Genomic DNA, 53802 nt, shown 5'->3' with positions numbered 1-53802 from the left:
TGCGTTTGCTGTTGGACTATTTGCATCAATCGGCGCCCTGCCCCATTTTGCATGGTTCTTCGGACTTTTCTTTATGGCTGCGCTTCCTTACTTATTTATCACATCGACTGGGGCAACCCTAGGAATTACTCTTCGCAAACAACTTCCCAATACGCCAACCACACTCATCCGGCATGGATTGACAACACTGCTAGCAAGGTTTGGTAAGTCTGGCGTCCTGCTCCTTCGTGCTTATAGCAAAGCAGAATGGAACAGCATTGCAAACAAATCGGCCAAAGAATTTGCAGCCCACAACCCCGAAGTTCTTATAATAACAGGCACAGTCAATTACATCTCCCTATCCAAGAAATCTACGAGCGCAAATTCGATACTCCCTTACACATGCATCACTTATTACATTGAAGGCCATCATGGTAACGCCATGATCGAGATTGGCTTATCGGGAACAGGTTCAAACCCACAATTTGTTCTTTTGTCGGTGAAAAAATCACACTAAGGCACTGCGACACACCGGATCGATGCAACGGAATGGCGGGTTGTCGCTTTGCGCCGAATCCGCCCTACGCCGCTGTAGACGCGGTGGCAGATTGTATCGCTTAACTCATTTTGCGGGTTACGCTGCCCCACTCTACGCCGCCCGCTCTTCTACAACATGCCAGACACAAGACGATCAATAAACAAAACGCCGGCAATTGCCGGCGTTGTTGTTTGCAGACTCATCAAACCAATCAAGTCACCACTGTCGGCGCTTCGCGCCCGGTCAGCCCCTTGATGTCCGCCAATTCACGCGAAGCCGCGATCAGCGGTGCCAGCGCTTCCTGCGCATCCAGATCAAGCCGATCGCGTTCGGGTTGTTCCAGATACACCCGCAACGTTGCGCCATCGGTGCCGGTGCCGGAGAGCCGGTAGACGATCCGTGCGCCGTCGTCGAAGACGATGCGGATGCCTTGCTTGGCGCTGTGGCTGTGGTCGATCGGATCGTCGTAGGCAAAGTCGTCGGCCAGAGCGATGCGCTTGCCGGCGAGTTGGCTGCCAACCAAGGTCGGCAGTTTGGCGCGCAGGCCGTCGACCAGCGCGTTGGCGGCGACGGTGTCGATGGCTTCGAAGTCGTGGCGGCTGTAGTAGTGGCGGCCGAAGCGCGCCCAGTGGGCTTCAAGCAATTCGTCGATCGATTGGCCGGTTTTGGCGACAAGGTTGAGCCAGCACAGCACTGCCCAGACGCCGTCCTTCTCGCGCACGTGGTCGGAGCCGGTGCCGTAGCTTTCCTCGCCGCACAGCGTCACCTTGCCGGCGTCGAGCAGGTTGCCGAAGAATTTCCAGCCGGTCGGGGTTTCGAAGCAGTCGATGCCGAGTTCCTCCGCAACAACGTCGACAGCGCACGAGGTCGGCATCGAGCGGGCGACGCCGGCCAGGCCGTTGGCGTAACCGGGGATCAGCGTCGCGTTGGCCGCCAAGACCGCGAGGCTGTCGGACGGCGAGACGTTGTGCTTGCGGCCGACGACCATATTGCGGTCGGCGTCGCCGTCGCTGGCTGCACCGAAGTCGGGTGCGCCATGGGGAGCAGAACCGCCGCGCATTGCATCGATCAGCTCGGTCGCATGCGCCGGGTTCGGGTCCGGGTGGTGGCCGCCGAAGTCTTCGAGCGGCACGCCGTTGACCACCGAGCCGGGCGTGGCGCCGAGCAGCCCCTCAAGCAGCCGGGTCGCATACGGACCCGATGCCGCGCTCATCGCGTCGAAGCGCAGCGTGTGGCCGGCGGCGAACCAGGCACGGATCGCGTCGAAGTCGAACAGCTGCTGCATCAGCTCGGCGTAGTCGTCGACCGGGTCGATGACGTCGACGATCATGTCGCCAACGCTGTAACGGCCAAGGGTGTCGAGATCGAACTCGGCCGACTCAACGATCCGGTATTCGGTGATCGTCTGCGTCACGGCGTAGATCGCGTCGGTGATTTTCTCCGGCGCCGGGCCGCCGTTGCCGATGTTGTACTTGATGCCGAAGTCGCCATCCGGGCCACCGGGGTTGTGCGACGCGGAGAGTATGATGCCGCCGTCGGCGCCGTGCTTGCGGATCACGCAGCTGACCGCCGGCGTCGACAGCAAGCCGCCCTGCCCGACCAGCACCCGCGCCACGCCGTTGGCCGCAGCCATGCGCACGATGGTGTCGACGGCCACCCGGTTGTGGAAGCGACCGTCGCCGCCGAGCACCAGCGTGGCCCCCGCCAGCGGCACGGTGTCGAACACGGCCTGAACGAAGTTCTCGAGATAATGCGGCTGCTGGAACACCGTCACTTTCTTGCGCAGGCCCGAAGTACCGGGCTTCTGGCCGTCGAACGCGCGAGTGGGAATCGTCTGGATCGTCATGTCTGGTTTGATGAGTGAAATTGACACCGCCTGCAAGGCGGAAAAGCCAATGGTAACCGATCCGCTGCCCGATACCCATGACGGCGGCAGGGCTGCAGCCGCACGCAAAGTCGAGTAAAATACTCGGCTTTGCTGCCCCGCTCGTCTCCGCCATGCTTGCCCGCCTGCGTGAAAACATCCGAGTTGTCTTCGATCGTGACCCTGCCGCCCGTTCGGTGTGGGAAGTGGTCACCTGTTACCCGGGTTTTCATGCGCTGACGCTGCACATCGTGGCCAATGGCCTGTGGCGGCGCGACATCAAGCTGCTGGCCCGCTTCGTCTCGCACCTCGGGCGTTTCCTCACCGGCATCGAGATCCACCCCGGCGCGACCATCGGCCAGCGCGTGTTCATCGACCACGGCATGGGCATCGTCGTTGGCGAAACCGCCGTGATCGGCGACGACTGTACGCTGTACCACGGCGTGACGCTCGGCGGCACCACATGGAACAAGGGCAAGCGCCACCCGACACTGGAAGCCGGTGTCATCGTCGGTGCCGGTGCCAAGATTCTCGGTCCGATCACGATCGGCGCTGGCGCCAAGGTCGGCTCGAACGCGGTCGTCGTCAAACCGGTGCCGGCCGGTGCCACCGCCGTCGGCAATCCGGCACGGATCATCGAATCGAGCATCGACAGCGCGCGCATGCAGAAAGCGCAAGAACTCGGCTTCTCCGCCTACGGCATCTCCGGCGACGTCAACGACCCGGTGGTCAAGGCCATTCACGGCCTGCTCGACCACTCGGTGAATACCGATGCCAAGGTCGAGGCGATCCTGAAGAAACTCGAACAGCTCGGCGTCGACTGCAGCAAGGAGCGCGCCAGCAGTGACCAGTTCGACCCCGATTACTTGAACAAGATCGTCGAATAAGGGCGTCCCGACGCCCCGAATAGCCGAGTGAATCAGTCAGGATTTTAGTTGACTAAAACACTAGGGTATTTTACGATCTAGCCGACGATTAGAAGGATTGAAGAGCGCACGATGCGACTGACCACCAAGGGCCGCTTTGCCGTTACCGCCATGCTCGACCTCGCCCTGCGCGAAGCCGGTGGCCCGGTGACGCTTGCCGGCATCAGTGAACGGCAGCACATCTCGCTTTCCTACCTCGAGCAGCTTTTCGGCAAGCTGCGCCGGCGCGAGCTGGTCGACAGCGTCCGCGGCCCCGGCGGCGGCTACTGTCTGGCCCGGCCGTCAAACGAGATCACCGTTGCGGCGATCATCTGTGCGGTTGACGAGCCGATCGATGCGACCCAGTGCGGCGGCAAGGAAAACTGCCTCGAGGAACACCGCTGCATGACCCACGACCTGTGGTCCGGGCTGAACGCGACGATTTTCGAGTTCCTCTCGTCGGTGACGCTGGCCGAACTCGTGGAAAAACAACTGGAAAAACAGCGCCGCCGGCTTGATGCCGCCAGCGTGCTGGTCGATGCGCGCGGCGCACGGCACAGCGAATTACCCGCCCAGCAATGACCGGGCAAACAGGAGCTCCAATGGACAAGAAGCCGATCTACCTCGATTACTCCGCCACTACCCCGGTCGATCCGCGCGTGGCGCAGAAAATGATTCCGTACCTGACCGAAATTTTCGGCAACCCGGCGAGCCGCTCGCACGCCTACGGTTGGGACGCGGAAGCCGCCGTCGAGGAAGCGCGCGAACAGGTCGCTGCGCTGATCAACGCCGACCCGAAGGAAATCGTCTGGACCTCGGGCGCGACCGAGTCGGACAACCTGGCGATTAAGGGCGCGGCCAACTTCTACAAGACCAAGGGCAAGCACATCATCACGGTGAAGACCGAGCACAAGGCCGTACTCGATCCGTGCCGCGAGCTGGAGCGCCAGGGCTTCGACGTGACCTATCTGGACGTCAAGGATGACGGCTTGCTCGATCTGGACGTGTTCAAGGCCGCACTGCGCGACGACACCATCCTCGTCTCGGTCATGTTCGTGAACAACGAAATCGGTGTGATCCAGGACGTCGAAACCATCGGCGAGATCTGCCGCGAGCGCGGGATCATCTTCCACGTCGACGCCGCCCAGGCAACCGGCAAGGTCGCGATCGACCTGCAAAAGCTCAAGATCGACCTGCTGAGCATGTCGGCGCACAAGAGCTACGGCCCGAAGGGCGTCGGCGCGCTGTACATCCGCCGCAAGCCGCGCGTTCGGCTCGAAGCGCAGATGCACGGTGGCGGCCACGAACGCGGCTTCCGCTCGGGCACGCTGGCCACGCACCAGATCGTCGGCATGGGCGAAGCGTTCCGCGTTGCCCGTGAAGACATGGAAAAGGAACTCGAACGCACCCGCAAGCTGCGCGACCGCCTCTGGGCCGGCCTGTCGGACATCGAGGAAACCCACCTGAACGGCGACATGGATCGCCGCGTGCCGCACAACCTCAACGTCAGCTTCAACTTCGTCGAAGGCGAATCGCTGATCATGGCGCTGAAGGAACTGGCGGTGTCGTCGGGCTCGGCCTGTACGTCTGCCTCGCTCGAACCGTCGTACGTCCTGCGCGCACTGGGCCGCTCGGACGAACTGGCCCACAGCTCGATCCGCTTCACCATCGGCCGCTTCACCACCGAAGACGACATCGACTTCGCGGTGAAACTGATTCATCAGAAGATCGGCAAGCTGCGCGAACTGTCGCCGCTGTGGGACATGTACAAGGAAGGCATCGATATCAGCACCATCGAATGGGCCGCCCACTGATTTTTAGGCGCGCCTCGCAGCATCATGCTGCGTTGCGCAGCCGCTCGTTTACCCAAAAGTAAACGTCGCGGCTCCACGCCTTGCCTGACACTGTGATCCACGCCTAAAAGCGGCGCGACAGACAGGCTCGACGAACACTGAACTGGAGGTATTCCAAATGGCTTACAGCGAAAAGGTCCTCGACCACTACGAAAACCCGCGCAATGTCGGCGCGTTCGACAAGGGCGACGACGATGTCGGTACCGGCATGGTCGGCGCACCGGCCTGTGGCGACGTGATGAAGCTGCAGATCAAGGTCGGCGCCGATGGCGTGATCGAAGATGCGAAGTTCAAGACCTACGGCTGCGGCTCGGCGATTGCATCGAGCTCGCTGGTCACCGAATGGGTCAAGGGCAAGACGCTCGACGAAGCGCTGTCGATCAAGAACACCCAGATCGCCGAAGAGCTGGCCTTGCCGCCGGTCAAGATCCACTGCTCGATCCTCGCCGAAGATGCGATCAAGGCCGCCGTGGCCGACTACAAGAAAAAGCACGACTGATGTATCGATTGCAGGACGGGCGTGGCCCGTTCCTGCCGCAGGAGTAACAAGCATGGCACTGACGCTTACCGACGCCGCCGCAACGCATATCCGCAACTTCCTTGCCAAACGCGGCAAGGGGCTGGGCATCCGTCTGTTCGTGAAGACCGCCGGCTGCTCGGGCATGGCGTACAAGCTCGAGTTCGTCGACGTCGAGATCGAGGACGACCTCATGTTCGAGAGCCACGGCGTCAAGCTGTACACCGACGTCAAGAGCCTTGCCTACATCGACGGCACCGAACTCGACTTCGCGAAGGAAGGCTTGAACGAAGGCTTCAAGTTCAACAATCCGAACGTGAAGAACGAGTGCGGCTGCGGCGAAAGCTTCCACGTCTGACCGCCTGCCCGCTGCCGACCTCCCGCCGATGAATTTCGATTTCGCCCAAAGCCATTTCGCGCTGTTCGAGCTGCCTACGAGCTTCGCGCTCGACCGCGCCCGGCTTGATGCCCGCTACAAGGCGCTGCAGACCGAATACCATCCGGACCGCTACGCCAGCCATGACGACGCGACCCGACGACTGAGCCTGCAGATTGCCACCCGGGTCAATGAGGCGTACCAGACGCTGAAGTCACCGTTGGCGCGTGGCCGCTACCTGCTGACACTGGCCGGCGTCGATACCGAGGAAGAAACCAACACGGCAATGCCGATGGACTTCCTGATGGCGCAGATGGAATGGCGTGAAGCCATCGGCGACACCAAGGCTTCGCGCAGCGTCGATGCGCTCGAGGCGCTGAACCGCGATCTCGCGCAGGAAACCGACGCGTTGACCCAGGAACTGGGCGCACTCATCGACGACGACCGTGACTACCCGGCTGCCGCCATGGCCGTGCGCAAGCTGCGCTTCCTCGAAAAGCTGCACGAGGAAATCGGCGACGCCATCGAAGCCGTGCTTTTCTGATGCCACTGGCGCCCGTTGGGCGCCGTTTTGATCCCTGATACCGCGAAACCATGGCCCTACTGCAGATTTCCGAGCCCGGCCTTTCCGCCGCGCCACACCAGCACCGCCTGGCGGTCGGCATCGACTTGGGCACGACCAACTCGCTGGTCGCCACCGTACGCAGCGGCAGTGCCGCCTGTCTGCCGGACGACGATGGCCGCACCCTGCTGCCGTCGGTCGTCCACTACGGCGCAGACCAGACTGTCACCGTCGGCCATGCCGCGCAAAAAAGACAGAACCAGGACCCGGCGAACACCATCGTCTCGGTCAAACGCTTCATGGGCCGCGGGCTGACCGATGTCGCCGATGCGGCAACGCCGTACCGCTTTGTCGACGAGCCCGGCATGCTCAAGCTGTCGACCGTGGCCGGCATCAAGAGCCCGGTCGAAGTGTCGGCCGACATCCTCAAGGCCTTGCGCTTCCGCGCCGAACAGAGCCTCGGCGGCGACCTCGTCGGTGCGGTCATCACCGTCCCGGCCTACTTCGACGACGCCCAGCGCCAGGCAACCAAGGATGCCGCCCGCCTCGCCGGCCTGAACGTGTTGCGGCTGCTGAACGAGCCGACCGCGGCGGCGATCGCCTACGGCCTCGACAACGCGTCCGAAGGCACATACGTCGTCTACGACCTCGGTGGCGGCACCTTCGACGTGTCCATCCTCGAACTCACCCGCGGCGTGTTCGAAGTCCGTGCAACCAGCGGTGACTCCAAGCTCGGCGGCGACGACTTCGACCACCGGCTGTACTGCTGGATTCTCGAGGCTGCCGGCCTGTCGCAACTGAACGACCGCGACGCCCGCCTGCTGCTGACCAAGGCGCGTCAGGCCAAGGAAGCCCTGACCGATCACGCGACGACGCAGGTGACCGCCAAGCTCTCCGACGACAGCGTCATCGACGTCGAGCTGACTGCCGAAATCTTCCAGCAGATCACCGACCATCTGGTGCAGAAAACCATCACCCCGGTACGCCGCGCACTGCGCGACGCCCGGCTCACGGCCGACGACATCAAGGGTGTCGTCCTCGTCGGCGGCGCCACGCGCATGCCGCACGTGCGCCGCGCCGTCGCCCAGCTGTTCGGCAAGCCGCCACTGACCAATCTCGACCCGGACAAGGTCGTCGCGCTGGGCGCGGCGATGCAGGCCAATGTGCTCGCCGGCAACAAGGGCGACGACGACTGGCTGCTGCTCGACGTGATCCCGCTGTCGCTCGGCCTTGAAACCATGGGCGGACTCGTCGAGAAGGTGATCCCGCGCAACAGTACGATCCCGACCGCGCGCGCGCAGGAGTTCACCACCTTCAAGGACGGCCAGACCGCGATGGCGATCCATGTGCTGCAGGGCGAACGCGAACTCGTGACCGACTGCCGCTCGCTGGCGCGGTTCGAGCTGCGCGGCATTCCGGCCATGGTCGCCGGCGCCGCGCGCATCCGCGTCACCTTCCAGGTCGATGCCGACGGGCTGCTGAGCGTTTCGGCGCAGGAGCAGAGTTCGGGCGTGCAGGCCAGCATCGTCGTCAAGCCGTCGTACGGGCTGTCCGACGATGAGATCGGCCGGATGCTCAGCGACTCGATGGCACATGCCGGCGACGACTTGGAAGCGCGCAAGCTGGCCGAGGCCCGCGTCGAATCCAAGAGCATCGTCAACGCAACGCTGGCCGCGCTCGAACAGGATGGTGACCTGCTGAACGCCGACGAGCGCCAGGCCGTCGATGCCGCCCTCGCCGCAGCACAAGCTGCCAACGCCGGCAGCAACGCAAATCTCATCCGCACCGCCGCCGAGGCGCTCAATCAGGCCAGCGGCGACTTCGCCGCCCGCCGGATGGATCGCGCCGTGAGCCGCGGGCTGGCTGGCCACAAGGTCAGCGATTTTTAAGGGGACAAGGAAACATGACCCAAGTCGTAGTACTGCCGCACCCGACACTGTGTCCTGAAGGCACGGTGTTCGACGCCAAGCCGGGCACATCGATCTGCCAGGCGCTGCTCGAAAACGATATCGAGATCGAACACGCCTGCGAGATGTCGTGCGCGTGCACCACCTGTCACGTGCTGATCCGCGAAGGCTTCAACAGTCTGGAACCGGCCGAAGAAATGGAAGAAGACCAGCTCGACAAGGCCTGGGGCCTGGAGCCGTGCTCGCGCCTGTCGTGTCAGGCACTGGTTGCCGACACCGAGCTGGTGGTCGAACTGCCGAAATACACGATCAACCACGCGCGCGAGCATCACTGAAATGCGTTCGGAGAGCCAGCAGCGCGTTGCCGCGGCACTCGACGCTGCCGGGATCGAAACCCGAATCGTCGAGTTCGATGCATCGACGCGTACCAGCGCCGATGCTGCGGCGGCCATCGGCTGTGATGTCGCCCAGATCGCCAAATCGGTGATCCTGCGTGCCAAGGCCAGTGAACGTCACGTGCTCGTCGTCACCAGCGGCGCCAACCGTGTCGACGAGAAGGCCGTTGCCGCGCTGGTCGGCGAAAAAATCGGCCGCGCCGATGCCGACTTCGTGCGCACCCGCACCGGCTTCGTCATCGGCGGCGTGGCGCCGATCGCGCATGTCGAAACGCCGATCACGCTGATCGATGAAGACCTGCTCGGCCATACCGAACTCTGGGCCGCCGCCGGCACGCCGAACAGCGTGTTCGCGCTGGCACCCGATCACCTCGTCGCGCTGACCGGCGGACGCGTTGCCAAAGTCAAAGAGGACACCCAGCCATGAAATGGACCGACAGCCGCCTGATCGCCATCGAACTTGCCGAAACCCATCCGGACATCAGCCCGCTCAAGGTCAACTTCGTCGACCTGCGCAACTGGGTGCTGGCCCTGCCGGACTTCAACGACGACCCGAAGCATTGCGGCGAAAAGATCCTCGAAGCCATCCAGCTCGCCTGGATCGACGAAGCCGACGAAGACTGACACCGGCTCGGCTCCGCCTCGGCGCCCTTTGTTCGGCAATCCGGGCAAAGGGCGTTTGCGTTTTCGGGGCGATCTGCCTGACGGAATCTCATGACAGATCGGCTAGAATCTTCGTCACGACCACACCGTGACATCATGCAAACCCATACGCTCAGCCCAGCCCGACTGATCCGCGCAGCCCGCCACCGCCTCGACGCATTGCTGGCCGACGACGGGCACTACTCGCCGTTCGCCGCCGACATCGTCAATGTCGCCAAGGCCGTCCAGCTGGCGTGCGCACAAAACCGCAATGTCGCGCTGGCGCAGATTCTGGTCGACCAGCACGGCGCCTATCCGGCGCGGCACGCCTGCGACGTGGCGACCGTGGTCGAACTGGTCCTGACCCGGCTCGGCCGTCCGCGTGCCGAGCGGCTGCCGGTCATCGCAGCGGCACTGACGATGAATGTCGGCATGCAGAGCTTGCAGACGGCGCTGGCCAGTCAAACCACGCCGCTGTCGGCCGAACAGCGCGAATCGATGCAGCAACACCCGCAGCACAGCCGGGATCTGCTGCGCCTGCGCGGCGTCGCCGACACCCTGTGGCTGGATTGCGTCCTGCAGCATCACGAAGCGCCCGATGGCAGCGGCTACCCGCAACAGCTCAAGGGCGATGCGATCCGTTTCGAGGCGCGACTGCTCGGTCTGGCCGACCGCTACTGCGCGATGCTGACGCAAAGCGCCTGGCGCCACGCACAACGCGCCGACACCGCACTGAAGCAAAGCCTGGCCGACGGCGTGGATGCCAAGCTGGCCAGACTGTTCACCGAAACCGTCGGCGTGTTCCCGCCCGGCGCCACCGTCACGCTGGCCAATGGCGAAACCGCCATCATTCGCGAGACGGCCGGCCGCGACGATGCGCCGATTGCCGTGGCCTACCTCGACCACCTCGGCCAGACCCTCTCGCTACCGGTCTCGCGCGACACCGCGCTGCCGGCCTACCGCGTGGCAGCGGTCATCGATACCGCCAAGCTCGCGCTCGGCGCCGGCACCGTCTGGGGCAACGACGCCGTCTGATCAGCCGCCGATCAGGATTTGCGCATCGCTTGCCAGCCGGCACGGCGCTCGTCCCGGCTCAGCATGCCGTCGTGATTGGCATCGAGCTTGTCGAAATGCGCCCCGGCCTTGGCCAGGAAGTCGGCCTTGCTGATGTCGCCCTTGATCTCGCGATGGGGCATCGTCACCTCACTACCATCACGGGCGGCCCGCTTCTCGGCCAGCCGGGACATCGCCGCCGCACGTTCCTGCTCGCTCAGCACGCCATCATGGTTGGTATCGACCTGATCGAAATGGCTCCCCGCACGCTGCAGGTAATCGGCTTTCGACACGTCGCCGGTAGCGGCAAGCGCACCGCCGGCGCACCCCAGCAGCAAGACGGCAAGCAACACGTTTTTCATGGCACACTCCTTCACGAATTCGAATCGGGCCAGCCCCGCAGCCCACAACGCGGCACGCCGCACGACGTTGACATCAGGACACATCATGAGCTTCAAGGACATTCTCGACACCCTTCCGACCATCGATCACCTGGCCGCACTGGAACTGCTGCACGGCGACAACGTCGTTGCACGTATCGAGAACAAGCCGGGCCAGGCCGGCAGTGTGCGCGTCTATCACGCGCTGTTCCAGGAATTTGGTGCCATTGACGCCATTGCCGCCGACAAGGGTCTGCGCCTCTACGCCGAGCACACCGCCGATGCCGAAGCCTTCCCGGGCAAGCACCCGAACATCGACCGGCTGATTGCGTTGGTCGACGGCGGCACGCCGCTGGCAGTGCGTCTGGTTGCCGCCTGACCGAGCGGACCGCCAATGAAAAAAGCCGCTGAATCAGCGGCTTTTTTCATTCCGGCAAACGCACGGCGACGTACTGGCCGGTGAAACGCACCGCCTCGGCCGTGCCGTCGCCGACCGTTGCATGCACCGTCAACCGCGCGCGGCCGCGGCGGGCCAGCGTGCGATGGAAGGCAGCCAGCTCGGCCTCGCCTACCGGCAGCACCGTCGCGACCAGATCGGCCTGCAGCGGCATGACGAAATGGGCGTTGCCGGTCTGGATCACGACGTCGACGCGATCACCGACGACCTTGGCCGCCGCCTCGTTGACGTAGAGCCAGCCGGCAATCGTCGCCAGCGTCGACAGGCTGCCACCGAAGGCGGTGGCGTGGTCGTTGCGGTTTGGTGCAAACGGCGCATGCAGCGCCCATGAAACGGCATCGCCGCGCAAGGTGACCTGCATGGCCGCCAGTACCGGAAATCCGGTCTGCAGCCTTGCGGTCCATCGCGCGGCGAAGTCGCTCATCGGCGGATTACTTGCTGACCGGATGCTTCGGAGGCAGGAACAGTGCGGCGATCTGTTGCGGGCGCTTGGGCAGCGACGGCAGCGGCTTGGTCGGCAGCGGTACGTCGATGTCGTTGCCGCGCGGACGCGTCTGACGCGGCGCAGCGGCGCGCGCTTCGGTGGTGTCGCGACGCTCTTCCGGATGGCGGCGCTCGCCCCGGTTCGGCCGTTCCGGTTGCACCGGCGTCGTGCCCGGCGAGTAGCCCGGCACCGGCGTCAGCGGCAGTTCCTTCTTGATCAGCTTCTGGATCAGCGCGTAGGCCTTGTCCTCGCCCGGATCGACCAGCGAGATCGCCACGCCCTTGGCGCCGGCACGGCCGGTGCGGCCGATCCGGTGGACGTAGTCTTCCGGGTTGTTCGGCAGCTCGAAGTTGACCACGTACGGCAGCTCGGAAATGTCGAGTCCGCGCGCGGCAACGTCGGTCGCCACGAGGATCTGCAGCGTGCCTTCCTTGAAGCGCTGCAACGTCTCGAGCCGCGCACGCTGTTCGCGGTCGCCGTGGATCGCCTCACAGTTGAAGCCGCCGCGCTTGAGTTCGCGCGCAACCGAATCGGCACCGATCTTGGTGCGGTTGAAGACGATGACCTGACCCATCTGGTGGGTACGGATCAGGTGCGCCAGCAGCGCGGGCTTGCGATGTGTTTCGCACGGGTGCAGCAGTTGCTCGACGTTGTCGTTGGTCGCGTTCTGCCGCGCCACTTCGACGAGTTCCGGATTGTTCAGGAATTCGGCCGAGAGCTTCTTGATTTCCGGCGAGAACGTCGCCGAGAACAGCAGCGTCTGCTTGCGCTTGGGCAACATCGAGATGATTTTCTTGATGTCGAGGATGAAGCCCATGTCGAGCATGCGGTCGGCTTCGTCGAGCACGAGGATCTCGACCTGAGACAGGTTCACGCTCTTCTGCTGCACGTGGTCGAGCAGGCGACCCGGCGTGGCGATCAGCACTTCGACACCGGCGCGCAGCGGCGGAATCTGTGCCTTGATGTCGACGCCGCCAAACACGATGTGGCTGCGCAAAGGCATGAACTGCGAATAGGTTTTGACGTTTTCACCGACCTGGTCGGCCAGCTCGCGCGTCGGCGTCAGGATCAGCGCGCGGACCGGGTGCTTGGCCGGCGAAACGCTGTTGCTGGCATGCGGCGCCAGCAGGGTCAGGATCGGCAGCGTGAACGCGGCAGTCTTGCCGGTGCCGGTCTGTGCCGCACCCAGCACGTCGCGACCGGCGAGCACCAGCGGAATGGCCTTCGCCTGGATCGGGGTCGGGTTTTCGTAACCCATGGCCTCGACGGCCTGCTGTACTTCCCGGGCCAAGCCCAGGGTCGAGAAACTCATTAGCGGTGTGCCCTGCGGTTGCTGCGCGCAAAAATGCGCCAACAGCTTGAACGAAAAGGCAGAAATGTACACCGATGGCACCGCTACCGCATCCCCAATTGGCACATTCCGTGCAGGCAGACCGCCGCGCGGTGCATCGGACGACCCTTGTGAAAGCCTGAGGAAAGCGCCACGACGAACAGCCCGCTCGCCGATTCGGCGCCACCCCACTACACTGCCGGTATTTTCAAGCCGCCGGAGTCCCGTCCATGTATGAAGCCGCCCGCCAACACCTCTCCACGGTGCGAGACTGCCTGCGTTTTGCCGTCAGCCGCTTCAACGAAGCCGGGCTGTTCTACGGTCACGGCACCGACAACGCTTTCGATGAAGCGGTCTACCTGCTGCTGGCGACGCTGAAGCTGCCGCTCGACAAGCTCGAACCGTTCCTCGAAGCCCGGCTGCTGCCCTCCGAAGTCGACAAGCTGGTCGAGGTGATCCGCAAGCGCGCCGACGAACACATTCCGACCGCCTACCTGACCAAGGAAGCCTGGCTGGGCGAATACAAGTTCTACGTCGACGAACGCACCATCGTGCCGCGCTCGTTCATCGCCGAACTGCTGTTCAACGAAGCGCTGGAGCCGTGGATCGAACACGCGGAGCTGGTTCACCGCGCACTCGACCTGTGCACCGGTTCGGGCTGCCTGGCGATCCTGCTCGCCGATGCCTTCCCGGACGCGCAGGTCGACGCCGTCGACCTGAGTCCGGACGCGCTCGACGTGGCCGAAATCAACGTTGCCGACTATCACCTCGGCGACCGCATCGACCTGCTCGACGGCGACCTGTTCGAACCGGTGACCGGCGAGGTCTACGACCTGATCATCTCGAACCCGCCCTATGTCGACGCGCCGTCGATGGACGAACTGCCGGAGGAGTACCGGCACGAGCCGGACATGGCCCTCGGCAGCGGCGAAGACGGCCTCGACATCACCCGCAAGCTGATCGACAACGCCAGCGCCTTCCTCAATCCGCGCGGCGTGCTCGTCGTCGAGATCGGCCACAACCGCGACGTGCTCGAAGCCGCTTACCCGCAGCTGCCCTTCGTCTGGCTCGATACCGCCAGCGGCGACGGCTTCGTCTTCCTGCTGACGCGCGAGATGCTGGCCGACGCCGGCCTGTAAGCCTCTTCCCTCACGGCAACGCCACCGCATGCGGTGGCGTTTTTCATGCGCCGCACCTCCCGACCGCCATGGAACCAAGCCGGCTTGCCCCTGCCCAAGCAATGGGCAGAACCTGCCAGACTGTCCGATCATTGAACGCCGTTCCGCCCGTTCCCACGACCTGGAGTCCCGCATGATCGTTACCACCACCGCCACGCTCGAAGGCCACAAGATCAACCGCTACTGCGGCATCGTCACCGGCGAAGCCATCCTCGGTGCCAATGTCTTCAAGGACCTGTTCGCCGGCATTCGCGATCTCGTCGGCGGCCGCTCGGCCACGTACGAGAAGGAACTGCAGAAAGCCCGCGACATTGCGCTGCAGGAATTGCAGGAACGTGCCGCCGCGCTGGGCGCCAACGCGGTGATCGGCATCGATCTCGACTATGAAGTGCTCGGCCAGAACAACGGCATGCTGATGGTTTCGGCCAGCGGCACCGCGGTCGTCACCACGCCGGTCTGAACCCGTGGTGTCACTGCACGAAGTGACCCGCGACAACTGGTACGCCTGCGCGGCCTTGCGCGTCTCGGCCGAACAGCTGCCGCACTTTCCGTTCTCGGTGCTCGAATGGATCGCCGAGTCGAAATTCGAACCGAGCTTCCGGCTGCGTGCAATTCATGCCGGCGGCGACCTCGTCGGCTTTGCCGTGCTCGGCAAGGATCCGGATACCGGCGAGGACTGGATCGTGATGCTGATGATCGATGCGCAGCACCAGCGCCGGGGCCACGGCAAGGCGGCGATGCTGCGCCTGATCGACGAATTGGCCGCACAGGGCGGCAAACGCATCCTGATCGGTCATCGCCCGGCCAACGTTGCGGCCTCGGCGCTGTATGCCGCGCTCGGCTTCGTCGAGGTCGAGCGCAACGACGCCGAGATCGTCAGGGCACTCGGCTTGCGGTAACCCCGCGCCAGCATGGCGGAACGCCGTGCCAGGCGGGGTCATCCCTTCTGGTTGAACTCGATCACGTTCCAGTCCGGGTCGCGCACGAAAATCGACGTCGACCCGGTCGAAAAGGTGATCGGGCCTTCGGAGATCGCAACCCCGGCCGCTTCCAGCCCCCTCTTCACGGCCAGCACATCGCTGACCGCCAGCGCCATGTGCGTATAACCGGCGTGCTTGTCGTCGATGTCCATCAGCACGTTCCGCGTCGCGGCAGCCGAGGCATTCAGGATGAAATTCACCTCCAGCCCGGACGGATGCGACATCACCGCCACCGGCTCCGGCCCGACCGGGCCGACGACGAAGCGGAAGCCCAGCAGCTCGTAAAACGCCCTCGACCGTGCCAGCTCGTGCACCCGGATGCCGATGTGCGCGACACCGGTGATCAGTGTTTCAATGGCCATTCCCGTACTCCTGCCCGGATTGCAGACCAGACGGCCCGTGGCCCGGCAGAGCCCGGGTCATGAAGACGCTGAAATCATTCGCCAGATAGTCGCCGAATGCGCTGCAGCGGATAAAACCGTTGCGCGCGTACAGCGCCTGCGCCGCGCCGAAGGCCGGTGACGAACCGGTTTCCAGACTCACCCGCGCGTAACCGCGCCGCGTGGCTTCGGCCAGCGCCGTGTCCAGAATCGCCTGTGCCACACCCGTGCGCAGATGGCCATGCGCGGTACGCATCGACTTGATCTCGCCCTGCGTGTCGTCCAGCGCCTTCAGCGCGCCACAGCCGATCAGCTCATCACCGTCCCATGCGGTCCAGAACGTCACCGCCGGCGTTTTCAGGCCCGACAGATCGAGCGCCTGCACGCAGCCCTCGGGCGAACTGGCGTGCATGCCGGCCAGATGCTCGCGCAACAGCGCGTGCACCTGCGGGCGGGTCTAGATCGTCTACTTCGATATGCACCATCGTCTCCGTTCAAATTCGTTGAAGTTCGCGGCCGCGCACGGTTGTCAGCGGACCGCCTGCATGGCCGCATCGATCCGCGCGAGCATGACGCGCCGTTCGTTCGGGCCCAAGCGCTCGGCCAGACGCGCAGCGTCGTTGGGCAAACGCCATTGCGCCACCTCGGCGGCACTCAGCCCACCGGGCCGTAGATACTCGCGCAGGTAGGTATGCGCCAGCCAGGCCTGCATCCGGCCCATCAGGCGGCGGACCAGGACCGGCATGTCGCCGGGAATGTCTGCGCACTCGAGCAGCATCGCGGTTCTGGCCACATCGCAGGCCGGGTGCCCCCGGACGCCGGTCATCCAGTCGATCACCCACAGACCTGCATCAACCAGAATATTGTCGGGATGAAAGTCGCCGTGGCACAACGCCTGCCCGTCCGGCAACGTCATGGTGTAATCGATCACCGTCTGCTTGCTGCGCGCATCCAGCCCGGCCGCTTGCCTGATTGCATCACACAGCACCTGTTTCTGGCTGGCGAGTTCGGGCGCGCCTTCGACGGCGTGAACGCTGCGGTGCAGGCATGCCATTTGCCGGGCAATACCCCTCATGCCGAGCGGCCGGCGCTTGAGCGCGTCGAGCAGCGAGCGACCGGCAACCTTCTGGTAAACGATCCCCAGCCTGTCGTCCCGTTGCACCAGCGACAGCGCAGCAGGCGTGCTGATCCGGTTTGCCCGGGCAAACCGGGCTTTGGCGAATTCGCCTTCCACCGATGCGGCATCGACGAAACCATGGAACAGTTTCAGCACCTGGCCGTCATCGTGATCGTAGACCTCCGCCGTCCTGCCACGGCCGACAAGCCTGGTCATGTCGTGGCCGTCACGCCTTTGCTTCGACGTAGCGCGCAAACCGGTCGAGGATGGCCTGCCAGCCCTGCCGCTGTTGTTCGGCGCTGTGCGTGTCCTCGGCGTCGAAGGTCTCGGTCACCTTCACGCCCCCGGCAACCGGCTCGAACGTGACGGCCACCGTACGGCTGTCGCCCATCGCATATTCGATCAGCGCGTGCTCGACAATCCGGGTGTAAACACCTTCGAAATCGAAGCCGAAGCTGCCGTCCCTGGCCTCCATTCGCGCACTGAATGTGCCGCCTTCGCGCAGATCGACACGGCTGCTGGTCGTATGCCAGTCATCGGATGCGGCATTCCAGCGCACGATGTCGTCCGGGTTGTTCCAAGCGCTCCAGACTGGGCCGATGCCGGCGTTGACGAGGGTTTCGATGGTGATTTTCATGGGTGCTCCGAATCAGAACCAGGCAAAGGAGACGGCGACATGCTGTATGACGCAATCGCCGGTTGGACCAAACCGGCGCGCCTTGCCCACCGGCACGACCGCTGCGCGTAACGGCAGCAATTCTCTACACACTAAGCAAGAAAAGGAAAAGCTAACTCAAAGCATTGCAAAATTCCAGCGTCATAGCCGTGATGACCCGCCAACAAAAACCCCGGCATCGGCCGGGGTTTTGGTGAGGCGCAGATCGCCTTACATCGCCTCGAGCACGTCGATGCCGAGCAGACCCAGACCGGTCGACAGCGTCTTGGCAGTGGCTGCGCACAGTGCGAGCCGGCTGGCGCGGACGTCACCCTCCGACTTGAGCACCGGGCAGGCCTCATAGAAGCGGCTGAACTTGGTCGCCAGCTGGTACAGGTAGGCGCAGAGGAAGTGCGGGCAGGTGTCGGCCGCGACCTGTTGCAGCAACTCGGGGAACTGCGCCAGTTGCAGCGCGAGCTGATGCTCGGCCGGCTCGGCAATCCGGATTGCCGCGTGCGCGTCGAACTCGCCGGCCTGGCGGAAAATGCTGGCGATCCGCGTGTAGGCGTACTGCAGATACGGGGCGGTGTTGCCTTCGAAGCTCAGCATCGTGTTCCAGTCGAACACGTAATCGCTGGTGCGATGCTTCGACAGGTCGGCGTACTTGACCGCACCGATGCCGACGACGCGGGCAATCTGCCGGCGCGCCGCTTCGTCCAGATCCGGGTTCTTGCTGCTCACCAGATCGAACGCACGCTGTTCGGCCTCGGCCAGCAGTTCGGCGAGTTTGACGACGCCGCCGGAGCGGGTTTTGAACGGCTTGCCGTCCTCGCCCATCATCGTGCCGAAGGCGACGTGCTCGAGCTGCATGTCGGCCGGGACGAAGCCGGCCTTGCGCGCGACGGTGAACACTTGCTGGAAGTGCAGGCCCTGACGCGCGTCGACGACGTAGAGCGCGCGGTCGGCCTTGAGCTTGTCGGCGCGGTAGCGGGCCGCGGCCAGGTCCGACGTCGAGTACAGGAAGCCGCCATCCTGTTTCTGCACGATATAGGCCTGTGGCTCGCCGTCCTTGTTCTTGAATTCGTCGAGGAAGACGACCTGCGCGCCTTCGGACTCGGTCACCAGCCCCTTGGCCTTCAGGTCGGCGACGACCGGCGCCAGATCGTCGTTGTAGGCCGATTCGCCCATCACGTCGTCGCGGGTCAGCTGTACGCCCAGCTTGGCGTAGACCGCCTCGCAATGCGTCAGCGAGATGTCGAGGAAGCGTTCCCACAATGCACGTACGCGCACATCGCCACTTTGCAGCTTCACCACATAGTCGCGGGCGCGGGTCGCAAAAGCTTCATCTTCATCGAAGCGCAACTTGGCTGCGCGATAAAAACCTTCGAGATCGTCGAGCGCCAGCGTATCGTCGCTGCCGTCTTCCTCGCGCTCGACCAGGTATGCGGTCAGCATGCCGAACTGCGTGCCCCAGTCGCCGACGTGGTTCTGGGCGATCACTTCGTGGCCCATGAAGCGCAGCACCCGGGCGAGCGCGTCGCCGATGATGGTCGAGCGCAGGTGGCCGACGTGCATTTCCTTCGCGAGGTTCGGCGACGAGTAGTCGATGACGACCTTCTGCGCCACGTCGGCGCCGGTGCCGAGGCGCACGTCGCCATGCTGGCGCGCGACCTGTGCGGCGAGGAAGCCGTCGTCGAGGGTGATGTTGATGAAACCCGGACCGGCAATCTCGATCTTACTGGCGATGCCGTCCAGATCGAGCGCGTCGATGACCTTACCGGCCAGCTCGCGCGGGTTCTGCTTGAGCTTCTTGGCCGCGCCCATCACGCCGTTGGCCTGATAGTCGCCGAACTCCGGTCGCGAAGCCGGTGCCACCGCGGCAGGTGCGTCTGGCACGCCGACGGCGGCGAGCGCGGCGGCAACACGGGTCGAGATCAGTTCGTGGAGGGTCATCGGTGCTTCCTGTGTCATGCGTATTCGGGTCAATCGCGCATTTTACCCGAGCCGGCCGGTAAGCGGCCGGCGACTCTGCACCTTCGGTCCGGCGTACAATGACCGGCTTCCTGCGATCCAAGTCCCCCGATGTCCGCCACCCCGCTTTCCGTCCTCGAACACGTTTTCGGTTATCACGCCTTCCGCGGCCAGCAGGGCGAGATCGTCGAACACGTCGCGAACGGCGGCGACGCGCTGGTGCTGATGCCGACCGGTGGCGGCAAATCGCTGTGCTATCAGGTGCCGGCACTGCTGCGCGACGGCTGCGCCGTGGTGGTGTCGCCGCTGATCGCGCTGATGCAGGATCAGGTCGATACGTTGAAGGAACTCGGCGTCGCCGCGGCCTTCCTCAACTCGACCGTCGACCTCGACGCCGCACGCGAGATCGAGCGCGATTTCCTCTCGGGCAGGCTCAAGCTGCTCTACGTCGCGCCCGAACGACTGATGACGCCGCGCTTCATGGGGCTGATCAAGAGCGGCCCGGTATCACTGTTCGCGATCGACGAGGCGCACTGCGTGTCGCAATGGGGCCACGATTTCCGCCCCGAATACCTGCAACTGTCCATCCTCGCCGACGACTTCCCCGGCGTACCGCGCATCGCGCTGACCGCGACCGCCGACCACGCAACGCGCGAGGAAATCGCCGAACGGCTGCGGCTCAAGGGCGCACGCCAGTTCGTCTCGAGCTTCGACCGCCCCAACCTGCGCTACACCATCGTCGAAAAGCAGAACGGCCGCGACCAGCTGCTGAGCTTCATCCGTCGCGAGCACGAGGGCGAATCGGGCATCGTCTACTGCCTGTCGCGCAAGAAGGTCGAAGACACGGCGGCATGGCTGCGCGAGAAGCAGATCCGCGCCTATCCCTATCACGCCGGGCTCGACGCCAGCACTCGCGCCAATCACCAGAAGATTTTCCTGCGCGACGAAGGCGTGGTGATGGTCGCGACCATCGCCTTCGGCATGGGCATCGACAAGCCCGACGTGCGCTTTGTCGCCCACCTCGACCTGCCCAAGAGCATCGAGAACTACTACCAGGAAACCGGCCGCGCCGGCCGCGACGGCCTGCCGGCCAACGCGTGGCTGACCTACGGGCTGAACGACCTGATGCTGCTGACGCAGATGATCGAAGGCTCGAACACCCCCGACGAACAGAAGATGGTCGAGCGCCGCAAGCTCGATGCGATGCTCGGCTTCGTCGAAGCCACCGACTGCCGCCGCCAGACCTTGCTCGGCTACTTCGGCGAAGCAACCCAGGCTTGCGGCAACTGCGACAACTGCCTGAATCCGCCCAAGCTCGTCGACGTGAGCGATGCGGCACGCAAGGCGCTGTCGTGCGTGTTCCGCACCGGCAACCGCTTCGGCGTCGGCCATCTGGTCGACGTGCTGCTCGGCAAGGACAACGCCAAGGTCCGCGAACACTGCCACCAGACGGTGTCGACCTACGGCATCGGCAAGGACACGCCCGAAGCCACGTGGCGGGCGATCTTCCGCCAGCTGGTCGCGCGCGGCGCGCTGCAGCTGTCACCCGAAAGCCGGGGCGGTCTGGCGCTGGCCGATTCGGCCCGGCCGATCCTGAAGGGCGAAGCCGAGGTCTTCCTGCGCGCCCGCAGCGAAACCTTCACCGCCAAGAGTCGCGATGCCGGCTTCGATTCGCCGGCAGACAACGCGCTATGGCAGGCGCTGCGCCGCAAGCGCAAGGCATTGGCCGACGACCAGAACGTGCCGGCCTATGTGATCTTCGGCGACGCAACGCTGAAGGAAATGGTCCGCCTGCGCCCGGCCGACCACTACGAACTGGGCCGTGTCACCGGCGTTGGCGACCGCAAGCTCGACAAGTACGGCGACGACTTCCTCGCGGTCATCGCCGGGCACTGAACCCGGCCGGGCCCGACACTGGCCGTAGGTGTGGCGTCAGCCGTCACTCCACTGCGGCAATCGCATTGTCGTAGACACTGGCAACAGCTAAAGTAAGGCATCTCCCTGTGACTCGTCCGCCTCGAAGGAGGAACGATGCAAGCACTGATGCGTGCATTGCTGTTCGTCGTACTGCTCGTCTGCGGCCATGCGCAGGCCGCCAACGGCCAAGCTGGTGCGGCCACCTTCAAGCCGGAAGAGATCGAACAGCTCGTCGCCCCTATCGCGCTCTACCCCGATTCGCTGCTGGCGCAAGTCCTGATGGCGTCGACCTATCCGCTCGAGGTCGTCGAGGCGCAGCGCTGGCGCCAGGCCAATCCGAACCTGAAGGACAAAGCGCTGGAAGACGCACTGCAGAAGCAGAGCTGGGACGCCAGCGTGAAATCGCTGACCGCGTTCCCGCAAGTGCTGCAGATGATGAACGACAAGCTCGACTGGACGCAGAAGCTCGGCGATGCCTTCCTCGCCCAGCAGAAGGATGTGCTCGACGCGGCGCAGCGGCTGCGCACCAAGGCCGAAGCGCAAGGCAATCTCAAATCAAGCAAGGAACAGACGGTCACCACCGACAGTAGCGGCAGCACCACGGTGATCAAGATCGAGCCGGCCCAGCCCGAGGTCGTCTACGTACCGACGTACAACCCGACCGTGGTCTACGGCCCGTGGCCCTATCCGGCCTATACGCCCTACTACTGGTACCCACCCGGTTACGTGGCCGGCACGGCATTCTTCTCGTTCACCGCCGGGGTGATCGTCGGTTCGGCGCTGTGGGGCGGCTGCAACTGGGGCCGCGGCGACGTCGACATCAACGTCAACCGCTACAACAACTTCAACCGCACCAACATCAGCAACAGCAACTGGAATCACAACGTCGACCACCGGCGTGGCGTGCAGTACCGCGACAATGCGACCCAGCAGCGCTACCGTGGCAACCGGACCGGTGTCGACAGCCGCGAAGCCTTCCGTGGCCGCGCCGACCAGGAACGCGGCCAGCTCGGCAACGTGGACAAGGGATCGCTGCGCGAACGCCCCGATGCCGGCGGACGGGACCGCCAGCATTCGGCCGGCAACCGCGACGCCCGCACGCCATCACAAGGCGGGATCAATCGTGACGCCCGGAATCCATCGCAGGGCGGAATCGATCACGGCACAAGGGATCGCCAGACGGCTGCCGACCGTGGCTCGAACCGCGACCATGCCGGCCAGCGCAACAACTCCTTCAACCAGATGGATCGCGGCGGCGCAGCCCGTCAGGACAGCATGCGCGGCGCGTCGAGCCGAAGCCAGATCAGCCGCCCGGTCCCATCCCGCGGCGGCGGACGCCGATAACCGGAGCGCACACCAATGCCCGCCAAGCACCTTGCCTCCTTCAAACTGGTTGCAGGCTTGATCGCCGCGATCCTGCTCGCCGCTCCGGCGATTGCTGCCACGGTAGGCCGCTACACCACGCCGGATGCCGCCGCCGCCGCGCTGCACACCGCCGTGCAATCGGGCAAGCAGGCGGCCATGCTGCAGGTACTCGGCAGTCAGGCCCGGCCGCTGATCGACTCCGGCGACCCGGTCGCCGACCGCTACAGCCGGGAACAATTCACCACTGCCTATCAGGCGCACCACGACATCGAACACGATACCGGCGACCGCGCCACGCTGGTGGTCGGCGACAACCGCTGGCCATTCCCGATTCCGCTGCGCAAGCTCAAAGGCCAGTGGCAGTTCGATGCCGCCGCCGGCCGCGAGGAACTGATCAACCGCCGGATCGGCCAAAACGAGAACGCCACCATTCAGGCCGCGCTCGCCTACGTCGACGCGCAGCAGGAATACTTCGGCCGCGATCCGGAACGGACCGGCCTGCTGCATTTTGCCCAACGCCTTGTCAGTACACCTGGCAAACGCGACGGCCTGTACTGGCCGACCGGCGAGACCGACGAAGCCAGTCCGCTCGGCCCACTGTTTGCCGACGCGGCACAGCACGGCTATGGCAAGAAAGTGAGTCAGGCACGCTCGCCCTATTACGGCTACTACTACCGCATCCTGTCGGCCCAGGGTCCGAACGCCAAGGGCGGCGCATACGACTACATGGCCAAGGGCAAAATGCTCGGCGGCTTTGCCCTTGTCGCCTGGCCGGCAAAGTACGGTGTATCGGGTGTCCTGACCTTCATCGTCAATCAGGACGGCACCGTGTTCGAAAAGAACCTCGGGTCGGATACGGCCAGCCTGGCCGCGAAGATGGCGCGCTACGATCCGGACAGCAGCTGGAAACCGGCGCCATAGCCGCCCTCGGACCATGCCGGCGTGCGCCCGTTCCGCCTGCGATGCATGCAGCCGGATACGCATTGATCTGGATCAGCAGTGCGGATGGATCGGCACCGAACGGGGTTGACTTCGCCGCCAAGGCAGCTTAGATTCGGAAACGTGCTCGGCCGCTAAGTGGCTGATGGCGCAAGGATTTCTGCAAGATTTTTTTTGAAAAACGGGAGCGGCGTGCCGCTCCCGTTTTTATTGGGGCCCCCGTTTTTTTCAATCGCAGTCTGCGCGCTCGAACTTCGTTCCGGCGTGCAGGGCCGGTGCACACCCGGTCCATGCCAACGGAGAGGAATACACCCGATGTCCATTGTGACCATCACCCCCGAACTGAACTACGGCGACGTCTACCTCGTGCCGCAGAAAACCGTCGTCGACAGTCGCAAGGATTGCGACACCTCGGTCGCTTTCGGTCCGCGACGTTTCGCGATGCCGGTCTACGCATCGAACATGAAAAGCGTGATCAACGAAGCGACCTGCCGCCATTTCGCCGAACGCGGCTGGTTCTACACCATGCACCGCTTCAACGTCGATCCGGTGGCCTTCTGCCGCAACATGCACGATGCCGGGCTGTTCGCATCGATCTCGGTCGGCGTCAACGATGAGACTTACGCCCAGCTCGACGCCCTGCGCGCCGCCGGCATCTCGCCCGAATACATGACGCTCGACATCGCCAATGCGTGGTGCGTGAAGGCCGAGCGGATGATCGCGCACGTGAAGAAGCAGTTTCCGGACACCTTCCTGATCGGCGGCAACATCGCCACCGCCGACGCCGCGCGCGACCTTGAAAGCTGGGGTTGCGATGCCATCAAGGCCGGCATTGCCGGTGGCCGCGTCTGCATCACCAAGAACAAGACCGGCTTTCACCGGCCGATGATCTCGACCACGCTCGACTGTGCCGCCGCCGTAAAGGTGCCGGTGATTGCCGATGGCGGGATCAGCGAGCACGGCGACATTGCCAAGGCGCTGGCCTGCGGCGCGACCATGGTGATGGCCGGCTCGCTGTTTGCCGGCTACGACGAGTCGGCCGGCGGCCTGATCGAAATCGAAGGCAAGCATTACAAGGAATACTTCGGCAGCGCCTCCGAGCACAACAAGGGCGCGTATGTGAACGTCGAAGGCAAGAAGATCCTGGTGCCGTACAAGGGCAGCATCGAGAAACTGCTGGTCGAATTGCAACAGGATCTGCAGTCGTCGATCAGCTATGCCGGCGGCCGCGATCTGGCCGCACTGAAAGGCACACCGATGGTCCTGGTCGCGCGCTGACCTCCGGGAACGACACATTGCATCGGGCAGCCCCCGATGCAATGCCGATGCAGGGAACGGCAGTCCAAGCTGCATGCAAAGCCGTTGCCGCAGCGCAAGGGCATATTCACATGGTAAGCCGAGGTGCCGGCGGCAAGAATGCCGCCGATGCGTTATCTCGTTCCCGCCCTGCTCAGCCTCAGCCTCGCCGCCTGTGGCGACGACATCCCCAAAGACGTGCAGCACGAGCTGCAGAAAATCGCCCGCCACGAGGTCACCAAAACCCTGGCCCAGCTCGGCGATCAGCTTTTGAAAAGCGGGCCGCAATCCCCCGATTCGGCAACCGGTGCCGCGCCGCTGGTGACGCGCACCAGCGATGTCGGCCACCGCGACTTCGTCAACGCCAAGCGCGTGCTGCCGCGGATCTTTACCGGCGAGCTGCGCGAGGAGTTCTACTGCGGCTGCGACTACAACGGCAAAAAGGTGAACTGGTCGTCCTGCGGTTTCAAGCCGCGCAAGAACGCCGAGCGCGCGGCGCGGATCGAATGGGAGCACATCGTTCCGGCCTGGAATCTGGGACACCAGCGCCAGTGCTGGCAAAGCGGCGGCCGCAAGCAGTGTGCCGACAAGGACCCGGTGTTCCAGACTGCCGAAGGCGATCTGGTCAACCTCGTTCCCTCGGTCGGCGAAGTCAACGGCGATCGCAGCAACTTCGGTTACGGCGCGTGGACGCGCAATCCGACGCCCATGTATGGCCAGTGCCAGACCATCGTCGACTTCCAGCAGCGCCGCGCCCAGCCGCGCGAGGAAGTCCGTGGCCGCATCGGCCGCACCTACCTCTACATGTACGAGCGCTATGGCCTGACGATGAGTCGGCAGGAAAAGCAGCTGATGTGCGCGTGGGCCAAGACCTACCCGGTCGACGGCTGGGAAACAGCGCGCGACCGCCGCATTGCCGCTATCCAGGGCAACGGTAACCGCTTCGTGACCGACGCCGGCGCCATCGGAGCAGCCTGCCAGGGCTGAAGCCCCCCTCGTACCTCACCCCCTCACCGTCCCGACTCTGCGCCAACCCGCTCCCGGCGTGTGAGCCGCGACCTCCAGTGCCATGCGGCGGCGATGGCAGCCCATACCGAACGGGCGCGACCGACGATGATCCGGCCAGCCGCGCCCGGCCGAGCCAGCAGCCTCTGCATCAAGCAAGACATCGGCATGGATGGCATGGCTGGGCTATATATTTCATGCCGAGTAAGTCATGCCGACTCGTGGCATGCATCCGCCACGGTTTCCGGGCAGCCCCCTTCCATTCGTTAGAGCACAACGGAAAAGCATCCCATGCGCATCTACGCACTGATCCTTGCTGTCGTCTGGGCCGTATCAACCCAGGCTGCGGAATTCAACGCCCCCTGGAAAGACAAAAACGTGGCGCTGGTCATCGATCCCTACTACGCCAATCGCATCGACTGGGATCAACTGGCTACCGAGCAGCGCGTCGTCGCCATCATTCACAAATCCACGATCGGCACGACCAAGCTTGATCCCGGTTACGCCAAGCGGAAGGCGGAAGCCTTGAAGCGCGGCTATCTGTGGGGCTCCTACCACTGGGGCGTTGCCGGCAATCCGAAGCAGCAGGCGGATTTCTATATCGATACGGTCAAGCCCGAACCGAGCGAGCTGATCGCACTGGACCTCGAGGACGCCCAATCGAAAACCCTCATGAACGCCGACGAAGCGATCATTTTCATCGATCGCATCAAGGAGCGGACGGGGCGCTATCCCGTGCTCTACACCAATCACGCCAGCGCGAAACTGATTTCCGCCAAGTACAAGGACAGTGTCTTCACCAAGACACCGCTCTGGTACGCCCGCTTCAGGTCGAAAGTGAATGACTTCCCGACAGGGGTATGGCCCAGCTATACCCTGTGGCAATTTTCCAGCGAGATCCTGCCGCAACTGCCGGTACCCGGAACCAAGCCGGACATGGACATCAACGTTTTCAACGGCACCGTGGATCAGCTGAAAGCGGCCTGGCCGCTTACCAAAGCGCCCTGACCCGAGGTATCAACAGGCGGCATCCGCCGGTCCGGAATCCGGCTCCGGCACGCACCAACCCATCCTTTTCCACTGCCGGTCGCAGAGAAAATCGAAGACCGCAGCCCCCGTAAACCGTGATGACGATTGCCCTGGAGTCCGATGATGAGTGAAGCGATTTCTCCCCGACCGCCCCTGCCGCCTTTTGATGCCGCATCTGCCGCATTGAAGGTGCGCGCAGCCGAAGATGCCTGGAACACGCGAGATCCTGAACGTGTGTCGCTGGCCTATACCGTCGACAGCGTCTGGCGCAACCGGTCCGACTTTTTGAGTGGCCGAACCGCAATCGTGCAGTTCCTGACCCAAAAATGGCATCGGGAACAGGGCTACCGGCTCATCAAGGAATTGTGGGCGCACGACGGGAATCGCATTGCCGTGCGCTTCGCCTACGAATGGCACAACGATCAGGGCAGCTGGTTTCGCTCGTACGGCAACGAAAACTGGGAATTCGACGAGCACGGTTTCATGCGCCGGCGCATTGCCAGCATCAACGACCTGCCGATCCACGAACGCGACCGGAAATTCCACTGGCCGCAAGGCAGACGCCCCGACGATCACCCCGGGCTGTCCGCGCTCGGTCTTTGAATCGGACCGGGCGCCAGCCAGTATGGCGTCCCGTAGCGGAGCGACCTGAGATGAAGCCGTACATCGCCCTGATTACCCTCGGCGTCGACGACCTGAACGATGCGGTGCATTTTTATCGCGACGGGCTCGGGCTGGTGACCGAAGGCAGCGTCGGCGACGCGTTCGAGCACGGCGCCGTCGCCTTCTTCGAGCTGCACGGAGGGCTGGGGCTGGCATTGTGGCCACGCGCCAGCCTGGCGCACGACACCGGCCTGCCACTACGGGCAGCAAGCGCTCCGGACGTCTGTCTCGCGCACAATGTGGCGTCGCAAGCCGAGGTCGATACGGTGATGGCACAAGCCGCCGCGGCCGGTGCCACCATCGTCAAGCCGGCGCAACCGACCTTCTGGGGCGGTTACGCCGGCTACTTTCAGGATCCCGACCGCCACCTCTGGGAGATCGCCTGGAATCCGCAACGCCAGCCCCCGGTCTGACGGCCCTCAGCCCGGATCGCGCAGCAGGCGTAGCGCGGATGCACGCGAGAGCTGCCGCCGCTCCCACGCGGTGATCAGCGCGGCAAGCAGCACGCCGGTTGCCAGACTCATCAGCGGCAACTGCCAGTTCCACGGCACGGTCAGTTCGAGCACTTCACGCGCCAGCAGCCAGCCCGACACGCTGGCCGCGACGCCGGCAACGAGCCCCGCCGTCGCGCCGATGGCCGCACCTTCGATCCATTGCACCTTGGTGATCTGCGCCCTGCTGGCACCGAGCGCGCGCATCACCGCCGCCTCGCGCCGGCGCTCAGGCGCGGTCGTTTCCAGCGCGGCCAGCAGCACGGTCAGCCCGGCCGCGAGGCAGAAGCCGAACACCAGCCGCAGAGCACTCGACGCCAGCTCGAGCACGCGACGTACTTCGCCGAGCACCTCGCCGACATCGATGAAGGTGACATTGGGGAACTGCGCCGACCAGCGCGCGACGACATCGCGACGTTCCGCCGGCAGGTGGAAGCTGGTGATCAGGCTGGCCGGCAGCTCGGCGAACAGCGACCGGGTGCCGACGACGAAGAAATTGACCCGGAACGAATCCCAGTCGACCGTACGCAGGTTGACGACCGGCGCGCTCACCCTGGTGCCGGCGACGTCAAAGGTCAACGTATCACCGAGCTTGATGCCCAGCGTCTTCGCCAGCCCGGCTTCGACCGAGTAGCCCGGTTTCGATTCGTCGAGCGGTGTACCGGTGTCGAGCCGGTTGTCCGCCCGCAAGGTCTCGCCCCAGGACAGGTTGAACTCGCGCTCGGCCAGCCGCTGCGCGCGGTCGTCCTCGAAACGCTTCGGCTCGACCTGCTTGCCGTTCTGCGCCATCCAGCGGCCACGAATCATCGGTTGCAGCGCGGGCGGCGCGAAACCGGCATCGGCAAATGCCTTGTCGAGCGACGCAGCCTGATCGGGCTGGATGTTGATTGCGAACTGGTTCGGCGCGTCGACCGGGACGCGCTTTTCCCAAGCGCTCAGGAGATCACGCTCGACCACCGTCAGCAGCCACAGCCCCAGCAGGCCGACCGCCAGCGCGCCGAGTTGCGCCGCCGCCAGCCAGCGTCGGCGGGCCAGTTGCCGCACGGCAATCCGCGCGGCGAAGCCCTTGGCGAAACGACCGAACAGCAGCAGCAAGACCCAGCCGAGCAGGCCGGCCACCAGCAGCGCACCCGCGATACCGGCAGCGACGATGGCGGCCAGCTTGGCGTTGCCCGCCACGCCGACGAAGAGCGCGGCCGTGGCGATACCGGTCAGTGCCAGCGTCAGCCACAGCCGTGGCGGTGCGGTCGTTTCACGCCGCAGCACGCGGATCGGCGGCGTCGCCGCCAGCCGCAGCAGCGCAGGTCCCGCAACACCGATCAGCAGCACGCCGCCGAAACCGCAAGCGGCAATCCACGGCCAGAACGAACCGGCCGGCAGCGGCGCCGGCAAACGGTCGCGCACCGCCCAACCCAGCACCTCCTGCGCAGCCCAGCCAAGCGCACCGCCAGCCAGCGCGCCGAACACGAACAGCAGCAGCAGCTCGCCGAGCAGGATGCCGCGGATCTGCGCCCGCGTTGCCCCCAGCGTCACGTACAGCGCAACGGCATCGGCGCGGCGCGCGGCAAAGCGTCGTGCCGCCAGCAGCACCGCTGTGCCCGACAGCGTCGCAGCAAGCAGCGTGACCAGTCGCAGGAAGGTTTCGGCGCGTTCCAGCGCGGTCTTGACCTCGGGGCGTGCCTCGCGGACGTCCTCGAGCCGTTCGCCGCGTGCCAGCGTGCTGCGCGCCTGCTGCTGCCACGCGGCAACCGCCTGTGGCGGACCGGCGACGAGCAACCGGTACTTGATCCGGCTGCCGAAGCCGACCAGCCCGGTCTGGGCAAGATCGGCGGCATTCATCATCAGCCTTGGCTGCAGGCTGGCGAAATCGAGTGCAGCATCGGGCTCGCGGTCGATCAGCGCCGCGACGTTGAACCGGGTGTTGCCCAGCCGCAAGGTATCGCCGACCTTCAGCTTCAGGCGGTTCGCCAGCCTCGGATCCAGCCAGATCGACCCTGCCGGCGGCGCGCCAACGGCGGATTCGGCGTGCCCGGCCAGCCACAGCTTGCCACGCAGCGGATACGCGCCGTCAATGACCTTGACGCTGGCCAGCACCGCCGCGTCCCCCTTGGCCGCCATGCTCGGGAACGCCTGCGTCTGCGCGACGACCAGCCCGGCAGCGCGGGCGGCATCGGCAAAATGCGCCGGGATCGGGTGGTCGGCGGTCAGCACCGCATCGGCGGCGAGCAGGTTGTTCGCTTCGGTATTGAGCAGCTTGGCCATGCGGCCGGCGAACAGGCCGACCGCCGTCAGCGCGGCGATCGTCACCACCAGCGCGGCAATCAGCGTACGGTAATCGCCGGCAGCAAGGCCGCGGCGGAATTGGCGCAGCGCGAGCTTCATGCGGCAAACCCGCGCTGTTCGACCACGCGCCCTGCGGCAATCCGCAGACTGGCGCTGCAGCGCGCGGCCAGCGCTTCGTCGTGCGTCACCAGCACCAGCGTTGCACCGGTTTCACGGTTCAGCTCGAACAGCAGGTCGGCAATCTTTTCGCCGGTGTGGGTATCGAGGCTGCCGGTCGGTTCGTCGGCGAAAAGGATGCGTGGGCCGGTGCAGAACGCACGCGCCAGCGCCACGCGCTGCTGCTCGCCGCCCGACAGCGTGCGCGGCGTGTGCTCGAGCCGCTTGCCGAGGCCGACACGTTCGAGCCAGCCGGCAGCAATGTCGCGCGCCCCCTTGCGGGATGCCAATTCGAGCGGCAGCATGACGTTCTCGAGCGCGGTCAGCTCGGGCAGCAGCTGGAAGGACTGGAAAACGAAACCGGCCAGCCGGCCGCGCAGCCGCGCACGGCCGTCTTCGTCGAGCGAGGCCAGATCGGTCCCGGCCAGCATCACGCTGCCGCTGCTGGGCAGATCGAGCCCGGCGAGCAGCGCCAGCAGCGTCGACTTGCCCGAACCCGATGCACCGACGATGGCGAGGCTTTCGCCTTCGGGCAGCGAGAACGAAATGTCGGCAAGCAGGTCGAGCGGGCCATCGGCGACGGCAACACGTTTGCCGAGCGAGCGGCAATCGAGAACGGATCTGGAAAGAGGAGCAGGACTGGCGATGGACATGGGGAACCGGATGGGCAAGGTGTGGGAACGCGCGGTGCTTCAGCTTATGGTGTTCTGCGGTATTGCGCTGCTGGCAGGTCAGGTCGTGGCCGCCGGCAAGCCGGTGCTGCTGGTGTTCGGCGACAGCCTGTCGGCCGGTTACGGCATCGCCGCCAACCAGGCCTGGCCGGTCCGGCTCGAGTCCGAACTGGCACGCAATGGCAAGCCGTATACCGTCGTCAACGCCAGCGTATCAGGAGAAACGACCGACGGAGGCCTGACGCGGTTCCCGCAAGCGCTGAAAATCCACAAACCCAAGCTGGTCATCATCGAACTCGGCGCCAATGACGGGCTGCGCGGGCTGCCGGTGACCAAGGCCAAAAGCAACCTCGGTGCCATGATCGCCGCAGCACAGAAAGCCGGCGCCAAGGTCCATCTGGTCGGCATGCAGATGCCGCCGAATTACGGTCCGGACTACACGCGTGCTTTCGCTGCGATGTACCCGGCGCTGGCGAAGCAGTATCGCGCCGGGCTGACGCCCTTCCTGCTGGCGCCGGTGATCAACCGGCCGGACTGGTTCCAGCCCGACCAGCTGCATCCGGTGGCCGACGCCCAGCCGGCAATCGCGGCGATGATCGCCAGGGACCTCGCGCCGCTGCTCTGAGCACCGGTTCACGAATTCGGTGCAGGCATGGGCGCATCATCCGGCGGCTCTACCGCATCCGGAGTTTCATTCGGCACCGGAGGTGCGATGGCCGCACCGGTGTCGACCAGCACCACGACGCGCTGAACACCGCTGACCAGTCGGGCTGCAATCGCCGCATGTTCGGCATAGGCCGGTCGGGTCTTGCCCAGCAGATAGACGACGCGCCGTTCGGTGACGACCATCAGGTGCATCGAATCGAGGCTGTCGCTGGCGTAGGCGATGATGTTCGCCTTCACCCGGGCGGTGAGCTGGGTGTCGGTCGCGCGTTCGGCCGGCGTCGATGGTGATGCAACCACCGTTTCATCGTGCAGCCGGCGCACGCCGGGCTGGGCCGTACCCAGCGCCGCCAGCCGCGCATGGGCGTCGTCGTCGGGTATTTCGCCGCTCAGCAGCACCACGCCGTCAAACGCGTTGACGCTGACGTGGGCCGTTTCGGCAAATTCGGCGTCGAGCGCCTTGCCGAGCCGGCCGGCCAGCTCGAAATCGGTTTTCATCACCGCAACCGGTCGCGGATCGGTGCCGACGACGACACCGATCTCGACCAGATTGACCACCAGCATCAGCGGCACGCAGCCGGCGAGCAGGGTGATCAACAACACGCTGCAGGCACTCCGCCTCACATCCGCCCCTCTCGTGCATCGAGGCCGGTGCGAGGCGGGCTGGCGCTTACTTGCGCAGCGCCTCGTCGGCCGGGCCGACCGGGTTGGCTTCGGCCAGCTTCACGACCTGGGCCACGCCGTCGACCATGCTGGCCGAGCGCGCCGCCTGGTCGACAATGTCCGGCCGGGTGATGCCCATCAGGTAAACGACCTTGCGTTCGGTCACGACCATCAGGTGCAGCGCGCCGCTGTCAGACGATTCGGTCCATACGGCGGTCTTCACCCTTGCGGTCAGCTGGGTGTCGTTCAGGCGGTCGGTGCTGCCCGAAACCGGCGCCACCACGGTTTCATTGTAGAGCTTGCGCAGGCCCGGTTCGGTGCGCGCCAGTTCGGTCAGCTTCTGTTTGGCGGCTTCGTTGGGTACTTCACCGGTCAGCAGCACGATACCGTTGTAGGCATTGACGTTGACGTGCGCGGTGTCCTTGTAGGCGTCGAGGATCTTGGCGCTGATGCGCGCGCTGATGTCGAAGTCGGTCTTGATCGTCTCGGCGCGACGCGGGTCGGAACCGACCATCGCGCCGACCGCGGCCGCACCGGCGATGACGATCGGCACGCAGGCCGACAGGGACAGCGACGCCACCAGCGCGACTGCTACGATACGGGACTTCTTCATTTACTCGCCTCCCAACAACATGTAATCGATCGTGTCGCACAGCGCGTGCACGAGGGTGATGTGCGCCTCCAGAATCCGGGCGGTCCGCTCGGCCGGCACGCACAGGTGCAGGTCGTCACCGACCAGCAAGTCTCCGATCTGGCCGCCATCGTTGCCAGTGAGCGCAATCACACTCATCTGCCTTTCGTGCGCGGCATTGATCGCTGCAACGACGTTGGCCGAGTTGCCCGACGCCGAAATCGCCAGCAGCACGTCGCCGGCGCGGCCGACCGCATGCACCTGCTTGGAGAACACCAGGTCGTAGTCGTAATCGTTGGCGATGGCCGACAGCACCGACGAATCGGTCGTCAGCGCCACCGCCGACAAACCCGGCCGCTCGCGCTCGAAACGGCCGACCATGGCGGCGGCGAAATGCTGCGCCACCGCAGCCGAGCCGCCGTTGCCGCAAGCCAGTACCTTGCCGTCGGAAATCAGTGCCTGAACGACTTTTTCCGCCGCCAGCCCGACGCTGGGGCCCAGAATCTCCATCACCATCTGCTGCGTGGTGACGCATTCTTCGAAGTGCTCGCGCACCCTTTGCAATAAATCCATTTGCTTGCCTTTGTTACAGCGGGCCCTCAGGCCTCGATACAGTGCTTGAGCCAGGAAATGGCGTCGCCGTCGATGCACACCGCGTCAAAACGACAAGGCGGAACCGGCGAAACGCCGAGAAGATAGGACTGCGCCGCGGCGATCCATTTCGCCTGTTTCGCCGGCGTGATGCTGGCGGCGGCGCCGCCGAAGCGGCCGGAAGCACGCTGTCTGACCTCGACGAAGACCAGGGTGTTCCCGTCGCGGCAGATCAGGTCGATCTCGCTGCGGCGGCAACGCCAGTTGCGCGCCACGATGCGAAGACCGCGGGCGATCAGGTAATCGGCGGCAAGCGCTTCGGCAACGGCCCCGCGCTCGCCGGGCGGGCTAGAGGATCGGGGCACCGTCGTCCGGTGTCGCGCTGTCGCTGGCCGACGGAACGGCGTTGCCTTCGCCGAAACGCTCCGGCAGCAGGCGGCGTTCGATCACGCCGTCGGTACGCTGGCTCAACTGGCCGGTCAGGCCGTCGAACGACACCGACTGCCCCGGTGCGTGAATCAGCGCCGCGGCGATCCGCCATGCGTCGACGCCCAGCGCAAACATCCGCTCGTAGTCGTTCGACTGCGTCCGTGCGCGGGCAAACAACGCATAGTACGGGTCATCGGCATTGACCACCCACGGCATGTCGAGGAAACGCACGCCAGCCAGATCGGCGATCGCCGTCGCCGGCAGTGGGCCCGGATTGATCTGCGAGGTGGCATACACCGGCAAGTCGTTGCCGATGAAGGGCCGGACCTTGCGACCGAGCTTGAAGCCGGTTGCGAGGAACACCGCGTCGGGATTTTTGGCCGCGACCTGCGCACGCAAGCCCGCCAGCGCCTGCGTGGCATTGCCGGCATCGATCACTTGCGGCGCCGGATTGCCGAGCGCCTGCCAGGCGGCGGCAAAACCCTGGCTCATCCGCTGGCTCAGCGGATTGGCGGCCGTGACGATCAGCGGATTGCGCACGCCGCTTTCGCGCATCACCCGCGCGACCTCGCTGGCCTCCTGCTCGACCGACAGACTGAAGCTGTACAGATTCGGGCGCCGCAGTGTGCGGGCATCAAAGCTGTTCAGTGCGATGACCGGCACCGGAAACTGCCCGTTGTCGGCAAGGTAATTGACCGCGCTGCGCGTCAGCGGGCCGATCACGGCGGCTGCACCGCCTTCGACGGCCTTGTTGTACTGCGCCAGCACGTCCTCGTCCTGATCGGTGGTTTCGAACACGCGCAGCGGCGGCTCCGAGCCCTGGCCGAAGACACGCGCCCCCTTGATGATGCCATCCACGATCTGGTCGACAGCCGGCTTCAGCGCCTTGCTTGCCGTCGCGCTCGGCAACAGCACTGCGATGTAGGCGTCATGCTTTGCTTCGACAGTGACTGCCGGTGTCTGCGGCAGCGGCGTGATTTCTACCGGTGCCGGCTTTGGCGGTGCCGGACGCGCCACCACACTGGGTGCCGGCGTCGGTTGCGACGCGACCGGCGCCGGCCGGGTCGCACAGCCGGTACTGACACCGGCCAGCAGCGCGCCGTATAGTAGCGCCCGCAATCCACGGCCTCTGCCGTGCCCAATCCGGCGCAACATGCGCCATGGAGCCTGAATGTGCATCACGATCCTTACCAGGTAGCCCGGGCTACATTATATGTGGTGGCCACGCCCATCGGAAATCTGCGGGATATCAGCCAGCGCGCGCTCGACGTGCTTGCCGGTGTCGACGTCGTCGCCGCCGAAGATACGCGGGTTTCGGGGCAATTGCTGCGGCACTTTGGCATCCAGAAGTCGCTGGTCAGCCTGAGAGAACACAACGAACGTGCCATGGCCGAGCGGATCATCGCCCGTCTGGCCGCCGGCGAATCGGTCGCGCAGATCTCGGACGCCGGCACACCGGGCATTTCCGATCCCGGTGCCGTGCTTGCCGCCGCCGTGCATGCCGCCGGCTACCCGGTGGTGCCGGTGCCGGGCGCCAGCGCGCTGACCGCCGCGGTCTCGGCCGCCGGCTTCAACTGCCCGCACACGCTGTTTTACGGCTTTCTGCCACCGAAGACCAAGCAGCGCTGCGACGCCCTGGCCGCGCTGGCCCCCCTGCCCTATCTGACGGTGTATTACGAAGCACCGCACCGCATCGTCGACTGCCTGACCGATCTCGCAGCCGTGTTCGGCGCCGAGCGGCAAGTGGTGATGGCACGCGAACTGACCAAGACTTTCGAGACGATTCGGCGCACCACGCTGGGCGAGCTGGTCGAGTGGGTCAAGCAGGACGCCAACCAGCAACGCGGCGAATTCGTCCTCGTCGTCGATGCCGCCGCCGAAGTCGAGCACACCGACGAAGCCGCGCACGATACGGTGCTGGCGCCCTTGGTGGCCGAGTTGCCGCTCAAGCAAGCCGTTGCGCTGGCGCAGACCATCACCGGCGCCCCGCGCAACCAGTTGTACGAACGGGCACTGGCGCTGAAGAAGGCCAAGCAATAAGCTTGCCGTTCGTCACAGGTTCGGCCATAATCCCGGCCTTGCCCGCCCGGGTGGCGAAATGGTAGACGCAGGGGACTCAAAATCCCCCGCAGCAATGCGTGTCGGTTCGAGTCCGACCCCGGGCACCAGTCACCCTTCCTAGGGCGCCCTAGGAAGTCCAAAGAACCCCCGAAAAGCCTAGCTTCCGGGGGTTTTTTGCGTCCAAGGGAATCCAACTAAGTCCGTTCACATCCAGCATCTTTAGGTATACGTTTAGGGATACGCTGATTCGATTTGAAAATCGTATACCTATGGCACGCACAACCAAGCCCCTGACCGATGCCGATTGCCGCAACGCCAAGCCACGCGACAAGGATTTTTCCCTATTCGATGGGGGCGGCTTGTTTCTGCTGATGAAGGCCAACGGCACCAAATCATGGCGCTTCAAGTTCACCAAACCCAGCGGCAAGCCAGGCCTGACCGCTTTCGGCGACTACCCGGCGTTGTCACTATCGGAGGCTCGCGCCAAGCGCGACGAGGCCCGCTCCCTCCTCGCAACAAGAATTGACCCGATAGAACACAAACGCCAAGTCAAGCGGGATGAGGCGAATTCGACCCTAAACAGCTTTGAAGCCATCGCCCGAGATTGGCACGCAAAGAGCGCAGGCAAGTGGACGCCAGACCATGCACGCCGAATCCTGGGTCGGCTGGAAGCGGATATTTTCCCAGCCATCGGCCAACGAGCCATTGCCGACCTGAACACCCGCGACCTGCTTGCCCCGCTGCGCAGGGTGGAAGAACGCGGTGCACTCGATCTGGCCAGCCGGCTACGCCAGCACATCGACGGCATCATGCGCTATGCAGTCCAGACCTGCCTGATCGATACCAACCCGGCCCGTGATATGACCGGTGCACTCGCGGTCCGCAAAGCCACTCACCGCCCTGCCCTTGCACTGGAGCGCATCCCCGAGCTGTTGCAGCACGTCGAGAACGATGGCGGGCGCACTCTCACCAAGCAAGCTCTGCGCTTCACCCTGCTGACCTTCGTCCGTTCCAGTGAGCTGCGTTTTATGCGCTGGGACGAAATCGACGCCAACCGAGCCATCTGGACAATACCGGCCAGTCGCACCGAAATTGAAGGCGTAAAGCACTCGCACCGTGGAGCCAAGATGCGCGAACCGCACATGGTGCCGCTATCGCACCAAGCGCTTGCGGTCCTTGAGGCGATCCACCCGTTGACCGGTCGCTTTGATCTGGTCTTTGCCGGCGATCACGACGCATCCAAACCGATGAGTGAGAACACCGTGAATCAGGCATTGCGCCGCATGGGCTTCGATACCAAGACCGAGGTCTGCGGCCATGGTTTCCGAGCGATGGCCTGCAGTGCCTTGCTGGAATCCGGGCTGTGGAGTGAAGACGCCATCGAACGACAGATGAGCCATAAGGAGCGCAATGGCGTGCGCGCCGCCTATACACACAAGGCCGAGTTTCTGGCACAACGCCGGATGATGGTTCAGTGGTGGGCCGACTGGCTCGACGCCAACCGAACGCAGTTCATTCCCCCGCATGATTTCGCCGGACAGGGTGACAAAGTCATCCCGCTGCGCAAGGGCAAGGCAGCCTGATCAGCTAGCCGGGTGACACCTGCGACACCACTACGGGACATAGGCGTATCCATAAAAAGATAGACCCAATACCAGTCCCGAACTCGATAAGCAGCACCCTGCAGGAAACCGAAGGACTTTAATACCACTAAGTCCTTGCGTGCTCGCCCCCTCCTCGCCCTCCCGCTTTTAGCGGTGTCACACGTGTCACAGGTGTCACACCGTTGATTTGAATGGTGTTTCCCCGTGACACGTTCAGCTCCTTGCGTGTCACAGGTGTCACGCACTCAAAGTGACGCAGCCGCAGCAGCCCGCCTAGTTGCTCAATTCATGCTCCAGACATCATCTAGCAGCTCGGCAAGAAATGCACGCGAGGCGTGATTCCCCCTGCCCAAGCGAACAGAGCACCTTGTCAGGGCCTTAATACCAATTATGCGAAAAGAGAAAATAAACCGCCCCTGCTAACTCACGCGCCCCCTTGAAAGGCAACGGCCCCTAAGATTTGAAATGAGTGGCCCGGCCCGGCTTTATGCGCGAGGTCCGCTCGGCCAACAGGCTGGGCGTCATTCGATACCTGCCAAGCTTTCGTATGCTGCGATAAGCGTCGAACGTTGATCTTTGGAAACGAGGCTCGCTTCAGCGCCCATTGCAAAACAGGCATGCAACAGGCTGGCAAAGGCCTTCGACCATGCCGGAGAGAAATAGCGCTCTTCGCCGTCTTCGACAAAGGCAGCTGCACCATCAACCTCAGTCGCACGTCGCGAAAGAACAGAATGAAGAACGGTAGGAGCGGCGCCAAGTGGAGAGCGCCTTTTCCCAGAGACAACCGCAAGTGTATTTCTATGATCATCACCGCAATGGTCGCTCGTCGGGTCTGATTCAACTAGCCATCGATTCCACACTTGTGAATAGGCCTCGTCACCGGCTTCACTATGCAAGCGAGCCAATTGATCTCGTTGCACCAGTGTCAATTGGGCTGCAACGCTGAGGATCGAGGCAACTGCCTCGCCGTTGGCTCCAAAAAGGATAGCGGGCGACAGCTCTCTAACGACATGGACTGCGGTAGCACGAACATAGCCAGCATCTGCAGCAGGTTGCTCTGAGGCCCGATGAACAACCTGAATTTCCCACAGCCGTCCTGGCCACGAGGCAACAATGATTGTGGCAAGTGAAATGTCTACGACAATCCACGGTGGTGCATCTTGAAAGGTGCCAATTGTCAGGCCAGGTGCGGCCTCTTCGAAGTGCGCCACGCGATCCGCCGGCTCGTAGTGAAACCCCGATATGTCCTGCGGCCTCGCGGACAGTCTTGCACGAAGCCAAGTGAAAGGAGAGGTCATGGACGCCAACGTTTAAATTAACCGGTTGGCTCTTGCCAGTCCGGGTTGAATGTAGTGTTAGGGGCCGACCTACGGCACCCAGTACATGGCTTTGTTCACGCCGCCATGCTCAGCAACGCCAGGGTGGCCTGCTAAAGCAGCGATGCGAGTAACGACCTCCGGACCACCAAAGCTGCGAACGCAAGGAGCCACGAACGCCCGGCTTGCACTTGGGTTTGGCTCCAAGAGGGCGGCAATCAACAACGGATCAAGCAAGCAGCGTGGAACTGGATTCGCGACTGACATAACTTGAGCCACAAACAAGCGATCGGGGTCTCGTTGCAATGCATCGATGAACCAAGACAGTGCAATTGGGTTGTCTTTTGGGAGCGAAGCCGCAGCACGGCCGATCAAGTCACGTACCGCCATGTTGCGAATATGCACCTCAGCCTCGGACAGTTCTCCAGTTGGGCTGATCAGGTGAAAGTACTGCACTGCAAGTTGATTCCAGTTATCGCTCACGAGAGCACCTAACGTTTGAAGTAACAGATCGGCTTTAACCGGTCCCGGTTGACTGAAGTGTTAGGAATTATTTGCCACGCAAGATTGCAGGTGAACAAGCAGAATATCTATTCGTTCATCTGAAATACCAACGCCCGCCCTCTCCATGTCCCACTTCCAAATGTAGATTAAATCATCCATCGTAAAATCATCAAAGATAGCATACAACATTGCGCCAACGTCATTTTTTGGCGCAGAGTATTTTTCAGAAATGGCACGCATTAATTTCGACTTAGATGGTTGTCTCATCGCTTCTGCACGCCAAATAGGTATGTCAACAGCAGGCATTTCAACTGGTTTTGTAGTCAAAGATGGAGCCTCACTGACCGGCCATCAAATATGAGCCGGTTCACGATGCCTAACGTTGGAGATAACAGGCTGTCGGAGTGCCGGGAGCCCGGAGGGAACTCAAAGCAAAGCTTTGGGCTGTCACGTTGACCGCAGTGTTAGGGAGCTGGTTCGAAGGCTGCAAGCCCTTTGCGTTACTGAAAGTATTTTTCATTCGTCCACCAGCACAAAGAGTAACCAGCCAAGCGGGATTTGGCCACCGGGCCTCTCGCCGAAGATGAGGCTGCCGCCGATTCTCTCCAGGTGCTCGACTCGACCTTTGTAGTTGATGAGTTCAAAGGCAACCCTTCCTTCGAGTTCGAACTGCTCTCCGTCGGGAGACTGGAACGTGCAATTGAGCAGAGCGCCTGATTTCAATCGATGGGAAACCGCCCCTCCTAGAGCATCGGGAATGTGCAGCTTGCCCTTGAGCGGCAAGGCGTGCTTGACGATATGTTTTATGAGCACGATAGCACCCTAACGTTGAAGGTAACCGGCGCTGGAGCGCCAGCAGAGGGAACCTAAACTGCGCAGTAGTTTGGGTGTCCGGTTGACTGAAGAGTTAGGCGCAGCCATGTTGGAAACTAGCGCCGTACGTCGTACAAGACGCAGAGCCGAAACAAGGCCGCCTCAGCGGTTGCTGATAGCGTTAGCGAAGGCTCCTTCAACCGGACTGCCAAAGGCAGACTCGGTTGACTGAAGGGTTCAGCCAGATTTTAACCAAAGAAAAGCTTCTACTTCATCGAACCTCTCCGCAACCTTAAGAAATGGTTCTGCCCATCCACTGCCAAGGCTTACCTCTTGAAGGGGGCCAGTTGGGGCGAACAGCACAGAGACACTAGCTCTCTCAGGTAGGGCACCTGATTGAACACACTGAATCAAAGAACTGACTTCAGCTTGAGCTTCGGCTGCATTGTCCCAAGATGACCACGCGAAATCATTGTCAGGCAATGAGATCAGCTCAAGAGCAGACTCAAGCACATGGGCAAGTGCTTCAAGGGGGTTTTTCAAATTAATCCCATCATGGATCAATGATTTCGTGCGATCGAGCTGCATGGCTATGGCTAACGTCGAAGGTGAGCGGGGGTGACTAAACGAAGCGAAGGAACTCCGCCAATAGGCAGAGCGCCCGCTCGACAGTAGTGTTATGCCTCAGAGTCATGCGCCCACCCCAATACTGGCCCTCTGAAATACCCACCAGCTGCAACTAGCGCTTCGAGATCGCTTTGTGAAGGAAAGTGAGCGGCATGCTCGCTCCACTTTTCCATAACGAATCCGGACCACCAAACCGAGGGGTCGAGTTGGTTTACTTTGCCGTTCGCTACTGTTTGATACTCGTAGCCCTCCGCCCTCAGTTGAGCAACGGCGGTCAGCAGCGCTTCCTGATAGGATGAGGACGCAACGTAGAAGAAGATAATTGCCCCCTTCCACTCGGTCGGCATTTCAGAATTACTCCCCCTTGTGACACGGATCGGGCACTCAAAGAGCTTGAGATCAGGCACAAACAACGGTGTGTAGCTGCTACGCAAAGAGGCGACTATTGAGTCGGGCAGCGAATCAAGGAAGAGGATGTCCATCGGCACCACGCCCGAGCACCGAGACGCAATTTCGCCTTTCTCTACTTCAGAAATCGAAGGCGCATCGATTGCAAGACCAACACGCAGTTCGTCCTCCTCCACGTACTGAATCTTGGCGAGGTAGGCGTTGGCAACCCCGGAAAAGGAACGGAGCCGTGCCACCAAGGCAATGCGTAAGCTGTTGACGCCAGCACCCTCAACGTTGCCAAGGAGGGTGATTGCATTGAGCGGCTGTTCAATCCGATCGAAGGTTTTTTTGCCAAATAGCTTACTGAACACAGCAAGACACCTCTGCTGAGGCACAACGTTTGAATGCCGCGGCGCCGTCAGGCATCCGATGGAATGAATGAATGATTAGCCGTCATGGCGCTCGATACGAACGACTTGCGGTGCTTGGGCATCCATAAACATGAAACACCTGCCGAAGAGTGCCTTCTTCCCAAAGTCATCGAACGTGTTCTGACCCAGCGGAGTGATTAGGACTTCGTAGGTAGCTAGCGCACGCCGATGGTGCATTTCGATTTCAGACCAATTCTGCTGAACCACGTCGGCCAACACAAGGCTCGCTACGTCGTGGTTATACTGCACCAAGACATTGCCGTCTTTCATGTTCATCGGATTGAAATCTGGATGGGCGTGGAACACGCCGTGGAGCGCCTTGAGCGCATGCTGCTCGGCGTCCTTGTCGTTCAGGCCGAAAGGAAGAATGGCCACGGTACCATTGCTGAACAGAGCAAAGTCGCGCGAACCGTTCGTGTAGAACCGAATTCGTTCAGCAATCCTGTCGAGAGGCAGTTGTACGCTAGGCTGCCAATCTGGGACCGGCGGGAGCCTCTTTGGCAACTCGGGCGGTGGTGGCGGTGCTTTCTTGAAAAGCTCGAACAAAGCTCATCTTCCCGGATGGCTAACTTTTGACATGAGAGGTGCAGGCCGGCTTGCCGGACATGCGTCCTCTCGATGGAAGGGTTAGGCGGCTGGTTGGCAGGGCCAAGGCTCGCCCGGATGCTCTTGGGACCAAAAGTACCAGAAAAAATCCGCATGTTCCCAGAGGGTATCGTCGTACACCCAGTTGATATCGCTGATCCAGTTCATCAGTCTCGGCGCTCGAGCGCCTCCGGCCCGTTCGAATCGGTCATTTGCAGCCAGTTGAATTTCAGGCCATTTGAGCTCTCGCATGCAGAAGAGCACGATCCACCGTGACATCTCACGAGAGCCATCAACAAGTTGCACGAAGCACTTCACCAAGGTGTCGCGGTTCTCTTGTTCGGTTTTAGCGAGCTGCAAAACCTTCAAGAGAAGCGGCTCCAAGTCAGGGACCCTCGATTCAACGGTATCGGCAGCATCGACAGTTTCGCAAAGAAGCCAAAACTGCTGCTCCGTTTCTGATGCATTCATGCAAGGCTCTCTTTGTTCTGTCGGATATCGCACAAAGTCGCCTAACGTTTGACATAAGAGGCGCTTGGAGGCCGTAGGCCGGAAAGCGTCCTCTCGATGGAAAAGTTAGACCTCACCTTCTGGCTCAGTGTGAAGAACTTCTTGTTTTGACTCTGTGGAAGGCGGCTGCAGGATCTTCCAGTTGTCTTCGTGCAGCTTTACTCGCGAGTCCATCGACCTCTGGCTAATCGTTAGGGTTCGTTTGCCGCCAGTCCTCAGTTCGTTCGGTGCAGAAAGAAGAGGGTCAAGTTCAGCATGTTTAAAGACAAAGAACCGGCTGCGTGGGTTCAGTCTGTCGAGCAGAACCACTACAAGGTAGTCGAACCCGCCGGCGAAGTTCCCGTTTACCGCTTGCTGATTTGGCCAATCGATTGTTTTGACCTGAACGCGCTTGGTTCTCTCGTCCGTGACGATGACGACATCCCATCCTTTTTGTGTTTCTCCGTGAGCTAGATAGGCCTCAATGTTCCGCTTGAGCAGCTCGCCAAGAACGAGGTATTCACCGATTGCGGCTGAGACAGAGCGATTGCTGTTCATGGGAGGTGACTGTGAGGTCTAACGTTTGAAATAACCGGACGCCGAAGGCGATCCGGGTTGATTGAAGTGTAAGCGGGAATATTAGCCAATAACATTGAGCACAAGATTGGGGTGTGCTGCTCGAGCATTGCTAATTTCTTGACTCTTTATTGAGTCAGCGTGAGATTCAGTGGTGTTGGATAAGATGAATAATACTTGCACCGTAGCTGTTGTTGCTCGATTAGCGTGTTGGTCAAGCGGCGTGATGGTTTTGCCATTCGCAACTTTTATTCTCACCATGTTGCGAAAATGGCGGAGCACTTTTGTGCTGCTGTAAGGTTTCGCGTCATCTCCGCCAATTGTTGATTTCCCAACTGTTTCTCGACGAATGAATATGTGTCCGCTATTTAACGTGATTTTGATTATTCTAAAATCGGCCACGATAGTTTCTCCTTGAGCAAAACAAGCGCCATAACGTTTGACATGAGAGGCATGGCCCGGCTTGCCGGGGCATTTCCTCTCGATGGAAGGGTTAGGCATCGCTGATGTTGGAGCGCATGTCTTCTTCCCAAGCCTTTTGCCATTGCATTGCATCGGACTGGGAGAACCAACCTTGGATGTATGCGGCGATCTCGGTGGACTCAGGGTGAACTGCGTTCTCAATGAATTTGATTGACTCATTCAGTCCAGCACCTATGAAGAACTCAGCCCCCATAGAAGTGCCTACGTCCATGTTGAGATATTTGGCCTGCCACAATGCTGGGATGTCATCTGGCGTTCCCAAGCAATACAGCAAAAACGCACAGCGATAGATTCCCTCGTAGGAATTTCCGTCATCTTCCACGGTTCTCTCCCAGAGCGCATCGCGGTACTCGACTTCCTTCTGAAATGCAGCCCGGATCAGCGGTGCCATTGGATGAAGTTGCTCGCTAAGTAGCAACTTGTAGAGTGCCTGTCGTTCTGCCGGGTTCGCGAGAACGGCCTGAACTTCCGAGGAGGTTACTGCCGCCAACTCTTTGAATTTTTGGAGTGCTTGCTCAGCGCGCATTGCGATGCCTAACGTTGGAAGTAACTGGCAGCCGGAGCTGCGCAGTAGCGGAGGGAGCCCAAAGCGTAACCTTGGGCTGTCCATGTTGACTGAAAGGTTAGAGCGCTACTCACGGTAGAACCCACTGCAAATATGGCACCCCAAGCAGCCGCCAAAGTGAAGGTTGTGTATAGAGCAGTATGACACTTTGCCGGCTGGGCCATAACCTTCTTGGCAAAGAGTAAAGCAATTAAAGATATTGCCAACTGCAGCCTCTAGCGTTCTTCCCCCGTTCAAGCCTAGGACAGCAGATATCTGCATTGTTCGACCAGTGGCAATTGATGCCATGACGGCCTTTCGAAGTTCCATTTCGCTGGAAAAAATGGATTGCTGACGAATGAAGTCAATTGCTTCATTGCGTCGTTCAGGAACTATTTTTCCCCACAAATTGAAGCTGATGGGCTCTTCCATGCGCAGTGCTCTAACGTTGGAGCTAAGCCGCGCCAGAGCGCAGCGGAGGGAAGCCAAAAACGTAGCTTTTGGCCGTCGGCTTGAGCGAATAGTTAGGCGATTTATTATTTGCCATATATGGCCTCGAAATTCTTATTAAAACTCCCTGACCAAGATATAGTCCTTATTCTGTTAGCAAAGGCCCATTCCGAGTTTTTTGTTGGGATTTTTGACTGAACCAACAGAGTGCTGCCTTGATGCTCTGGAATGCCAATAGGCACATCTTGCTCTAGGCTTTCCGCCAAGTTCCTATCCAGTACATACTCGACATAAACCAGTGTTTCAGATGTTATTTCTTTCAGCACGCTGATTGCTTCGGATGCATGAAAAAACTCTAGGTTTATTTTCTCAAATTTAACATTTAGACGATCTGAGATAGAGAAAACCAACTTGGTCATCTTGTTGGGAGATGTAACAACATACTCCCATTCCCGGTTAGGAGTGGATTTTGACAATTGCTCTTTCCACTCGGGGAATGTGTTTGCGAGAGTATCTAGGGTGTCACGGATCATGAGTGGCTGGCTCATCGCCTAACGTAGAAGTGAGGGGCAGCCGGAGCGAAGCGGAGGGAACCAAAAGCGCAGCTTTGGGCTGTCCCGCTCGACTGCAGGGTTAGGCAGCACTTTCACTTTGCGCCTACGCTTTTAAGGTATCGGACGACTTTTTCCTGCTTGGCTGAAACTGCAAACTGCAGTGCAGTCTTGCCAGAAAAGCTGTAGTGGATATTGGCTCCTGCGCGAACAAGAATCTCTACGATTTCAAGATACCCATTTTCAGCAGCGGCTTGCAATGCACTCCAACCCTCTTCATCTACAGAGTTCGGGCTTGCTCCATCGGCGAGCAATTGCTTAACCGACTCGGTACGGCCAAGTGATGCCCAATAGACGACAGGCGGGGCCTTTACTGCATCCTTGAGCAAAGGGTTGTCTGCGGAATGTGACATTTGGAAGCCTAGTAAAAGCAATGCGATCAGCAGGAGTTTCACTGCGAGTGGTCTAACGTTTGACTTAAGCGGCGCCGTCAGGCGTCCGCTTGAGGGATGGGTTAGGGCTCGCCCCAAACGCTCCGCCGGCAACACGGCGCGCGACGATTGCCTGGGCGAGGAGTTCATAAACAGACTCCGGCTTGGAGTCGTCTTGGACGTACCTCACGCGCGAAACAGCGTAAGCGGTTCCATGTTGCATGTTCGCCTGTGCCACCCCGTTATGAACGGCTTGCAGGACCGCGCCATCATCCAGCGCAGCGCGTTTGTCGTGCCCTATGGCGGGCAAACATTCAACGGTGGTTTCGACGCCCAAGCCCTCGACAAGATGAATCAACAGCAAGTTGTGAGTCGGGCCGGTAATGCGGAACACCCCGAGAAGCTCACCGTCGCAGACAAATTGCATGTAGAGCCCTAACGTGTGACATGAGAGGCGAGGCCCGGCTTGCCGGGCGACGTCCTCTCGATGGAAGGGTTAGGCCTCAACGCAGAGCGCCTTGCTGTAGCAGGTGCCAGAAAGGCGCACGAAGCCATCACTAGTTTGGCAATCGACGACTCTATCTAACCAGTACTCAATAGAGCTAGCGCCGTCCCAAGTGAGCTTGCCAAGAAATTCCTGCAACAGATAGTGCCCCACAACGAACCCCAAAAGCCTTGGAGTTTCGATCAGTTGATTTAGGCTGGGGTATCCCGCCTTCGCCAACTTATCTTGTGGTCCGCCACAGCGTTCGTCGTCCTTCTTCGATTCGGCCACCCACGCCGCATATGCGGGCTCGAGATATTTAATCAGTGCGCTTGCCTGCATCTCAATGACAAATCGATGCTGCTTCATCGCTGCGCGAGACGAACTCAAGCTCATCTCTGGGACGGCGAACCGTCCCACCGTCCGGGGCTCGTCGTCAATGAATAGAGAAAGGGTTGACTGCATGGGGCCTAACGTTTGACATGAGAGGCGGCGCAAGGGCGCAGCCCTTGTAACGTCCTCTCGATGGAAGGGTTAGGCCTCGCCTGCACGACGGGCCTCCAATGTGTCTTGAGCGAACGCGAGAACCTCGAGCGAGGTATAGGAGCCAACTTGATACCCAAACAGAATGAACTCGAATTGGGCATGCTTAGCTTCCCAAGCGGACTGAAACTCCGGTTCTGTTCCCGTGTTTCTGAAGTCATGCGGATCAAGAGCGGCAACCTCGTACTCCCCAGTTCCCATCTCGCATAGCTCTTCGAATGTGAACCCCATAAAGCTGCCGCCAAGATGGACGCGGCTTAGATGACCTCCCTGATACGGCCGTGACTCACTGTATTGAGCGTGGACGACATACGGCACTTTGCGGTTTTTGAGGACTTGAAGGACAAGCATGAACCAGTTCCGGAGAGGCCTAACGTTGAAATTATTCGGCGGACGTTAGCCCGTCCGGGTTGAATGAAATGTTAGGCTCCTGCGTGGGCAATTTCCAGCCAAGCCCAAATTTGAATCACTAAAATTAACGAAGCCTATCATTCCAATCGATCTCTGGGACATCCTTCTTTTCAAGATATTGAATTGCAGAGCGATTGAGTATGTCCTCTTCTAGGATAAGACCTAAAAAATCGCCATCGTCCAAACGGTATTCGATCAACTTGTAGCCAGGACAGGCCACTAGGCGGAAGCAAGACAAACCACCAGCTGGCGTTATCACCTGTGCTTCGATTTCTGAGTCGCTGTAGCTGGAAAGCGTTGATGTCATGGCTGCGCGCCTAACGTTTGACATGAGAGGCGGCGCCCGGCTTGCCGGGTGCCGTCCTCTCGATGGAAGGGTTAGCCGTCGATGCGGCGCGGGAACACATACTGGAGCAACGAGGTTTGCCCCTGGATGTGCAGAACTCGGACCTGCATGACGACGCCGTTCGAATCTTCTAGCTCGAAAGGTACATCCACCTGAAATGTCGCTGGCTGCCGAACTCCACCGCCTATTGCGATGTTGTCGGCGTATAGGTACATGCGATTGTGCGTGTCCAGTATGGGGTTCAAGCGACCTTCAAGCCCGGGGATGTGCCCGGTGCTATGACACACAATTGAACCCGTATTCTCGGAGTCAACAACCGTGATTGTCAGATCGTCATAGGGATCCCACGAGTGGATGACGACTCCCGGATGCTCGGGATGGGCGACCAGGAGTTGATTGAGGCGGCGCGTGGGGATGGAGAGTTCGGCAACTCCGTCGACGGAAGTTCTCCCGTTCTTCGTGGTGCCGTTGTCTGCAATGGCAGTGATCTCTGCTGTTGCAACAGGCTGGCCGCTAGAAGAGACGACAAGAACTCTTGCGTGAATGGGATCAACGCGAGGCGCGCTTGATACGGAGAACATGGCGCGGCGTATCGATTCCGAAGGAATCGTGCGGCCACTGTTGACCAGCTTTGTCTGAACAAGCTTGACGAAGTCTTGAGGAGTGCGTCCTGCAAGTGAGATGTACCCGACGGTCGGCAGGACCCCGGGGATCGGGGTGTCGTCGAATCTGGCGGGAAGTATGTACTCTTGATGCTCCTGAAACGCTCGCGCTTGCATAGCCTGTCGCTCATGATTGGTCCACAACTTGCGCGCGTAGCTCTCGGAGATAAACATGATCGTGTACAGAGCTTTGTTCTGGTAGACGTCAGAGAGGTAGTCGTAGAGGTTCTTGCCCCATAGGGTTGCTTCTTCAAAGATGTCGTAAAAGACCTTTACCCCGGAGTCCCGCAAAAGATTTGCAACTTGATCCACATAGGCTCGATCCTCTCCGGCGAAGGAAAGAGCTATCTCAAACTCAACAGTACGGGTCATGGAACTCTCGACGGCTAACGTTGGACATGAGAGGCGCTTGGAGGCCGAAGGCCGGAAAGCGTCCTCTCGATGGAAGGGTTAGGCATCAGGCTGTGCCTCGCGCACAAAGTGCTTGATGCCAAACGGGAACGGAGCGTGCTCAAAGCGCAGCTCTGTCCCTCCGCAGCTGACTGCATATTCTGGTTCGTGCGCGCACGATGCGAATTCAGTAAGTGCCTCATTCAAGAAGAACTGCCAAGCAAGACGTCCGCACTCTGTGATTGACCATTGGAAGAACGGCATGCGCTCACCCTGGGTGCTGAAGTACCCCATACCGTTGTCGGCGAAGACAAGTTCACGATCCGGCAGCCCGACCACTCGCCAAGTTCCAAGGAAGTTCACCGAGCTACTCCTGACGCCTAACGTTTGACATGAGAGGCGGGTCAAGAGCGTAGCCCTTGTGACGTCCTCTCGCTGGAAGGGTTAGGCAGCTTGCGCATATAGCTGTGCTCCCAGGCGTTTTACGTAGATGATCTCGTCATTGTCTGGAAGATGCTCTCTGTGCACCTGCTCTTCTATCCAAGCATCTGACAGAGCAACCCCGACTTCCGGTTCAAAGATCGGGTTCCACGAAATTTCATAGATTGGCAGTTCGCTTTCTATGGGATAGCGGACAGCGAAGACGATAAGCGGGTTTTGCTTTAGATCGATTCGGCGCGCGTTTCGCCAGAACTCCGGATTCTTGGTCTCGGAAATCTGCCGAGCGAATTCGATTGCTCCATCCGCGTCTTTGAAAGCTGCCTCGACTGTTTCCTGCGCGAGCGCCAATCTGGGTTGCATAGGCTTGTCAGCGCTGTAGCTGACATAAATCATTGTCGGTCCGTACTGAAACTCGCAAACCTTTGGCTCGCAGTGAGTCCAGTGGCCGTGCATCTCAGATGGAGAGAGGTCGATTTTCATTCTGCCTAACAGTTATTAGACTGACCCGCATGTCAGTACATTAACAATAATAAGGACAACCAGAATCCACTTTAAGCATCTAATTTCATGTGGTTTTTTTTCAACCCAGTCCATCTATTCATGCCAATAATACTGACACGGCGCACCTTACGCAGTAGTCACCGGTCGTCGGTTCATTCCTGTTGCGAAGGGGTTACGTTTTTGGGGGCTCGGGGCCGGATCATGCCCCTGTCACACCACCTAGGACGTACTGAAATGGTTTCGCCAAGCCACTTAATCCCCTTTTTCATCCGGATGCTTTTGCAAACAATCGGCATCATCCGGCCTTTTCGAACCTGTGCGCCCCGGCGCCTGGCCGGGTGCGTTCGGGGTCAGGGAATCACTGGATGTGGTGCAGTTATGCCGAGGCCATTGCGGCGATGCGAATTCGTTTATCCCCGGCGCAGTACGCAAGGTGGTTAGACCAAGGATTCGAGTGCGGTCTGGCCCCGCTCGGTGCCAAGCTCAAGCGGGCATTGGTCGAGTTCACCGGCGTGTCACTGGACGCGCATCGGCAGCCGGTGGATCCGGTGGCCTTCGAGCCCGTCTGGGCGGCGAGCTGGGATGCGTTGCAGCAGCTGGCTGCGGAAGTCGACGCCGCCTGGGCTGCGCACAGGGCGGCGTGCGAGCGGGAAGACCGGGAGGACCTGCTCGATTTTGATGAGCAGGATCCCGACGGCCGGATGATGCTGGTGGACTACCTGCATATGCGGGCGGCGTCAGGGAGCCGCTTGGCACAGTTGACCGCGACCGAGTTTTATCTGCTCGTACTGGCCTGCCTGTTGCACGATACCGAGCATTGGCGGGCCTGCGTCGAGGTCGACGCGGCACTGGCCCACATTGCGCTGGCCGCGCGGATGGTCGAATCCAGCGGGGCTGTGGCACTGGTCGAGGAGGCCCGTCTCAGTGCCGCGCGTGCCGGTGGTGCCAAGCGGCATGATGCGACCCGGCCGCTGACCGACTGGTTGCGCGAGGCGGTCTACAGCCGGCATGCCCAGACGCCCTATGTCACGCAGGTGGAAGCAGCCAAGGATCTGGAACCGGACGCCGTCGCCAAAGCCCGGGAACTCGGTCTGGGGCCCGGCCATTTCAGTTACCACGACAGCCTCGGCTGGGTCACGCGGGCACTGGCCCGTCTCGGTTTCAGCCCCCGGCGCAGGGCATAGAACTTCCGCCGACGCAAACCGGTTTGCTTCTCCAGCCGGCTGCCTTACCAATCCAGCCGGCTGCCTTCCTCATCCAGCCGGCTGGCTGCTTTTTGGCCTTGTGGCCAACTCCTATCATCCGCTCCCCTTTCAGCCGACTCCGGAGCGTGCCCTTGCAGTCCATCCCCTTCCAAGCCGTTGAAGTTCCGCCGGCCCACGCGGCGCTGTTGCTGCGTGTGACCGAAACCACGTTGGCTACATGGCGCAGTCGTGGCGGCGGCCCGGCCTACATCAAGCGCGGAGGCCGGGTGTTGTACCGCCTTGCCGATCTGCAGGCCTTCATGGCCACGCGCAACATCGAGCAGGGAGAGCCAGCATGAAGAACCGTGCCTCCCTACCGGCCGTGGCGACCTTCTCGCCGGCCAAGACAGCAACGCCAGTCGATTACCTGTTGCGGCTGCAGGCCCTGCGTCAGCAGGTCGGGCTGTCACGCAGTTCGATCTACGCCGCCATTGCTGCAGGCACCTTCCCGAAGCCGGTCCGGCTCGGTGGCAACAGCGTGGCCTGGCTGCAGAGTGAAGTGTCGGCATGGGTCGCCGAACGCATTGCGGAACGTGATCAGGTGGTGGCCCGTGAACGCACATGAACTGGCGTCGCGATTGCCGCCGGCAGCGTGTCCGGACAGAGCCACGCTCGAAACACTGGTCCGGACGGAGTACGCCTTCCGGGCGGCCCGGCTGTTGACCAAGGGGGACGACATGCGGGCGATGTGGCTGGTGTCGCTCTGTTCGATCTTGCGCTCGGGTGACACGATCGGACCAGCCGGCGGTGAGGGTCAACGATGAACCGCGCCCGACAAATTACCGATCGCACCGCCCTTGCCCGGTCCGCAGACCCGGCGCACAATGATCGGGTCGTGTTCAATAGCGCGACCGGGATTGGTCTCCCGAACATCAAGGCGGACAACCGCCACTCCGGCGGCTTTTTTACGTCCGTACACCGCTACCGGTGCGTCCAGTTTATGGCGGGCCGTAGAAGGGGCGTGCTTGCACGCGCCGGTTTCCTTGATGCCGGTAGACCAACCCTGCTACTGGCCTGCCACCTTCGATTGGTCTCGAACGGCAGGCTTCAAATCATCAAGGAGCCTTGCCCGATGGCCTCATCCGCCCTTCGTGCGTTCACCACGCACGCCTTTACCGCCCTTACCGCTGTTCTTGTTTACGCCCGTTGCCCCGTGCTGACTTTGCTGGCCCTGTCGGCCGGCCTGCTTTGTTACGGCATCGCCCATCGCGGAGGTATCCATGACTGAACGGCACAACACCGCATCGCTGGCGCAACTGCGTGCCTTCACCGACGTGTCCGAGCTGGCGAGGGAAACGATGGATCAACTGGTCGAGTTGTTGCTGGCTCTTGAGGCCCTGCCCGATGAAGCGGGCCGGCAGATGCGCAGCATTGCCCGTTCCGCCCGTTGCGAACTGCAGCTGATGCATGCCGAAGTCGATGGGGTGTTGGGGACGCAGGGCACAAACCCGGTCGAGTCCCGTTGCGCCACCTTGGCCCTGCGGACCGAGCAGGACGTATTGCAGCGGCTGCCAGTCGTTGCAATCTCCGAGCTGCATAACCCGCTGTACCGTCACTTCGCCGAATGGCAGGCGCAACAGTGGGGGGTAAGCGGTGATCACCCATCGGTGCAGCTGCTGGCGTCGGTATTGCAGGCACTGGAGCGCTTCCGTTCAGGTCAGGGGCTGCATTCGAGTGCCATTCCCTTGGCGGCGCTGACCGATCTGTCGTCGCAGGCCGGCGAGGCACTGGACGAGTTGCAGGGGGTGCTCAAGGTATTCGAGCTGTTGCCGGACGACGCCGGCGAGCAGATGCAGGTGATTGCCCGGCTGGCGAGCCGGCAGGCCGGTGCGCGAATCGATCAGCTCGATTGCGAGTACCACGCGGTGGTCGATCTGGCGCAACTGGCCGAGCGTCGTGTGCCGCAGGTGCAGGCGGTGCTGCATGCGTAAACCGACCCGTAACAATGCGCTGCTGAGCCGCGCCACCCGTGACCGGATTGCCGCCGCGCTGGCCGGCCTGAAACAGGCCCGCCCGGCCCGACCGCAACGCGCCAGTGCGCGTTCGTCCCGCCCTTCCCGCTTCTAAGTTCTTCAGGATTCCCATCATGACAACGACCTCGATCGAGGCCGGCAGGCCCGGTTACGCCCAAAAAACCCGTTTGGACCTTCCCCATCTCAAATCTCTGGCCCGGGATCGCTGGCCAACGCTGCTGCAGGCAGCCGGGATCGATGCAGCTTTCCTGCGCAAGAAGCATGGGCCCTGTCCCGTGTGCGGCGGCAAGGACCGTTTCCGGTTTACCGACCGCGACGGTCGCGGCTGCTTCGTCTGCAATCACCATCGCCCGAATGGCGGCGACGGTTTCCAGCTGTTGGCCGACTGGTTGCGCTGCGACTTCCTCGGTGCGGCGCGCTGGGTGGCCGATTTCTTTGGTGGTCAAGCCGTGGCGGTGGCGATCGATCCGGCCGAGCTGGCCCGGCGTGCGGCGCGGGAGCAGGCCGAACAGGAACGGTTGTGGACCAAGGCCCGAGCCCGCAATGCCGCCTTGTGGCAGGAGGCGCGGTCGGTCGATGCCGATTCACCGGCCGGCTTGTACCTGGCAGGACGAGGGTTGGTGCTTGATCACTATCC

General features: G+C 62.0%; 70 protein-coding genes and 1 tRNA gene (1 of these 71 only partly in view). 36 read left to right on the top strand and 35 right to left on the bottom strand.

The window, feature by feature from the left end; translation table 11 throughout:
- Positions 1-496: the 3' portion of a hypothetical protein gene (locus tag JMJ54_RS09795; protein WP_203538230.1), read on the top strand. The gene continues 95 nt to the left of window position 1, outside the view; 496 of the gene's 591 nt are visible here — the last part of the coding sequence; its start codon lies off the left edge, out of view; the stop codon is at positions 494-496.
- Positions 497-728: 232 nt separating this feature from the next.
- Here JMJ54_RS09795 and JMJ54_RS09790 read toward each other — a convergent pair whose 3' ends face one another.
- A complete protein-coding gene (locus JMJ54_RS09790) occupies positions 729-2363 on the bottom strand; it encodes an alpha-D-glucose phosphate-specific phosphoglucomutase (protein ID WP_203538229.1) in 1635 nt (544 codons plus the stop codon).
- Between the two features lie 152 nt (positions 2364-2515).
- Between JMJ54_RS09790 and cysE the strand changes: the two genes are divergently transcribed.
- From cysE to JMJ54_RS09735, 11 genes are all read left to right on the top strand, one after another.
- Positions 2516-3268 carry a serine O-acetyltransferase gene (gene cysE, locus JMJ54_RS09785; protein ID WP_203538228.1) on the top strand — a complete coding sequence of 251 codons (753 nt, stop codon included), beginning with the start codon at positions 2516-2518 and terminating at the stop codon, positions 3266-3268.
- Between the two features lie 111 nt (positions 3269-3379).
- Positions 3380-3868 (top strand): Fe-S cluster assembly transcriptional regulator IscR, encoded by a 489-nt coding sequence (gene iscR / locus JMJ54_RS09780; RefSeq protein ID WP_189458147.1) that lies wholly within the window; start codon positions 3380-3382, stop codon positions 3866-3868.
- A 20-nt stretch (positions 3869-3888) separates the two neighbouring features.
- Positions 3889-5100: an IscS subfamily cysteine desulfurase gene (locus JMJ54_RS09775; RefSeq protein WP_203538227.1), complete on the top strand. Its 1212-nt coding sequence runs from the start codon at positions 3889-3891 to the stop codon at positions 5098-5100.
- Between the two features lie 157 nt (positions 5101-5257).
- Positions 5258-5638, top strand: a complete 381-nt coding sequence (gene iscU / locus JMJ54_RS09770; RefSeq protein WP_070530879.1) for a Fe-S cluster assembly scaffold IscU — start codon at positions 5258-5260, stop codon at positions 5636-5638.
- A 52-nt stretch (positions 5639-5690) separates the two neighbouring features.
- On the top strand, positions 5691-6014 hold the full coding sequence (iscA, locus tag JMJ54_RS09765; RefSeq protein WP_203538226.1) for an iron-sulfur cluster assembly protein IscA: 324 nt from the start codon (positions 5691-5693) through the stop codon (positions 6012-6014).
- 28 nt (positions 6015-6042) lie between these two features.
- Positions 6043-6576, top strand: coding sequence for a Fe-S protein assembly co-chaperone HscB (gene hscB, locus JMJ54_RS09760; protein WP_203538224.1), 534 nt, complete (start codon positions 6043-6045; stop codon positions 6574-6576).
- A gap of 50 nt (positions 6577-6626) precedes the next feature.
- Positions 6627-8483 carry a Fe-S protein assembly chaperone HscA gene (gene hscA / locus JMJ54_RS09755; protein ID WP_203538222.1) on the top strand — a complete coding sequence of 619 codons (1857 nt, stop codon included), beginning with the start codon at positions 6627-6629 and terminating at the stop codon, positions 8481-8483.
- Positions 8484-8497: 14 nt separating this feature from the next.
- Positions 8498-8836, top strand: coding sequence for an ISC system 2Fe-2S type ferredoxin (fdx, locus tag JMJ54_RS09750; protein WP_203538220.1), 339 nt, complete (start codon positions 8498-8500; stop codon positions 8834-8836).
- A gap of 1 nt (position 8837) precedes the next feature.
- The gene (locus tag JMJ54_RS09745; protein WP_203538218.1) at positions 8838-9323 is read left to right on the top strand and encodes a YbaK/EbsC family protein; all 486 of its coding nucleotides are present in this window, start codon (positions 8838-8840) and stop codon (positions 9321-9323) included.
- Positions 9320-9520 (top strand): Fe-S cluster assembly protein IscX, encoded by a 201-nt coding sequence (gene iscX / locus JMJ54_RS09740; RefSeq protein WP_189458141.1) that lies wholly within the window; start codon positions 9320-9322, stop codon positions 9518-9520. Before JMJ54_RS09745 ends, iscX begins: the two co-directional genes overlap by 4 nt.
- Positions 9521-9655: 135 nt before the next feature.
- Positions 9656-10573 (top strand): HD-GYP domain-containing protein, encoded by a 918-nt coding sequence (locus JMJ54_RS09735; RefSeq protein ID WP_203538216.1) that lies wholly within the window; start codon positions 9656-9658, stop codon positions 10571-10573.
- An 11-nt stretch (positions 10574-10584) separates the two neighbouring features.
- Here the strand turns inward: JMJ54_RS09735 and JMJ54_RS09730 are convergent, their stop codons facing one another.
- On the bottom strand, positions 10585-10953 hold the full coding sequence (locus tag JMJ54_RS09730; RefSeq protein WP_203538214.1) for an EF-hand domain-containing protein: 369 nt from the start codon (positions 10951-10953) through the stop codon (positions 10585-10587).
- A gap of 85 nt (positions 10954-11038) precedes the next feature.
- Here JMJ54_RS09730 and JMJ54_RS09725 point away from each other — a divergent pair, with 85 nt between their 5' ends.
- Positions 11039-11350 (top strand): DUF2322 family protein, encoded by a 312-nt coding sequence (locus tag JMJ54_RS09725; RefSeq protein WP_203538212.1) that lies wholly within the window; start codon positions 11039-11041, stop codon positions 11348-11350.
- Between the two features lie 46 nt (positions 11351-11396).
- Here the strand turns inward: JMJ54_RS09725 and JMJ54_RS09720 are convergent, their stop codons facing one another.
- A complete protein-coding gene (locus JMJ54_RS09720; RefSeq protein ID WP_203538211.1) occupies positions 11397-11852 on the bottom strand; it encodes a YiiD C-terminal domain-containing protein in 456 nt (151 codons plus the stop codon).
- A 7-nt stretch (positions 11853-11859) separates the two neighbouring features.
- Positions 11860-13224 (bottom strand): DEAD/DEAH box helicase, encoded by a 1365-nt coding sequence (locus JMJ54_RS09715; protein WP_203538210.1) that lies wholly within the window; start codon positions 13222-13224, stop codon positions 11860-11862.
- A 248-nt stretch (positions 13225-13472) separates the two neighbouring features.
- Between JMJ54_RS09715 and prmB the strand changes: the two genes are divergently transcribed.
- The 3 genes from prmB to JMJ54_RS09700 all read left to right on the top strand — a co-directional run bounded on the left by prmB (position 13473) and on the right by JMJ54_RS09700 (position 15319).
- Entirely contained in the window at positions 13473-14381 is a 909-nt protein-coding gene (gene prmB, locus JMJ54_RS09710) for a 50S ribosomal protein L3 N(5)-glutamine methyltransferase (RefSeq protein WP_203538209.1), read from the top strand.
- Between the two features lie 172 nt (positions 14382-14553).
- Complete coding sequence (locus JMJ54_RS09705) at positions 14554-14880, top strand: heavy metal-binding domain-containing protein (protein ID WP_203538208.1); 327 nt, start codon at positions 14554-14556, stop codon at positions 14878-14880.
- A 7-nt stretch (positions 14881-14887) separates the two neighbouring features.
- Entirely contained in the window at positions 14888-15319 is a 432-nt protein-coding gene (locus tag JMJ54_RS09700) for a GNAT family N-acetyltransferase (protein WP_203538207.1), read from the top strand.
- 38 nt (positions 15320-15357) lie between these two features.
- Here the strand turns inward: JMJ54_RS09700 and JMJ54_RS09695 are convergent, their stop codons facing one another.
- The 5 genes from JMJ54_RS09695 to argS form a co-directional block, all read right to left on the bottom strand.
- Positions 15358-15762, bottom strand: a complete 405-nt coding sequence (locus JMJ54_RS09695) for a VOC family protein (RefSeq protein WP_203538206.1) — start codon at positions 15760-15762, stop codon at positions 15358-15360.
- Complete coding sequence (locus JMJ54_RS09690; RefSeq protein ID WP_203538205.1) at positions 15752-16225, bottom strand: GNAT family N-acetyltransferase; 474 nt, start codon at positions 16223-16225, stop codon at positions 15752-15754. The genes JMJ54_RS09695 and JMJ54_RS09690 overlap by 11 nt, the downstream gene beginning before the upstream one ends.
- 84 nt (positions 16226-16309) lie before the next feature.
- Positions 16310-17113, bottom strand: a complete 804-nt coding sequence (locus JMJ54_RS09685; protein ID WP_203538204.1) for a phosphotransferase family protein — start codon at positions 17111-17113, stop codon at positions 16310-16312.
- Between the two features lie 10 nt (positions 17114-17123).
- On the bottom strand, positions 17124-17534 hold the full coding sequence (locus JMJ54_RS09680; protein WP_203538202.1) for an SRPBCC family protein: 411 nt from the start codon (positions 17532-17534) through the stop codon (positions 17124-17126).
- A 249-nt stretch (positions 17535-17783) separates the two neighbouring features.
- A complete protein-coding gene (argS, locus tag JMJ54_RS09675) occupies positions 17784-19505 on the bottom strand; it encodes an arginine--tRNA ligase (RefSeq protein ID WP_203538199.1) in 1722 nt (573 codons plus the stop codon).
- Positions 19506-19634: 129 nt separating this feature from the next.
- On the opposite strand from argS, the gene recQ reads away from it, so the two are divergent.
- The 8 genes from recQ (at position 19635) to JMJ54_RS09635 (ending at position 28150) form a co-directional block, all read left to right on the top strand.
- The gene (gene recQ, locus JMJ54_RS09670) at positions 19635-21419 is read left to right on the top strand and encodes a DNA helicase RecQ (RefSeq protein ID WP_203538197.1); all 1785 of its coding nucleotides are present in this window, start codon (positions 19635-19637) and stop codon (positions 21417-21419) included.
- A gap of 135 nt (positions 21420-21554) precedes the next feature.
- Positions 21555-22784 (top strand): DUF3300 domain-containing protein, encoded by a 1230-nt coding sequence (locus JMJ54_RS09665; protein WP_203538195.1) that lies wholly within the window; start codon positions 21555-21557, stop codon positions 22782-22784.
- A 15-nt stretch (positions 22785-22799) separates the two neighbouring features.
- Positions 22800-23726: a DUF2950 domain-containing protein gene (locus tag JMJ54_RS09660; protein ID WP_203538193.1), complete on the top strand. Its 927-nt coding sequence runs from the start codon at positions 22800-22802 to the stop codon at positions 23724-23726.
- A gap of 333 nt (positions 23727-24059) precedes the next feature.
- Positions 24060-25022 carry a GMP reductase gene (locus JMJ54_RS09655; RefSeq protein WP_203538191.1) on the top strand — a complete coding sequence of 321 codons (963 nt, stop codon included), beginning with the start codon at positions 24060-24062 and terminating at the stop codon, positions 25020-25022.
- 147 nt (positions 25023-25169) lie between these two features.
- Positions 25170-26027 carry an endonuclease gene (locus JMJ54_RS09650; protein ID WP_203538189.1) on the top strand — a complete coding sequence of 286 codons (858 nt, stop codon included), beginning with the start codon at positions 25170-25172 and terminating at the stop codon, positions 26025-26027.
- A gap of 309 nt (positions 26028-26336) precedes the next feature.
- Positions 26337-27053 (top strand): glycoside hydrolase family 25 protein, encoded by a 717-nt coding sequence (locus tag JMJ54_RS09645; protein WP_203538187.1) that lies wholly within the window; start codon positions 26337-26339, stop codon positions 27051-27053.
- A 144-nt stretch (positions 27054-27197) separates the two neighbouring features.
- Complete coding sequence (locus JMJ54_RS09640; protein ID WP_239000012.1) at positions 27198-27677, top strand: nuclear transport factor 2 family protein; 480 nt, start codon at positions 27198-27200, stop codon at positions 27675-27677.
- A 50-nt stretch (positions 27678-27727) separates the two neighbouring features.
- The gene (locus tag JMJ54_RS09635) at positions 27728-28150 is read left to right on the top strand and encodes a VOC family protein (protein ID WP_203538186.1); all 423 of its coding nucleotides are present in this window, start codon (positions 27728-27730) and stop codon (positions 28148-28150) included.
- Positions 28151-28156: 6 nt separating this feature from the next.
- On the opposite strand, the gene JMJ54_RS09630 is transcribed toward JMJ54_RS09635, so the two are convergent.
- Positions 28157-30610, bottom strand: coding sequence for an ABC transporter permease (locus JMJ54_RS09630; protein ID WP_203538184.1), 2454 nt, complete (start codon positions 30608-30610; stop codon positions 28157-28159).
- Positions 30607-31320: an ABC transporter ATP-binding protein gene (locus JMJ54_RS09625; RefSeq protein ID WP_203538182.1), complete on the bottom strand. Its 714-nt coding sequence runs from the start codon at positions 31318-31320 to the stop codon at positions 30607-30609. Before JMJ54_RS09625 ends, JMJ54_RS09630 begins: the two co-directional genes overlap by 4 nt.
- Between JMJ54_RS09625 and JMJ54_RS09620 the strand changes: the two genes are divergently transcribed.
- A complete protein-coding gene (locus JMJ54_RS09620; protein WP_239000011.1) occupies positions 31313-31963 on the top strand; it encodes an arylesterase in 651 nt (216 codons plus the stop codon). The two genes, JMJ54_RS09625 and JMJ54_RS09620, sit on opposite strands and share 8 nt — an antisense overlap.
- Before the next feature lie 8 nt (positions 31964-31971).
- On the opposite strand, the gene JMJ54_RS09615 is transcribed toward JMJ54_RS09620, so the two are convergent.
- The 5 genes from JMJ54_RS09615 to JMJ54_RS09595 form a co-directional block, all read right to left on the bottom strand.
- A complete protein-coding gene (locus JMJ54_RS09615) occupies positions 31972-32604 on the bottom strand; it encodes a BON domain-containing protein (protein WP_203538180.1) in 633 nt (210 codons plus the stop codon).
- Positions 32605-32671: 67 nt separating this feature from the next.
- A complete protein-coding gene (locus JMJ54_RS09610) occupies positions 32672-33277 on the bottom strand; it encodes a BON domain-containing protein (RefSeq protein WP_203538179.1) in 606 nt (201 codons plus the stop codon).
- Positions 33278-33868, bottom strand: coding sequence for a phosphoheptose isomerase (locus JMJ54_RS09605; RefSeq protein ID WP_203538176.1), 591 nt, complete (start codon positions 33866-33868; stop codon positions 33278-33280).
- Positions 33869-33894: 26 nt separating this feature from the next.
- The gene (locus JMJ54_RS09600; RefSeq protein WP_203538174.1) at positions 33895-34251 is read right to left on the bottom strand and encodes a YraN family protein; all 357 of its coding nucleotides are present in this window, start codon (positions 34249-34251) and stop codon (positions 33895-33897) included.
- Positions 34235-35434, bottom strand: a complete 1200-nt coding sequence (locus JMJ54_RS09595) for a penicillin-binding protein activator (RefSeq protein WP_203538172.1) — start codon at positions 35432-35434, stop codon at positions 34235-34237. The genes JMJ54_RS09600 and JMJ54_RS09595 overlap by 17 nt, the downstream gene beginning before the upstream one ends.
- 96 nt (positions 35435-35530) lie before the next feature.
- On the opposite strand from JMJ54_RS09595, the gene rsmI reads away from it, so the two are divergent.
- From rsmI to JMJ54_RS09580, 3 genes are all read left to right on the top strand, one after another.
- On the top strand, positions 35531-36355 hold the full coding sequence (rsmI, locus tag JMJ54_RS09590) for a 16S rRNA (cytidine(1402)-2'-O)-methyltransferase (protein WP_203538170.1): 825 nt from the start codon (positions 35531-35533) through the stop codon (positions 36353-36355).
- 44 nt (positions 36356-36399) lie between these two features.
- Positions 36400-36483, top strand: a tRNA-Leu gene (locus JMJ54_RS09585).
- Between the two features lie 162 nt (positions 36484-36645).
- Positions 36646-37959: a tyrosine-type recombinase/integrase gene (locus JMJ54_RS09580; protein WP_203538168.1), complete on the top strand. Its 1314-nt coding sequence runs from the start codon at positions 36646-36648 to the stop codon at positions 37957-37959.
- A 542-nt stretch (positions 37960-38501) separates the two neighbouring features.
- Here the strand turns inward: JMJ54_RS09580 and JMJ54_RS09575 are convergent.
- From JMJ54_RS09575 to JMJ54_RS09515, 13 genes are all read right to left on the bottom strand, one after another.
- Positions 38502-39191: a hypothetical protein gene (locus JMJ54_RS09575; RefSeq protein ID WP_203538166.1), complete on the bottom strand. Its 690-nt coding sequence runs from the start codon at positions 39189-39191 to the stop codon at positions 38502-38504.
- Between the two features lie 156 nt (positions 39192-39347).
- On the bottom strand, positions 39348-39779 hold the full coding sequence (locus JMJ54_RS09570; RefSeq protein WP_203538164.1) for a hypothetical protein: 432 nt from the start codon (positions 39777-39779) through the stop codon (positions 39348-39350).
- Between the two features lie 60 nt (positions 39780-39839).
- Positions 39840-40127: a hypothetical protein gene (locus JMJ54_RS09565; protein WP_203538162.1), complete on the bottom strand. Its 288-nt coding sequence runs from the start codon at positions 40125-40127 to the stop codon at positions 39840-39842.
- A 189-nt stretch (positions 40128-40316) separates the two neighbouring features.
- A complete protein-coding gene (locus JMJ54_RS09560) occupies positions 40317-40613 on the bottom strand; it encodes a hypothetical protein (protein WP_203538160.1) in 297 nt (98 codons plus the stop codon).
- A 237-nt stretch (positions 40614-40850) separates the two neighbouring features.
- On the bottom strand, positions 40851-41201 hold the full coding sequence (locus JMJ54_RS09555; protein ID WP_203538158.1) for a hypothetical protein: 351 nt from the start codon (positions 41199-41201) through the stop codon (positions 40851-40853).
- Positions 41202-41290: 89 nt separating this feature from the next.
- The gene (locus JMJ54_RS09550) at positions 41291-42001 is read right to left on the bottom strand and encodes a hypothetical protein (RefSeq protein ID WP_203538156.1); all 711 of its coding nucleotides are present in this window, start codon (positions 41999-42001) and stop codon (positions 41291-41293) included.
- A 75-nt stretch (positions 42002-42076) separates the two neighbouring features.
- Positions 42077-42607: a hypothetical protein gene (locus tag JMJ54_RS09545; RefSeq protein WP_203538154.1), complete on the bottom strand. Its 531-nt coding sequence runs from the start codon at positions 42605-42607 to the stop codon at positions 42077-42079.
- 81 nt (positions 42608-42688) lie between these two features.
- Positions 42689-43117: a hypothetical protein gene (locus JMJ54_RS09540; protein ID WP_203538152.1), complete on the bottom strand. Its 429-nt coding sequence runs from the start codon at positions 43115-43117 to the stop codon at positions 42689-42691.
- 105 nt (positions 43118-43222) lie between these two features.
- A complete protein-coding gene (locus JMJ54_RS09535) occupies positions 43223-43693 on the bottom strand; it encodes a hypothetical protein (protein ID WP_203538149.1) in 471 nt (156 codons plus the stop codon).
- Between the two features lie 81 nt (positions 43694-43774).
- The gene (locus tag JMJ54_RS09530) at positions 43775-44212 is read right to left on the bottom strand and encodes a hypothetical protein (protein ID WP_203538147.1); all 438 of its coding nucleotides are present in this window, start codon (positions 44210-44212) and stop codon (positions 43775-43777) included.
- Complete coding sequence (locus JMJ54_RS09525) at positions 44205-44720, bottom strand: hypothetical protein (RefSeq protein ID WP_203538145.1); 516 nt, start codon at positions 44718-44720, stop codon at positions 44205-44207. Before JMJ54_RS09525 ends, JMJ54_RS09530 begins: the two co-directional genes overlap by 8 nt.
- Positions 44721-45274: 554 nt before the next feature.
- Complete coding sequence (locus JMJ54_RS09520; protein WP_203538143.1) at positions 45275-45736, bottom strand: hypothetical protein; 462 nt, start codon at positions 45734-45736, stop codon at positions 45275-45277.
- A 98-nt stretch (positions 45737-45834) separates the two neighbouring features.
- Positions 45835-46194, bottom strand: a complete 360-nt coding sequence (locus JMJ54_RS09515; protein WP_203538141.1) for an ankyrin repeat domain-containing protein — start codon at positions 46192-46194, stop codon at positions 45835-45837.
- Between the two features lie 151 nt (positions 46195-46345).
- On the opposite strand from JMJ54_RS09515, the gene JMJ54_RS09510 reads away from it, so the two are divergent.
- The gene (locus JMJ54_RS09510; RefSeq protein ID WP_203538139.1) at positions 46346-46609 is read left to right on the top strand and encodes a hypothetical protein; all 264 of its coding nucleotides are present in this window, start codon (positions 46346-46348) and stop codon (positions 46607-46609) included.
- A gap of 57 nt (positions 46610-46666) precedes the next feature.
- Here the strand turns inward: JMJ54_RS09510 and JMJ54_RS09505 are convergent, their stop codons facing one another.
- From JMJ54_RS09505 to JMJ54_RS09480, 6 genes are all read right to left on the bottom strand, one after another.
- A complete protein-coding gene (locus JMJ54_RS09505; RefSeq protein ID WP_203538138.1) occupies positions 46667-47119 on the bottom strand; it encodes a hypothetical protein in 453 nt (150 codons plus the stop codon).
- A 69-nt stretch (positions 47120-47188) separates the two neighbouring features.
- A complete protein-coding gene (locus JMJ54_RS09500; RefSeq protein WP_203538137.1) occupies positions 47189-47548 on the bottom strand; it encodes a hypothetical protein in 360 nt (119 codons plus the stop codon).
- A 124-nt stretch (positions 47549-47672) separates the two neighbouring features.
- A complete protein-coding gene (locus JMJ54_RS09495) occupies positions 47673-47915 on the bottom strand; it encodes a hypothetical protein (RefSeq protein ID WP_203538136.1) in 243 nt (80 codons plus the stop codon).
- A 71-nt stretch (positions 47916-47986) separates the two neighbouring features.
- The gene (locus JMJ54_RS09490) at positions 47987-48988 is read right to left on the bottom strand and encodes a toll/interleukin-1 receptor domain-containing protein (protein WP_203538135.1); all 1002 of its coding nucleotides are present in this window, start codon (positions 48986-48988) and stop codon (positions 47987-47989) included.
- 78 nt (positions 48989-49066) lie between these two features.
- Positions 49067-49369 (bottom strand): hypothetical protein, encoded by a 303-nt coding sequence (locus JMJ54_RS09485; protein ID WP_203538134.1) that lies wholly within the window; start codon positions 49367-49369, stop codon positions 49067-49069.
- 81 nt (positions 49370-49450) lie between these two features.
- A complete protein-coding gene (locus JMJ54_RS09480) occupies positions 49451-49927 on the bottom strand; it encodes a hypothetical protein (protein ID WP_203538133.1) in 477 nt (158 codons plus the stop codon).
- 386 nt (positions 49928-50313) lie between these two features.
- Between JMJ54_RS09480 and JMJ54_RS09475 the strand changes: the two genes are divergently transcribed.
- The 7 genes from JMJ54_RS09475 to JMJ54_RS09445 all read left to right on the top strand — a co-directional run.
- Positions 50314-51132: a hypothetical protein gene (locus tag JMJ54_RS09475; RefSeq protein ID WP_203538132.1), complete on the top strand. Its 819-nt coding sequence runs from the start codon at positions 50314-50316 to the stop codon at positions 51130-51132.
- A 152-nt stretch (positions 51133-51284) separates the two neighbouring features.
- On the top strand, positions 51285-51491 hold the full coding sequence (locus JMJ54_RS09470; RefSeq protein WP_239000010.1) for a helix-turn-helix domain-containing protein: 207 nt from the start codon (positions 51285-51287) through the stop codon (positions 51489-51491).
- Complete coding sequence (locus JMJ54_RS09465) at positions 51488-51757, top strand: helix-turn-helix transcriptional regulator (protein WP_203538130.1); 270 nt, start codon at positions 51488-51490, stop codon at positions 51755-51757. The genes JMJ54_RS09470 and JMJ54_RS09465 overlap by 4 nt, the downstream gene beginning before the upstream one ends.
- A gap of 195 nt (positions 51758-51952) precedes the next feature.
- Positions 51953-52420 (top strand): hypothetical protein, encoded by a 468-nt coding sequence (locus JMJ54_RS09460; protein WP_203538129.1) that lies wholly within the window; start codon positions 51953-51955, stop codon positions 52418-52420.
- Positions 52413-53123 carry a hypothetical protein gene (locus JMJ54_RS09455; RefSeq protein ID WP_203538127.1) on the top strand — a complete coding sequence of 237 codons (711 nt, stop codon included), beginning with the start codon at positions 52413-52415 and terminating at the stop codon, positions 53121-53123. Before JMJ54_RS09460 ends, JMJ54_RS09455 begins: the two co-directional genes overlap by 8 nt.
- Positions 53116-53259 (top strand): hypothetical protein, encoded by a 144-nt coding sequence (locus JMJ54_RS09450; protein WP_203538126.1) that lies wholly within the window; start codon positions 53116-53118, stop codon positions 53257-53259. The genes JMJ54_RS09455 and JMJ54_RS09450 overlap by 8 nt, the downstream gene beginning before the upstream one ends.
- A partial coding sequence (locus tag JMJ54_RS09445; RefSeq protein WP_308437992.1) for a primase-helicase zinc-binding domain-containing protein occupies positions 53228-53802 on the top strand: 575 nt, incomplete at its 3' end. The genes JMJ54_RS09450 and JMJ54_RS09445, both read left to right, overlap by 32 nt.

Origin of the sequence: Jeongeupia naejangsanensis (genome assembly GCF_016865585.1) — a bacterium.
In the GTDB taxonomy this organism is placed as follows: domain Bacteria; phylum Pseudomonadota; class Gammaproteobacteria; order Burkholderiales; family Chitinibacteraceae; genus Jeongeupia; species Jeongeupia naejangsanensis.
This window is presented reverse-complemented; position numbering and strand designations above follow the sequence as displayed.

Coding starts and splice junctions, on each gene's coding strand:
- JMJ54_RS09790 (WP_203538229.1), bottom strand. CDS start 2,363: ATGACGATCCAGACGATTCCCACTCGCGCGTTCGACGGCCAGAAGCCC.
- cysE (WP_203538228.1), top strand. CDS start 2,516: ATGCTTGCCCGCCTGCGTGAAAACATCCGAGTTGTCTTCGATCGTGAC.
- iscR (WP_189458147.1), top strand. CDS start 3,380: ATGCGACTGACCACCAAGGGCCGCTTTGCCGTTACCGCCATGCTCGAC.
- JMJ54_RS09775 (WP_203538227.1), top strand. CDS start 3,889: ATGGACAAGAAGCCGATCTACCTCGATTACTCCGCCACTACCCCGGTC.
- iscU (WP_070530879.1), top strand. CDS start 5,258: ATGGCTTACAGCGAAAAGGTCCTCGACCACTACGAAAACCCGCGCAAT.
- iscA (WP_203538226.1), top strand. CDS start 5,691: ATGGCACTGACGCTTACCGACGCCGCCGCAACGCATATCCGCAACTTC.
- hscB (WP_203538224.1), top strand. CDS start 6,043: ATGAATTTCGATTTCGCCCAAAGCCATTTCGCGCTGTTCGAGCTGCCT.
- hscA (WP_203538222.1), top strand. CDS start 6,627: ATGGCCCTACTGCAGATTTCCGAGCCCGGCCTTTCCGCCGCGCCACAC.
- fdx (WP_203538220.1), top strand. CDS start 8,498: ATGACCCAAGTCGTAGTACTGCCGCACCCGACACTGTGTCCTGAAGGC.
- JMJ54_RS09745 (WP_203538218.1), top strand. CDS start 8,838: ATGCGTTCGGAGAGCCAGCAGCGCGTTGCCGCGGCACTCGACGCTGCC.
- iscX (WP_189458141.1), top strand. CDS start 9,320: ATGAAATGGACCGACAGCCGCCTGATCGCCATCGAACTTGCCGAAACC.
- JMJ54_RS09735 (WP_203538216.1), top strand. CDS start 9,656: ATGCAAACCCATACGCTCAGCCCAGCCCGACTGATCCGCGCAGCCCGC.
- JMJ54_RS09730 (WP_203538214.1), bottom strand. CDS start 10,953: ATGAAAAACGTGTTGCTTGCCGTCTTGCTGCTGGGGTGCGCCGGCGGT.
- JMJ54_RS09725 (WP_203538212.1), top strand. CDS start 11,039: ATGAGCTTCAAGGACATTCTCGACACCCTTCCGACCATCGATCACCTG.
- JMJ54_RS09720 (WP_203538211.1), bottom strand. CDS start 11,852: ATGAGCGACTTCGCCGCGCGATGGACCGCAAGGCTGCAGACCGGATTT.
- JMJ54_RS09715 (WP_203538210.1), bottom strand. CDS start 13,224: ATGAGTTTCTCGACCCTGGGCTTGGCCCGGGAAGTACAGCAGGCCGTC.
- prmB (WP_203538209.1), top strand. CDS start 13,473: ATGTATGAAGCCGCCCGCCAACACCTCTCCACGGTGCGAGACTGCCTG.
- JMJ54_RS09705 (WP_203538208.1), top strand. CDS start 14,554: ATGATCGTTACCACCACCGCCACGCTCGAAGGCCACAAGATCAACCGC.
- JMJ54_RS09695 (WP_203538206.1), bottom strand. CDS start 15,762: ATGGCCATTGAAACACTGATCACCGGTGTCGCGCACATCGGCATCCGG.
- JMJ54_RS09685 (WP_203538204.1), bottom strand. CDS start 17,113: ATGACCAGGCTTGTCGGCCGTGGCAGGACGGCGGAGGTCTACGATCAC.
- JMJ54_RS09680 (WP_203538202.1), bottom strand. CDS start 17,534: ATGAAAATCACCATCGAAACCCTCGTCAACGCCGGCATCGGCCCAGTC.
- argS (WP_203538199.1), bottom strand. CDS start 19,505: ATGACCCTCCACGAACTGATCTCGACCCGTGTTGCCGCCGCGCTCGCC.
- recQ (WP_203538197.1), top strand. CDS start 19,635: ATGTCCGCCACCCCGCTTTCCGTCCTCGAACACGTTTTCGGTTATCAC.
- JMJ54_RS09665 (WP_203538195.1), top strand. CDS start 21,555: ATGCAAGCACTGATGCGTGCATTGCTGTTCGTCGTACTGCTCGTCTGC.
- JMJ54_RS09660 (WP_203538193.1), top strand. CDS start 22,800: ATGCCCGCCAAGCACCTTGCCTCCTTCAAACTGGTTGCAGGCTTGATC.
- JMJ54_RS09655 (WP_203538191.1), top strand. CDS start 24,060: ATGTCCATTGTGACCATCACCCCCGAACTGAACTACGGCGACGTCTAC.
- JMJ54_RS09650 (WP_203538189.1), top strand. CDS start 25,170: ATGCGTTATCTCGTTCCCGCCCTGCTCAGCCTCAGCCTCGCCGCCTGT.
- JMJ54_RS09645 (WP_203538187.1), top strand. CDS start 26,337: ATGCGCATCTACGCACTGATCCTTGCTGTCGTCTGGGCCGTATCAACC.
- JMJ54_RS09640 (WP_239000012.1), top strand. CDS start 27,198: ATGAGTGAAGCGATTTCTCCCCGACCGCCCCTGCCGCCTTTTGATGCC.
- JMJ54_RS09635 (WP_203538186.1), top strand. CDS start 27,728: ATGAAGCCGTACATCGCCCTGATTACCCTCGGCGTCGACGACCTGAAC.
- JMJ54_RS09630 (WP_203538184.1), bottom strand. CDS start 30,610: ATGAAGCTCGCGCTGCGCCAATTCCGCCGCGGCCTTGCTGCCGGCGAT.
- JMJ54_RS09620 (WP_239000011.1), top strand. CDS start 31,313: ATGGACATGGGGAACCGGATGGGCAAGGTGTGGGAACGCGCGGTGCTT.
- JMJ54_RS09625 (WP_203538182.1), bottom strand. CDS start 31,320: ATGTCCATCGCCAGTCCTGCTCCTCTTTCCAGATCCGTTCTCGATTGC.
- JMJ54_RS09610 (WP_203538179.1), bottom strand. CDS start 33,277: ATGAAGAAGTCCCGTATCGTAGCAGTCGCGCTGGTGGCGTCGCTGTCC.
- JMJ54_RS09605 (WP_203538176.1), bottom strand. CDS start 33,868: ATGGATTTATTGCAAAGGGTGCGCGAGCACTTCGAAGAATGCGTCACC.
- JMJ54_RS09580 (WP_203538168.1), top strand. CDS start 36,646: ATGGCACGCACAACCAAGCCCCTGACCGATGCCGATTGCCGCAACGCC.
- JMJ54_RS09555 (WP_203538158.1), bottom strand. CDS start 41,201: ATGCAGCTCGATCGCACGAAATCATTGATCCATGATGGGATTAATTTG.
- JMJ54_RS09540 (WP_203538152.1), bottom strand. CDS start 43,117: ATGAATGCATCAGAAACGGAGCAGCAGTTTTGGCTTCTTTGCGAAACT.
- JMJ54_RS09535 (WP_203538149.1), bottom strand. CDS start 43,693: ATGAACAGCAATCGCTCTGTCTCAGCCGCAATCGGTGAATACCTCGTT.
- JMJ54_RS09530 (WP_203538147.1), bottom strand. CDS start 44,212: ATGCCTAACCCTTCCATCGAGAGGAAATGCCCCGGCAAGCCGGGCCAT.
- JMJ54_RS09525 (WP_203538145.1), bottom strand. CDS start 44,720: ATGCGCGCTGAGCAAGCACTCCAAAAATTCAAAGAGTTGGCGGCAGTA.
- JMJ54_RS09520 (WP_203538143.1), bottom strand. CDS start 45,736: ATGAGCCAGCCACTCATGATCCGTGACACCCTAGATACTCTCGCAAAC.
- JMJ54_RS09505 (WP_203538138.1), bottom strand. CDS start 47,119: ATGCAGTCAACCCTTTCTCTATTCATTGACGACGAGCCCCGGACGGTG.
- JMJ54_RS09500 (WP_203538137.1), bottom strand. CDS start 47,548: ATGCTTGTCCTTCAAGTCCTCAAAAACCGCAAAGTGCCGTATGTCGTC.
- JMJ54_RS09495 (WP_203538136.1), bottom strand. CDS start 47,915: ATGACATCAACGCTTTCCAGCTACAGCGACTCAGAAATCGAAGCACAG.
- JMJ54_RS09490 (WP_203538135.1), bottom strand. CDS start 48,988: ATGACCCGTACTGTTGAGTTTGAGATAGCTCTTTCCTTCGCCGGAGAG.
- JMJ54_RS09480 (WP_203538133.1), bottom strand. CDS start 49,927: ATGAAAATCGACCTCTCTCCATCTGAGATGCACGGCCACTGGACTCAC.
- JMJ54_RS09475 (WP_203538132.1), top strand. CDS start 50,314: ATGTGGTGCAGTTATGCCGAGGCCATTGCGGCGATGCGAATTCGTTTA.
- JMJ54_RS09465 (WP_203538130.1), top strand. CDS start 51,488: ATGAAGAACCGTGCCTCCCTACCGGCCGTGGCGACCTTCTCGCCGGCC.
- JMJ54_RS09460 (WP_203538129.1), top strand. CDS start 51,953: ATGAACCGCGCCCGACAAATTACCGATCGCACCGCCCTTGCCCGGTCC.
- JMJ54_RS09455 (WP_203538127.1), top strand. CDS start 52,413: ATGACTGAACGGCACAACACCGCATCGCTGGCGCAACTGCGTGCCTTC.
- JMJ54_RS09450 (WP_203538126.1), top strand. CDS start 53,116: ATGCGTAAACCGACCCGTAACAATGCGCTGCTGAGCCGCGCCACCCGT.